Annotated in this window: 53 protein-coding genes (2 of these 53 running past the window's edge); 38 read left to right on the top strand and 15 right to left on the bottom strand. The window is 56.9% G+C overall.

Annotation, left to right across the window (positions count from 1 at the left end; genetic code table 11):
- Positions 1-317, top strand: the 3' end of a protein-coding gene (gene pruA, locus J4D97_RS12360; RefSeq protein ID WP_208307831.1) for an L-glutamate gamma-semialdehyde dehydrogenase. Its footprint begins 1,348 nt before the window's first position; the window shows 317 of its 1,665 coding nt (coding positions 1,349-1,665); the start codon falls outside the window, past its left edge; its stop codon occupies positions 315-317.
- 252 nt (positions 318-569) lie between these two features.
- Here pruA and J4D97_RS12355 read toward each other — a convergent pair whose 3' ends face one another.
- The gene (locus tag J4D97_RS12355; protein ID WP_208307830.1) at positions 570-1,637 is read right to left on the bottom strand and encodes a chemotaxis protein CheB; all 1,068 of its coding nucleotides are present in this window, start codon (positions 1,635-1,637) and stop codon (positions 570-572) included.
- 254 nt (positions 1,638-1,891) lie between these two features.
- Here J4D97_RS12355 and J4D97_RS12350 point away from each other — a divergent pair, with 254 nt between their 5' ends.
- The 10 genes from J4D97_RS12350 (at position 1,892) to J4D97_RS12305 (ending at position 10,439) form a co-directional block, all read left to right on the top strand.
- Positions 1,892-2,308, top strand: a complete 417-nt coding sequence (locus J4D97_RS12350; protein WP_185282481.1) for an NADH-quinone oxidoreductase subunit A — start codon at positions 1,892-1,894, stop codon at positions 2,306-2,308.
- Positions 2,309-2,361: 53 nt separating this feature from the next.
- The gene (locus tag J4D97_RS12345; protein ID WP_216859179.1) at positions 2,362-2,916 is read left to right on the top strand and encodes an NADH-quinone oxidoreductase subunit B; all 555 of its coding nucleotides are present in this window, start codon (positions 2,362-2,364) and stop codon (positions 2,914-2,916) included.
- A gap of 90 nt (positions 2,917-3,006) precedes the next feature.
- Positions 3,007-3,576, top strand: coding sequence for an NADH-quinone oxidoreductase subunit C (locus tag J4D97_RS12340; RefSeq protein WP_185282480.1), 570 nt, complete (start codon positions 3,007-3,009; stop codon positions 3,574-3,576).
- Between the two features lie 190 nt (positions 3,577-3,766).
- Complete coding sequence (gene nuoD, locus J4D97_RS12335) at positions 3,767-4,960, top strand: NADH dehydrogenase (quinone) subunit D (protein ID WP_243900297.1); 1,194 nt, start codon at positions 3,767-3,769, stop codon at positions 4,958-4,960.
- A 22-nt stretch (positions 4,961-4,982) separates the two neighbouring features.
- Positions 4,983-5,540: a complex I 24 kDa subunit family protein gene (gene nuoE / locus J4D97_RS12330; protein ID WP_185282478.1), complete on the top strand. Its 558-nt coding sequence runs from the start codon at positions 4,983-4,985 to the stop codon at positions 5,538-5,540.
- A gap of 50 nt (positions 5,541-5,590) precedes the next feature.
- On the top strand, positions 5,591-6,931 hold the full coding sequence (gene nuoF / locus J4D97_RS12325; protein WP_208307829.1) for an NADH-quinone oxidoreductase subunit NuoF: 1,341 nt from the start codon (positions 5,591-5,593) through the stop codon (positions 6,929-6,931).
- 131 nt (positions 6,932-7,062) lie between these two features.
- Positions 7,063-8,064, top strand: coding sequence for a 2Fe-2S iron-sulfur cluster-binding protein (locus J4D97_RS12320; RefSeq protein ID WP_185282476.1), 1,002 nt, complete (start codon positions 7,063-7,065; stop codon positions 8,062-8,064).
- A 100-nt stretch (positions 8,065-8,164) separates the two neighbouring features.
- Positions 8,165-9,244, top strand: a complete 1,080-nt coding sequence (gene nuoH / locus J4D97_RS12315; RefSeq protein WP_185282475.1) for an NADH-quinone oxidoreductase subunit NuoH — start codon at positions 8,165-8,167, stop codon at positions 9,242-9,244.
- 20 nt (positions 9,245-9,264) lie between these two features.
- Positions 9,265-9,843, top strand: coding sequence for a NuoI/complex I 23 kDa subunit family protein (locus J4D97_RS12310; RefSeq protein ID WP_185282474.1), 579 nt, complete (start codon positions 9,265-9,267; stop codon positions 9,841-9,843).
- Positions 9,844-9,929: 86 nt separating this feature from the next.
- A complete protein-coding gene (locus J4D97_RS12305; RefSeq protein ID WP_208307828.1) occupies positions 9,930-10,439 on the top strand; it encodes an NADH-quinone oxidoreductase subunit J family protein in 510 nt (169 codons plus the stop codon).
- Between the two features lie 61 nt (positions 10,440-10,500).
- Here J4D97_RS12305 and J4D97_RS12300 read toward each other — a convergent pair whose 3' ends face one another.
- Positions 10,501-10,794: a hypothetical protein gene (locus J4D97_RS12300; protein WP_208307827.1), complete on the bottom strand. Its 294-nt coding sequence runs from the start codon at positions 10,792-10,794 to the stop codon at positions 10,501-10,503.
- A gap of 146 nt (positions 10,795-10,940) precedes the next feature.
- Positions 10,941-11,543: an RNA polymerase sigma factor gene (locus tag J4D97_RS12295; RefSeq protein ID WP_243900281.1), complete on the bottom strand. Its 603-nt coding sequence runs from the start codon at positions 11,541-11,543 to the stop codon at positions 10,941-10,943.
- 245 nt (positions 11,544-11,788) lie between these two features.
- Here J4D97_RS12295 and nuoK point away from each other — a divergent pair, with 245 nt between their 5' ends.
- From nuoK to J4D97_RS12275, 4 genes are all read left to right on the top strand, one after another.
- Complete coding sequence (nuoK, locus tag J4D97_RS12290) at positions 11,789-12,121, top strand: NADH-quinone oxidoreductase subunit NuoK (protein WP_185282471.1); 333 nt, start codon at positions 11,789-11,791, stop codon at positions 12,119-12,121.
- 105 nt (positions 12,122-12,226) lie between these two features.
- Positions 12,227-14,179, top strand: coding sequence for an NADH-quinone oxidoreductase subunit L (gene nuoL / locus J4D97_RS12285; RefSeq protein WP_208307826.1), 1,953 nt, complete (start codon positions 12,227-12,229; stop codon positions 14,177-14,179).
- A gap of 108 nt (positions 14,180-14,287) precedes the next feature.
- Complete coding sequence (locus tag J4D97_RS12280) at positions 14,288-15,754, top strand: complex I subunit 4 family protein (protein WP_208307825.1); 1,467 nt, start codon at positions 14,288-14,290, stop codon at positions 15,752-15,754.
- 99 nt (positions 15,755-15,853) lie between these two features.
- Positions 15,854-17,245, top strand: a complete 1,392-nt coding sequence (locus J4D97_RS12275) for an NADH-quinone oxidoreductase subunit N (protein ID WP_208307824.1) — start codon at positions 15,854-15,856, stop codon at positions 17,243-17,245.
- A gap of 137 nt (positions 17,246-17,382) precedes the next feature.
- Here J4D97_RS12275 and J4D97_RS12270 read toward each other — a convergent pair whose 3' ends face one another.
- The 3 genes from J4D97_RS12270 to J4D97_RS12260 all read right to left on the bottom strand — a co-directional run bounded on the left by J4D97_RS12270 (position 17,383) and on the right by J4D97_RS12260 (position 19,885).
- Positions 17,383-18,192, bottom strand: coding sequence for a 3'-5' exonuclease (locus J4D97_RS12270; protein WP_208307823.1), 810 nt, complete (start codon positions 18,190-18,192; stop codon positions 17,383-17,385).
- 76 nt (positions 18,193-18,268) lie between these two features.
- Positions 18,269-18,928: an SdpI family protein gene (locus J4D97_RS12265; protein WP_208307822.1), complete on the bottom strand. Its 660-nt coding sequence runs from the start codon at positions 18,926-18,928 to the stop codon at positions 18,269-18,271.
- 681 nt (positions 18,929-19,609) lie between these two features.
- Positions 19,610-19,885 (bottom strand): autorepressor SdpR family transcription factor, encoded by a 276-nt coding sequence (locus J4D97_RS12260; RefSeq protein WP_208307821.1) that lies wholly within the window; start codon positions 19,883-19,885, stop codon positions 19,610-19,612.
- Between the two features lie 343 nt (positions 19,886-20,228).
- On the opposite strand from J4D97_RS12260, the gene J4D97_RS12255 reads away from it, so the two are divergent.
- Entirely contained in the window at positions 20,229-21,743 is a 1,515-nt protein-coding gene (locus J4D97_RS12255) for a DUF4394 domain-containing protein (RefSeq protein WP_208307820.1), read from the top strand.
- A gap of 78 nt (positions 21,744-21,821) precedes the next feature.
- On the opposite strand, the gene aspS is transcribed toward J4D97_RS12255, so the two are convergent.
- The gene (aspS, locus tag J4D97_RS12250) at positions 21,822-23,588 is read right to left on the bottom strand and encodes an aspartate--tRNA ligase (RefSeq protein ID WP_208307819.1); all 1,767 of its coding nucleotides are present in this window, start codon (positions 23,586-23,588) and stop codon (positions 21,822-21,824) included.
- Between the two features lie 208 nt (positions 23,589-23,796).
- On the opposite strand from aspS, the gene J4D97_RS12245 reads away from it, so the two are divergent.
- From J4D97_RS12245 to J4D97_RS12230, 4 genes are all read left to right on the top strand, one after another.
- Positions 23,797-24,687, top strand: coding sequence for an ABC transporter ATP-binding protein (locus J4D97_RS12245; protein ID WP_185282461.1), 891 nt, complete (start codon positions 23,797-23,799; stop codon positions 24,685-24,687).
- Between the two features lie 155 nt (positions 24,688-24,842).
- The gene (locus tag J4D97_RS12240) at positions 24,843-28,463 is read left to right on the top strand and encodes an ABC transporter permease/M1 family aminopeptidase (RefSeq protein WP_208307818.1); all 3,621 of its coding nucleotides are present in this window, start codon (positions 24,843-24,845) and stop codon (positions 28,461-28,463) included.
- 255 nt (positions 28,464-28,718) lie between these two features.
- Positions 28,719-29,177: a hypothetical protein gene (locus tag J4D97_RS12235; RefSeq protein ID WP_185282459.1), complete on the top strand. Its 459-nt coding sequence runs from the start codon at positions 28,719-28,721 to the stop codon at positions 29,175-29,177.
- A 59-nt stretch (positions 29,178-29,236) separates the two neighbouring features.
- Positions 29,237-29,806 carry a hypothetical protein gene (locus J4D97_RS12230; protein WP_208307817.1) on the top strand — a complete coding sequence of 190 codons (570 nt, stop codon included), beginning with the start codon at positions 29,237-29,239 and terminating at the stop codon, positions 29,804-29,806.
- 75 nt (positions 29,807-29,881) lie between these two features.
- Here the strand turns inward: J4D97_RS12230 and J4D97_RS12225 are convergent, their stop codons facing one another.
- Positions 29,882-30,427: a YceI family protein gene (locus J4D97_RS12225; RefSeq protein ID WP_185282457.1), complete on the bottom strand. Its 546-nt coding sequence runs from the start codon at positions 30,425-30,427 to the stop codon at positions 29,882-29,884.
- Between the two features lie 128 nt (positions 30,428-30,555).
- Between J4D97_RS12225 and J4D97_RS12220 the strand changes: the two genes are divergently transcribed.
- Both J4D97_RS12220 and J4D97_RS12215 read left to right on the top strand, forming a co-directional pair.
- A complete protein-coding gene (locus J4D97_RS12220) occupies positions 30,556-31,002 on the top strand; it encodes a nucleoside deaminase (RefSeq protein WP_208307816.1) in 447 nt (148 codons plus the stop codon).
- A gap of 177 nt (positions 31,003-31,179) precedes the next feature.
- Positions 31,180-31,788 carry a superoxide dismutase gene (locus J4D97_RS12215; RefSeq protein ID WP_185282455.1) on the top strand — a complete coding sequence of 203 codons (609 nt, stop codon included), beginning with the start codon at positions 31,180-31,182 and terminating at the stop codon, positions 31,786-31,788.
- 241 nt (positions 31,789-32,029) lie between these two features.
- Here the strand turns inward: J4D97_RS12215 and J4D97_RS12210 are convergent, their stop codons facing one another.
- Positions 32,030-32,377: a thioredoxin gene (locus J4D97_RS12210; protein WP_208307815.1), complete on the bottom strand. Its 348-nt coding sequence runs from the start codon at positions 32,375-32,377 to the stop codon at positions 32,030-32,032.
- Positions 32,378-32,613: 236 nt separating this feature from the next.
- Here J4D97_RS12210 and J4D97_RS12205 point away from each other — a divergent pair, with 236 nt between their 5' ends.
- Together J4D97_RS12205 and J4D97_RS12200 are read left to right on the top strand one after the other, a co-directional pair.
- On the top strand, positions 32,614-34,215 hold the full coding sequence (locus J4D97_RS12205; RefSeq protein WP_208307814.1) for a sensor histidine kinase: 1,602 nt from the start codon (positions 32,614-32,616) through the stop codon (positions 34,213-34,215).
- On the top strand, positions 34,193-35,242 hold the full coding sequence (locus J4D97_RS12200; RefSeq protein ID WP_208307813.1) for a response regulator: 1,050 nt from the start codon (positions 34,193-34,195) through the stop codon (positions 35,240-35,242). The genes J4D97_RS12205 and J4D97_RS12200 overlap by 23 nt, the downstream gene beginning before the upstream one ends.
- 176 nt (positions 35,243-35,418) lie before the next feature.
- Here the strand turns inward: J4D97_RS12200 and J4D97_RS12195 are convergent, their stop codons facing one another.
- The 4 genes from J4D97_RS12195 to J4D97_RS12180 form a co-directional block, all read right to left on the bottom strand.
- On the bottom strand, positions 35,419-36,171 hold the full coding sequence (locus J4D97_RS12195; RefSeq protein WP_208307812.1) for an SDR family oxidoreductase: 753 nt from the start codon (positions 36,169-36,171) through the stop codon (positions 35,419-35,421).
- A 92-nt stretch (positions 36,172-36,263) separates the two neighbouring features.
- Positions 36,264-37,202, bottom strand: a complete 939-nt coding sequence (locus tag J4D97_RS12190) for a helix-turn-helix domain-containing protein (RefSeq protein ID WP_208307811.1) — start codon at positions 37,200-37,202, stop codon at positions 36,264-36,266.
- Positions 37,203-37,293: 91 nt separating this feature from the next.
- Positions 37,294-37,680 carry a group III truncated hemoglobin gene (locus J4D97_RS12185; protein WP_208307810.1) on the bottom strand — a complete coding sequence of 129 codons (387 nt, stop codon included), beginning with the start codon at positions 37,678-37,680 and terminating at the stop codon, positions 37,294-37,296.
- Between the two features lie 53 nt (positions 37,681-37,733).
- Positions 37,734-38,372 carry a group III truncated hemoglobin gene (locus tag J4D97_RS12180; protein ID WP_208307809.1) on the bottom strand — a complete coding sequence of 213 codons (639 nt, stop codon included), beginning with the start codon at positions 38,370-38,372 and terminating at the stop codon, positions 37,734-37,736.
- A gap of 80 nt (positions 38,373-38,452) precedes the next feature.
- On the opposite strand from J4D97_RS12180, the gene J4D97_RS12175 reads away from it, so the two are divergent.
- From J4D97_RS12175 to J4D97_RS12140, 8 genes are all read left to right on the top strand, one after another.
- Positions 38,453-40,963, top strand: coding sequence for a heavy metal translocating P-type ATPase (locus J4D97_RS12175; RefSeq protein WP_208307808.1), 2,511 nt, complete (start codon positions 38,453-38,455; stop codon positions 40,961-40,963).
- Positions 40,960-41,121, top strand: a complete 162-nt coding sequence (ccoS, locus tag J4D97_RS12170) for a cbb3-type cytochrome oxidase assembly protein CcoS (protein ID WP_185282446.1) — start codon at positions 40,960-40,962, stop codon at positions 41,119-41,121. The genes J4D97_RS12175 and ccoS overlap by 4 nt, the downstream gene beginning before the upstream one ends.
- Positions 41,122-42,111: 990 nt before the next feature.
- Positions 42,112-44,361: a cytochrome-c oxidase, cbb3-type subunit I gene (gene ccoN, locus J4D97_RS12165; protein ID WP_208307807.1), complete on the top strand. Its 2,250-nt coding sequence runs from the start codon at positions 42,112-42,114 to the stop codon at positions 44,359-44,361.
- 78 nt (positions 44,362-44,439) lie between these two features.
- The gene (locus J4D97_RS12160; protein WP_208307806.1) at positions 44,440-44,646 is read left to right on the top strand and encodes a hypothetical protein; all 207 of its coding nucleotides are present in this window, start codon (positions 44,440-44,442) and stop codon (positions 44,644-44,646) included.
- On the top strand, positions 44,640-44,966 hold the full coding sequence (locus tag J4D97_RS12155; protein WP_208307805.1) for a hypothetical protein: 327 nt from the start codon (positions 44,640-44,642) through the stop codon (positions 44,964-44,966). The genes J4D97_RS12160 and J4D97_RS12155 overlap by 7 nt, the downstream gene beginning before the upstream one ends.
- Positions 44,963-45,862 carry a cbb3-type cytochrome c oxidase N-terminal domain-containing protein gene (locus tag J4D97_RS12150; protein WP_208307804.1) on the top strand — a complete coding sequence of 300 codons (900 nt, stop codon included), beginning with the start codon at positions 44,963-44,965 and terminating at the stop codon, positions 45,860-45,862. The genes J4D97_RS12155 and J4D97_RS12150 overlap by 4 nt, the downstream gene beginning before the upstream one ends.
- 177 nt (positions 45,863-46,039) lie before the next feature.
- Positions 46,040-47,443: a cytochrome c oxidase accessory protein CcoG gene (gene ccoG / locus J4D97_RS12145; RefSeq protein WP_208307803.1), complete on the top strand. Its 1,404-nt coding sequence runs from the start codon at positions 46,040-46,042 to the stop codon at positions 47,441-47,443.
- Between the two features lie 94 nt (positions 47,444-47,537).
- Positions 47,538-47,999, top strand: coding sequence for a FixH family protein (locus J4D97_RS12140; protein WP_208307802.1), 462 nt, complete (start codon positions 47,538-47,540; stop codon positions 47,997-47,999).
- Between the two features lie 190 nt (positions 48,000-48,189).
- On the opposite strand, the gene J4D97_RS12135 is transcribed toward J4D97_RS12140, so the two are convergent.
- Positions 48,190-49,050, bottom strand: coding sequence for an NAD(P)-dependent oxidoreductase (locus tag J4D97_RS12135; protein WP_208307801.1), 861 nt, complete (start codon positions 49,048-49,050; stop codon positions 48,190-48,192).
- Positions 49,051-49,374: 324 nt separating this feature from the next.
- Between J4D97_RS12135 and J4D97_RS12130 the strand changes: the two genes are divergently transcribed.
- The 5 genes from J4D97_RS12130 to J4D97_RS12110 all read left to right on the top strand — a co-directional run bounded on the left by J4D97_RS12130 (position 49,375) and on the right by J4D97_RS12110 (position 54,834).
- Complete coding sequence (locus J4D97_RS12130) at positions 49,375-50,106, top strand: sulfite exporter TauE/SafE family protein (protein WP_208307800.1); 732 nt, start codon at positions 49,375-49,377, stop codon at positions 50,104-50,106.
- A 112-nt stretch (positions 50,107-50,218) separates the two neighbouring features.
- On the top strand, positions 50,219-51,106 hold the full coding sequence (locus J4D97_RS12125) for a universal stress protein (protein WP_208307799.1): 888 nt from the start codon (positions 50,219-50,221) through the stop codon (positions 51,104-51,106).
- A gap of 113 nt (positions 51,107-51,219) precedes the next feature.
- Complete coding sequence (gene hemF / locus J4D97_RS12120) at positions 51,220-52,140, top strand: oxygen-dependent coproporphyrinogen oxidase (RefSeq protein ID WP_208307798.1); 921 nt, start codon at positions 51,220-51,222, stop codon at positions 52,138-52,140.
- Positions 52,141-52,431: 291 nt separating this feature from the next.
- Positions 52,432-53,715 carry a nucleoside permease gene (locus J4D97_RS12115; protein WP_185282435.1) on the top strand — a complete coding sequence of 428 codons (1,284 nt, stop codon included), beginning with the start codon at positions 52,432-52,434 and terminating at the stop codon, positions 53,713-53,715.
- Between the two features lie 27 nt (positions 53,716-53,742).
- Positions 53,743-54,834, top strand: coding sequence for an AAA family ATPase (locus tag J4D97_RS12110; protein WP_208307797.1), 1,092 nt, complete (start codon positions 53,743-53,745; stop codon positions 54,832-54,834).
- Positions 54,835-54,942: 108 nt separating this feature from the next.
- Here the strand turns inward: J4D97_RS12110 and J4D97_RS12105 are convergent, their stop codons facing one another.
- Complete coding sequence (locus tag J4D97_RS12105; protein ID WP_185282433.1) at positions 54,943-55,362, bottom strand: nucleoside-diphosphate kinase; 420 nt, start codon at positions 55,360-55,362, stop codon at positions 54,943-54,945.
- A 280-nt stretch (positions 55,363-55,642) separates the two neighbouring features.
- Here J4D97_RS12105 and J4D97_RS12100 point away from each other — a divergent pair, with 280 nt between their 5' ends.
- Positions 55,643-56,595, top strand: the 5' portion of a protein-coding gene (locus J4D97_RS12100) for a DHH family phosphoesterase (RefSeq protein WP_185282432.1). 91 nt of this gene lie beyond the right edge of the window; only the first 953 of its 1,044 coding nucleotides appear in the window; its start codon is at positions 55,643-55,645; the stop codon falls past the right edge of the window.

Raw genomic sequence — 56,595 nt, 5'->3', positions numbered from 1 at the left:
CCACCTCGCCCTATGCCCTCACCGGCGCCATCTTCTCGCAAGACCGCTATGCCATCGACCTGGCCTCGAAGAAGCTGGTGAATGCGGCCGGCAACTTCTACATCAACGACAAGCCTACTGGTGCCGTGGTCGGCCAGCAGCCCTTCGGTGGTGCCCGCGCCAGCGGTACCAACGACAAGGCCGGCTCTATCCTGAACCTGTTGCGCTGGGTGTCGCCGCGCGCCATCAAGGAAACCTTCGTGCCCGTAACGGACTACCGCTACCCCTTCCTGGGCTCGGAGCCGCAGGAAGATCTGAACCGCGATAAAGGCCTGTAAGCCTCTGCTTCGCGATGGTTGTACCACCGGCTATACGTTAACAGAAATAAAAGCCCCGTTCGGATTTTCCGGCGGGGCTTTTGGTTTGTCAACATGCTTATTCAGGGGTTCCGTCATGGCAGAACAGATGTTCTACCCACAGGCGGTCGACTCAGCAGGTAGGAGAAGATCAACTGGTAAGGTTATCACTGATACTATCCAATCCCTCTTGCCAGTCGCTTGCAACATACGACAGGTTGTTATTTCACCCTGCTACGCGTCGTAGCCCTCTTTGAATTGTAGATCACCACTGAGTGATTCATGCTTGACAATGGCCTCGTGCATGTGCCGTGCCTGACTACTGGCTACTTCTGCTTTCTGAAAAAACAGGGTCGCTACTTGCTGCTGCCTTTCTTGGGTAAAGTGCTCTCCTAAGGCCTGCAACAGCATGTGTGCTTCTTCGAGCCCGCGCATGGCTTGATAGAGGAAGCCTTCTACAGTCTGCGTGACTTCGCCCAGCAAAGCGTTGGCCGTATAGGCGTGCCCCGTGTGGCAGCGGTAGCGAATAAGCTTGCCCTCAATAAGCTGCGTCAGTGCCCCGTGGCATTCGGGACAGGTGAAGGAGGTTAATTGTCCCTGCTCAATGATGCCTAAGGCGAAGGCATTATTAGCCTTCGCAATTTGAAATTCGATGCCGAGCAGCTCTCGCTCCTGCTTCAGCACACGTGGAGTGGCCGGAGCTGGCTCCAGGGTCAGCCGCACCAGCAGGGACCCAAGCTCGGCGAGTGGCACAATATGGTCGGCCTCTACGTAGCCCAGGGCATTGATAGGCATCGCCGGCGACTCAGCATCCTGCGGGTCCTGCACCACCGCCACGCCACCCAGGCGCTGTAGCGACCATAGCCCAGAGGTGCCATCATCCAGGTAGCCCGTAAGCACGACGCCAATCACGCGGGGACCGTAGCCATAGGCAGCGGAGCGAAACAGCGCGTCAATAGACGGACGGAAGCGGTTTTCTTTCGGCCCGCGCTTCACCAGCACACGGTCATTTTCCAGTAGCAAATGGTGGTCGGGCGGGGCCACGTAGATAGTACCAGCGGCAAAAGCCTCGCCGTCCTGGGCATGCTTAGCAGATAAGGCAGACACGCGGTCCAATAGCTGCGGCAGAATACTCTGCGAATCGGCCCCCACGTGTTGCACCACAAAGATAGGCGCCGGAAAGTCGGCTGGCAGGGTTTGCACCAGTGCTAGCAGGGCGGCTACGCCCCCAGAGGAAGCCCCAATCACAACAATATCACGGCGCTGGTGAGTATTGGCAGGAGTTGATTGGGGCTGTTTCATTGCGTAGGCAGGAAGGGAAGGAAACGAATAAAGTACCTATAAATAATAGGAGTCAGCAGACTGCTTAACAGCAGGTTATAGCACCCGTAAACTAGGTTCGTCTTCTAAGCTCTATTATAAAATGAGCTGTCAGCTAAAGCCGTCAAATATACCCTTTTCCTACCCTATCCTATTCATCTTTGTTCCAAACTATCCAAGCCCTACCTTTGCTTCCTACCGCCTTTTCGTTTAGGCCTCCATTTCAGTCAACGACTATGCTTCTCGCTGTAAATTCTATCAATTACCAGCCCGTCGACTATTTGCCGATGCTGGTTCAGTTTATTTTGGCCATTGCCTTTGTAGCCTTTGCCATGGTGGTATCGCACTTGGTAGGCCCCAAGCGCCATAGCAAAGTGAAAGACGCTTCCTGGGAATGTGGTATTGAGTCGGTAGGTAACGCCCGCACGCCTATTTCGGTGAAGTACTTTCTCACGGCTATTCTATTTGTGCTGTTCGACGTGGAAGTTATCTTCATGTACCCCTGGGCCGTGAACTTCCGCAAGCTGGGCACCTTCGGTTTTGTAGAGATGGTGGTGTACCTGGCGTTGGTAATGGCTGGTTTCGGCTACGTGATTCGCAAGGGCATCCTGAAATGGAGTGAAATCCCTACCGCTCAGCCAAACTATAAATAAGCCGTTGGTGTTGGCTTTTTGGGTGTACTTCCCTCACTAACTGACTTTCACGCATGGATACTAGAGTTCCCGAAATCAAAACCGTACCGGCTCCTGAAGGCATTGAAGGCGCTGGTTTTTTTGCCACCTCGCTGGAGAAGGTAGTGGGTATTGCCCGCGCCAACTCGTTGTGGCCCCTACCCTTTGCTACCTCCTGCTGCGGCATTGAGTTTATGGCAACCATGGGCGCGCACTACGACATCTCTCGCTTCGGCTCCGAGCGCCCCAGCTTCTCGCCGCGCCAGGCCGACTTGCTGATGGTGATGGGTACCATTGCCAAGAAAATGGCTCCTATTGTGAAACAGGTATACGAGCAGATGGCTGAGCCCCGCTGGGTGCTGGCCATGGGCGCCTGCGCCTCATCGGGTGGCATTTTCGACACCTACTCCGTACTGCAAGGCATTGACCGCATCATTCCAGTTGATGTGTACGTGCCAGGCTGTCCGCCTCGTCCTGAGCAAGTGCTCGACGGCTTGATGCGCGTGCAGGACCTAGCCAAGAATGAGTCTCTGCGCCGCCGTAACTCGCCCGAGTATCAGGCGCTGCTGGCATCCTATAATATTAAATAAGTGGTTAGCTGTTCGCTGTTGGCCATTCACTTCTTATCGGAAGTATGCCAACAGCGAACAGCCAATTGCCAATAGCTAACAGCTCACAAAATGGCTGACCCAATCGAAGAATCTGCTGCCGCCCAAGCCACTGCCGTTGCGCAGGAAGACCCGAATAAACTGACCAACGCCAAGATCCTCAGCAAGCTGCAGGAGTTGTTTGGCGAGGCCTCCTTCACAGATGTAGAGGAGCCATATGGTTTGCTGACGGCTACTACTACCCGCGAGCGGATTCACGATATCATTCAGACGCTGGCTAGTGAGCAGGAGCTAAAGATGCACTTTCTGACCACCATGTGCGGGATTCACTACCCTGAGAACGAGGGTCAGGAATTAGGTATGATCTACCACTTGCACAGCTTGGTGAACAACGTGCGGCTACGGCTGAAAATCTTCTTCCCCATTGCTGATCCGGTAGTGCCTACCCTCACCGATGTATACGCTACGGCCAACTGGATGGAGCGGGAAGCTTACGACTTCTACGGCATTATCTTTCAGGGTCACCCGAACCTTATTCGGATCCTGAATGTGGAGGATATGGACTACCACCCCATGCGGCGCGAATATCCCCTGGAAGACGGTACCCGTGAAGATAAAACCGACCTGTTTTTTGGTCGCTAATATTTGATCTGTCATGCTAAGAAACGAAGCATCTTATCACGGCGGCGTTTAGTAGGCTCTAACTCAATGTGGCGCAGGCGTGATAAGGTCCTTCGCCGCGCTCAGGATGACACCATTTGATATGGCAGTAAACGACACTCTCGACGGTACGCATAAGATTATAGAAGAGGCACGTGACCAGAATTTTGGTATGAACGTGCCGATGCTTAACGACTTCAGCCAAGAGCTAACGACCCTGAACCTGGGGCCTACGCACCCGGCTACGCACGGTATTTTCCAGAACATCCTGCAAATGGATGGGGAGCGGATTGTATCGGGCGTGCCTACCATCGGCTACATCCACCGCGCCTTCGAGAAGATTGCGGAGCGCCGGCCGTTCTACCAGATTACGCCCCTAACGGACCGCATGAACTACTGCTCGTCGCCCATCAACAACATGGGCTGGCATATGACGGTAGAGAAGCTGTTGGGCGTGACAGTTCCCAAACGCGCGCAGTACATGCGCGTGATTATGATGGAGTTGGCCCGCATTGCTGACCACTTGGTATGCAACGGTATCTTGGGGGTAGATACGGGCGCTTTCACTGGCTTCCTGTATGTATTCGAGGAGCGCGAAAACATCTACGAGATTTACGAAGAAGTTTGCGGTTCGCGCTTGACCACCAACATGGGCCGGGTAGGCGGCATGGAGCGCGACTTCTCCGACGTAGCCATTCAGAAGCTGCGCACGTGGCTGAAGCGCTTCCCCGATGTGATGCGGGAATTTGAGAAGCTGTTCAACCGCAACCGCATCTTCATGGACCGCACCATCGATGTGGGCGGTATCACGGCAGAAAAGGCGCTGAATTACGGCTTCACCGGCCCCAACCTGCGCGCCACTGGTGTTGATTATGATGTGCGTGTAATGAACCCCTATTCTTCCTATGAAGACTTCGATTTCGAAATTCCAGTAGGTACCAAGGGCGACACCTATGACCGTTACTTGGTGCGCAACGCCGAAATCTGGCAGAGCCTCCGCATCATTGAGCAAGCCCTAGAAAACCTCCCCGAAGGCCCTTTCCACGCCGACGCACCGCATTACTACCTGCCGCCCAAGCAGGCCGTGTACAAAAACATGGAGGCGCTTATCTACCACTTCAAAATCATCATGGGGGAGATAGACGCGCCAGTAGGTGAGGTGTATCACTCTGTGGAAGGCGGTAATGGCGAGTTGGGCTTCTACCTGATTTCGGATGGAGGTCGCACGCCCTACCGCCTGCACTTCCGTCGGCCTTGCTTTATCTATTACCAAGCCTACCCCGAAATGGTAGTAGGCCAGTCGCTCTCCGATGCCATCCTCACGCTGTCGTCGATGAACGTAATTGCCGGCGAACTGGACGCCTAGTATGCCGCTGAATCTGATTGATATGGAACCCACGAACGCCCCCGCCAAGCCTCAGTTTTCGGCCGCTGCTCAGGACGAAATCAAGCGCATCATCACGCACTACCCCGAGGACCGCAAGAAGTCGGCGCTACTCCCGGTGCTGCACATTGCCCAAGCCGAGTTTGGCGGTTGGGTGAGCCCCGAGGTGCAAACGCTGGTAGCCGAAACGTTGGACCTCAAGCCCATTGAGGTGTACGAGGTAGCCACGTTCTACACCATGTTCAACCTAAAACCAGTGGGCAAGCACGTGTTGGAAATTTGCCGCACGGGTCCTTGCATGCTGCGCGGTTCCGACGAGCTAACGGCCCACCTAGAGCGCCTGACAGGTGCTAGGGTAGGTGGTGAGACCTCGCCCGATGGCTTGTTCACCTTGAAAGAAGTGGAATGCTTGGCGGCCTGCGGATTTGCTCCCATTGTGCAGGTGCGGGAGAAATATTACGAGCAGCTTGATACGCCCGAAAATGTGGATGCCATGCTCACAGAGCTGCGCAATATGGTGCACCGGCCTATTCTTCCGTGGGAAGCACTGGCGCAGCATTAATCGGGCAGGAAAATTAGACGATTGGCGAATAGTTACTAGCGCACACGATCATGGGACGCAAACTGCTGACTGAACATATTAACGTTGAAGGCATTGACACTTTTGAGGTATACCGCAAACACGGCGGCTACCGCTCGGTGGAGAAGGCCTTGAAGACAATGACCCCCGATGAGGTGGTAGAGGAAGTGAAGAAGTCGGGCCTGCGTGGGCGCGGCGGCGCAGGCTTCCCTACTGGCCTAAAGTGGAGCTTTATGGCGAAGCCAGAAGGCGTGCCGCGCCACTTGGTGTGCAACGCCGACGAATCGGAGCCGGGCACATTCAAGGACCGTCAATTGATGTCGAAGCTGCCGCACTTGCTCATTGAAGGCATGATTACGAGCAGCTACGCGCTGGGCGCTAATACCTCGTACATCTACATTCGCGGCGAGTTGCTGTACGTACTGCGCATCCTGGAAAAAGCTATTTCGGAGGCGTATGCCAATGGTTTCTTGGGCAAAAACATCCTCGGCTCGGGCTACGACCTGGATTTGCACGTGCATCCCGGTGGTGGCGCGTATATCTGCGGCGAGGAAACGGCTCTGCTCGAATCATTGGAGGGCAAGCGCGGCAACCCGCGTAACAAGCCACCATTCCCAGCTGTGCAGGGCCTTTATGCTCGTCCCACGGTAGTAAACAACGTGGAGTCGATTGCAGCCGTGGTTCCCATTATCAACGATGGCGGCGATGAATACGCCAAGTTGGGGGTAGGTAAGAGCACGGGCACTAAGTTGTTCTCGGCTTGTGGTCACCTCAACAAACCCGGCATCTACGAAATTGAGCTGGGTGTGCCCGTTGAAGAATTCATCTACTCCGATGAGTACTGCGGTGGCATCTGGAAGGGTAGAGAGCTGAAAGCAGTAGTAGCCGGTGGCTCTTCCGTACCAATCCTACCCAAAGAGTTAATTCTGAAGACGGCAGCCGGTGAAGACCGCCTGATGACTTATGAATCTCTCTCCGATGGTGGCTTCGTGACGGGGACTATGCTGGGCTCGGGTGGCTTTATTGCCATGGACGAAACCACATGCATAGTGCGCAATACCTGGAGCTTCTCGCGGTTTTATCACCACGAAAGCTGCGGCCAATGCTCGCCCTGCCGCGAAGGCACGGGCTGGATGGAAAAAGTGCTGCACCGTCTGGAGCATGGTCACGGTCACATGGAGGACATCGACCTACTCGTGAGCGTAGCCAAGCAAATCGAGGGCAATACGATTTGTCCGCTGGGTGAAGCCGCCGCGTGGCCGGTGGCTGCCGCTGTGCGCCACTTTCGCGACGAATTTGAGTGGCACGTGACCCACGCCAAGGAAGCCGCCCGCCCCGGCGCGGTCTACCCCGGCAAAGCGGTACTGGCTTAACTGTCATGCTGACGAAGGAAGCATCTTATCACGGCTGCTTTCGTCAAATTCACTAACTATTGCGGCGCTGACATGATAAGGTCCTTCGACACTGGCTTGATGCGCCACATGCTCATGATGACAAGTAAATAATGGCTAAAATAACCTTCGACGGCATTGAGATTGAGGTTCCGGACGGAACCACGATCATGAATGCGGCCCGCACCGTAGGCGGTAGCATTGTGCCACCGGCTATGTGCTACTACACGCCGCTGAAAGGCTCGGGCGGCAAGTGCCGGGCCTGCCTGGTGAAAGTAACGGCTGGCTCTACCAAGGACCCGCGCCCCATGCCCAAGCTGGTGCCTTCGTGCATTACCTCGGTGCAAGACGGAATGGTGGTAGAAAATACCGTGAACCAGCAAGTACTCGATGTGCGCAAGGGTATTGTGGAGATGCTGCTCATCAACCACCCCCTCGATTGCCCCGTGTGCGACCAAGCCGGTGAGTGTGATCTGCAAAACTTTGCTTTTGAGCACGGCGTGAGCACCACCCGCTATACTGAGGAGCGTCGCACGTTCGATAAAATCGACATTGGGCCGCTGATTCAGCTGCATATGACGCGCTGCATCCTGTGCTACCGCTGCGTGTACACGGCCAACCAGATAGCTGGCGACCGGGTACACGGTGTGCTGGGCCGCGGCGACGCCGCTGAAATCGGTACGTACATCGAGAACATCATCGACCAGGATTTCTCCGGCAACGTCATCGACGTGTGCCCGGTAGGCGCCCTTACCGACAAAACTTGGCGCTTCAAGCAACGCGTGTGGTTTACGAAGCCCGTGAATGCCCACCGCGACTGCCCCAAGTGTTCGGGCAACGTGCTGCTGTGGTACAAAGGCAAAGACGTGCTGCGCGTAACCGCCCGCAAGGACGAGTACGGCGAGGTGAAAGAGTGGATCTGCAACGAGTGTCGCTTCGAGAAAAAGGAAACGTCGGATTGGACCATTGAAGGTCCTGCCCACATCGACCGTTCTTCGGTTATTTCGGCCAACCACTACGAATTGCCGGTGCTCAACCACTCTGTAGTAGCCGACCTCCCCGAAAGCACGCAGCGCGAGTTGGAAAAGAACCCACCATTGAAATTAGGATCGTAAATCAAGCTCTTAGCTGATAGCTGTTGGCTATTAGCTCCCTGGTGCTTCATTATTAAACAACAGCTAACAGCTAACAGCTAATAGCTATCAGCTAAAAAGAATGTTAGAACTTCCTGCCCTCGGCTGGCAATCCATCGTCATCTTCGTGGTCTTCGCGCTATCGTTGCTGATTGCCACCTATTGCACTTACGCCGAGCGCGTCATTGCGGCCTTCCTGCAAGACCGGGTAGGCCCGGACCGCGCTGGCCCTTACGGCCTCGCTCAACCACTAGCTGATGCTGTGAAGATGTTCACCAAGGAGGAGTTTTTTCCTAGTGGCGCCAATACGGCCCTGTTCATCTTCGGTCCTTGCTTGGCCATGATTACGGCGCTGATGTCGTCGGCGGTTATTCCGTTCGGCAACGTGCTGGAGTTCGGTTCCAACTACTTCTTTCTGCAAGGCATTGAGGTAAATATCGGCCTGCTGTGGGTGTTCGGTGTGGTATCGCTGGGCGTGTACGGCATTATGATTGGCGGTTGGGCCTCCAACAACAAATTCTCACTACTAGGTGCTATCCGGGCGGCTTCGCAGAACATCAGCTACGAATTGGCTATGGGCCTGTCGCTGATTGCAGTGCTGATGATTTCAGGTACGCTGTCGCTACGCGACATAACATTACAGCAGTCGGTGGCCGGTGAGTGGCACTTCTGGAATATCGTGAAACAGCCGTTGGGCTTCATCATTTTCCTGGTATGTGCTTTCGCTGAAACCAACCGTACGCCCTTCGACTTGCCTGAGTGCGAAACGGAACTGGTAGGTGGTTATCACACCGAATATTCGTCGATGAAACTAGGCCTGTACCTATTCTCGGAATACGTAAACATATTCGTAGCTTCGGCCGTGATGAGCGTACTGTACTTCGGCGGCTTCAACTTCCCTTTCCAATACGAACTGCGCGACTGGTTGGTGAGCAACCAAGATTGGACGCTGGCCGGCGCACAAAACCTGATTACCATTCTAGGCACTGTGCTGCTGTTCGGGAAGATTTTCGGCTTCATCTTCTTCTTTATGTGGGTGCGCTGGACCCTACCCCGCTTCCGCTACGACCAACTGATGCGCTTGGGCTGGACTATTCTCATTCCCCTGTCCATCTTCAACATCCTGCTCACCGGTGGTCTGATTACTTTCGGTATCATTTAGTAGGCTTTTGATCTGACCTTATGCAATCCCTTAGCAATAGAGCCAAGCAAGTTGAAAAGAAGCCCATGACGCTGGCCGAGCGGGCCTACCTGCCGGCTATCTTTCAGGGCTTGAGCATTACGATGCGGCACTTCTTTATGAAGAAGCCCACCATTCGCTACCCTGAGGAGCAGCGCCCGTTTTCGCCCGTGTTCCGCGGCCTGCACGTGCTGAAGCGCGACGAGCAGGGTAGAGAGCGGTGCACTGCCTGCGGCCTCTGCGCCGTAGCTTGCCCCGCCGAAGCCATTACGATGGTGGCCGGTGAGCGGAAAAAAGGGGAAGAAAATCTGTACCGTGAGGAGAAGTACGCCATTAGCTACGAAATCAACATGCTGCGGTGTATCTTCTGCGGCCTCTGCGAAGAAGCCTGCCCGAAAGCCGCCGTGTACCTGCAAGCCGACAAAATGGCGCCGCCACGCTTCGAGCGCGACGAGTTCATTTACGGTAAGAACCGTTTGGTAGAGCCCGTTTCGCCGGATGACCGCTCGAAGCGCGGCATTCAGCTCACGGAGGAACAAGCCCAGCAGCTACGCACCAAGATGGACGCACAACTGGCGTAGCTTCTCTTTTCCAAATTCCATCCTCCCTACCCCTCCTTGCAAAGGGAGGGGCGTTGGTTTCCCGCTTTTAGCCATAGCTTTGCCCTATGTCCCCACTTTTTCTCTTCCTGTCGTTTCTGGCGCTGCTGAGCGCGCTGGGCGTGGTTATCGCCAAGAACCCTGTGCACAGCGTGCTGTTCCTGATCCTGACGTTCTTCGCTTTGTCGGGGCACTACTTGATCCTGAACGCGCAGTTTCTGGCAGCTGTGAATATCATCGTGTACGCAGGTGCTATCATGGTATTGTTCCTGTTCGTGATTATGTTCTTGAACCTGAACGCTGACACGGAACCTAAAAAGCCTATACTGGCCCAGATAGCCGCCGTTATTGCGGGTGGTTCGCTGCTGCTAGTACTGGTGGCTGCCCTCCGCAACGTGGAGCCGGTAGGTTATAATGCCGCTACCTTCGACTCGCAGATTGGCATGGTAGACCGTCTTGGTTTGGTGCTCTACGATCAGTATCTATTGCCTTTCGAATTGGCCTCTATACTTTTCCTAGCCGCTATGGTAGGTGCAGTGATGCTAGGTAAGCGCGAGACAGGCGAACGAAATTTTTAGAAGTTTCTCTTCTATATAAAAGCGAAAGCGGCAACTGAGGTTTCAGTTACCGCTTTCGCTTTTATACTTCCTTCGGAGCAGCCAATGGCTCTTCGCCAAACTTCCGGCGCATCCAGGCTGGGCCACAAGCGCTCTGCATTTTCTGTTTGAATTTCTCCTGTTCCTCGGGCGTCATGGTAGCCATGCGACCGGCAATCTTTTGCTTCCAGGCATTACGACGACGTGCCCAACCTGCGCTGCCCCTACCCCATCCACCGAACAGAATACGCGAGAGTAATAGCAGACCGAGACCCTGCCAGAAACTAATAACTGGCCCGTTGAATATTTCCGGCACCAGCTTGTTCCAGAGAATCATAAAAAACTGGCCGACTATTGCAAGGAATAGAACGGCGAAGAGTGCGAATTTGAGGCCACGTAGCAGCCAAGAAGAGCGGTTCATTGTTGAGGTGCTAATGAGGTAATGTGCTGACACAGCATGTTGACTGTCGAAATAACCGAACGTCAATCCGTAAACAGTTCGGTGTAGAGCTTTTGCAGGCGTTTGCGCAGGTGTTGCACGGCGTAGTGCTTACGCGATATCAGAGTTTTGAGCGGCACGCCGGTTTCCTCTTCCATTTCGCGGAAGCTTTTCTCTTCCAACTCGTGCCAGATAAACACTTGGCGCTGAGCGGGCGGCAATTCCTCCAGCGCAGCAGCTAGGGCCTCCATCAACGTTTCGCGGAGTAGGCGATTCTCGGGCGCGTCGTCGGGAGCCGGTAGGATGTCGGCGAGCAGCAGCGAGTCGTCTTCATCCGTGCCCGTTGCGTGCAGTTCGTCTTCCAGCGAAGCAGTTTTCTTGCGGCGATACAGGTCGGTGATGCGGTTGCGCGCCACCCGAAACAGCCACGCCGCCGCTTGCTCTACGGGCTTCAGTAGCCGGTAGCTTTCTACCAGTTCAGCAAAAACGTCTTGCAATACGTCTTCGGCTTCGGCTTCGTCGGGAATACGGCGGCGGATGAAGGCCAGTAACCGGGCCCGCTGTTCGCGCACCGCTTGCTGAATCTGCCGGTCCTGGTGGCCTGCATCCATGTAGGCATTATCGAGCATGAGGGGTAGCGTTTCCATTCTGCTAACACAGACGGATGAAGGCCGAAAATACTTGAACAAACCCTCACATTTTCTTTGGTGTGTGTACGCCCTAGCCCTATTGATACAGTGGCAATTGCTCCTCGCTATCTTGCTGGCGCTTGTTATGGGTAGCCACCGACAGGTTAGACTGGTTCCAAATCACGTTTTACAGTGGGGCTTTTCTATTTTTCCGATACCTTTGCCACCTATACTGTACCGCCCCCGCCGGCAAACCCCACCGCATGGACCAGACCATTCCGGAAGTAATCCGCACCGTACCACTCCAGTACTACGTGTTTTTCGCCACGGCCTTGTTTGCCATCGGAGTTACGGGCGTACTGATCCGGCGCAACGCCATCATCATTTTCATGTGCGTGGAGCTGATGCTGAACGCAGTGAATATCCTGCTGACAGCCTTTTCCGCCTACCGCGCCGATGCTAACGGACAGGTATTCGTGTTTTTCATCATGGCCGTAGCCGCCGCCGAGGTATCGGTAGGGCTGGGCATTATTGTGATGATCTACCGCAATTTCCAGACTACTGACGTCAACCTGCTCAGCCGACTAAAGTTTTAAATTGGCGTCCGAGGGGACAGAGGATTTGCGTGTTTGAGTTGATGCTATAAGATCGACAAAGAACAACTCCCAGTCCTTCAGTCCCCAAAACCCAGTCCCTATCTTATGCAAGAAACTGTACTACCCCTTCACGGAGCCCCGCACGCCACGCTGCTTTATGTGCTGATTCCGCTGCTGCCGTTTCTGGGTTTTCTGATTAATGGCCTGATGAACCGGCGCTTGTCGGGCACGGTATCGGGGGCACTGGGCAGTGTGATGGTGCTGGGCTCGTTCCTGATTTCCTGCTACCTATTTACCACGTTCGAGTACCAGTATACAGTGCCGCTGTTCGACTGGATTTCGGTGGGCTCGCTCCAAATTCCATTCTCCTACCAGGTCGATCAGCTGAGCCTGATTATGCTGCTGCTGGTGACGGGGGTAGGCTTCCTGATTCACGTATACAGCATCGGCTACATGCACCACGACGAGAACGTGGGCAAGTTTTTCGCCTTCCTGAACCTGTTCGTGTTCAGCATGCTGGTGCTGGTGTTGGGTTCCAACTTCGTGATTCTATTTGTGGGCTGGGAAGGCGTAGGGCTGTGCTCCTACCTGCTGATCGGCTTCTGGAACAAGGAAACCGCCAACAACAACGCTGCTAAGAAAGCCTTCATCATCAACCGGGTAGGCGACTTGGGCTTCCTGCTCGGCATCTTCCTGATTTATCTGACCTTCAATTCGGTACAGTATGCCGAGGTATTCCAGAAAGCCAGCCTGGGACAGTTCGGACCCTACTCGGTGGCGGTGGTTACGGCCATTACGCTGCTGTTGTTTGTAGGCGCGGCCGGTAAATCGGCTCAGATTCCGCTCTACACCTGGCTGCCCGATGCCATGGCCGGCCCTACCCCCGTATCGGCCCTCATTCACGCCGCTACCATGGTGACGGCGGGTATCTACATGGTGCTCCGCGCCAACGTGCTGTTCACGCTGGCTCCCGAAACGCTGGAAGTTATAGCGGTTGTTGGCGCGGCTACGGCGCTGTTTGCGGCTACCATCGGTCTGGCGCAAAACGATATCAAGAAGGTACTGGCTTACTCCACCGTGTCGCAACTGGGCTATATGTTCCTGGCGCTGGGCGTGATGGGCTACTCTACCTCGCTGTTTCACGTGCTCACGCACGCATTCTTCAAGGCGTTGCTGTTCCTGGGTGCGGGTTCTGTGATTCACGCCATGAGCAATGAGCAAGACATTCGCCGAATGGGCGGCTTGCGCAAGGCCCTACCCGTCACTTTCGCTACCTTCCTCATTGGCTGCTTAGCCATTTCGGGCATTCCGCCCTTCTCGGGTTTCTTTTCGAAAGATGAGATTCTGAGCCACGTGTACGAGCACAGCAAGGTGCTGTATGCGGTAGGCCTGTTCACGGCGTTCCTGACGGCCTTCTACATGTTCCGCCTGCTGTTCCTGACGTTCTTCGGTGAGTTTCGCGGCACGGAGGAACAAAAGCACCACCTGCACGAGTCGCCAGCCAGCATGACGCTGCCACTGATTGTATTGGCTATTCTAGCAGCTGTGGGCGGCTTTATGGGCGCTCCCATGCTACTCGGCGGCAAGCACTACCTCGCCGATTACCTCGCGCCTATCTTCACCTACTCGCAGCGCCTCAACCCGGCCGCTTTCGGCCAGGAGCCCGACCACAACACCGAGCTGATGCTGATTGGCCTCTCGGTAGCCGCGGCCGTGCTGGGCATTGTGCTGGCCTACGTGCAGTACGTGAGCCGCGCCGCACGCCCCGCCGAGGACGACGCCCAGCACTCGGCCCCAGAGAGCCTAGTGTATCACAAATATTACATCGACGAACTGTACAACGCCCTGTTCGTGCGGCCTATTATGTGGCTCTCTCGCGGCCTCTACCGCTTCGTAGAGCAAAGCATCATCGACCCCATCGTAAACGGTTTCGGCCGTGTTACTCTCGGTGGTAGCCAGCTGCTGCGCTACGTGCAAACCGGCTCGGTGGAAACCTACTTGATTCTGATGGTAGTGGGAATTGTGCTGGTACTCGCGCTGAATTTCGTGCGATTCTAGACCGCTCATCCATAGTTACTGCCACGCAGCTTTTCGCCTCATATAGTAGTAAACTGCTGACTTACCGCTCCTTGTTTCAGAGCGCCCCAAGAACAACCTGATTAGCTAATGCTCACCGTCTTTCTCCTACTCTGGCCCGTGGCGGCTGCTTTACTGCTGCACTTCTTTAAAGGGGGCGCGGCCCGCGTGGTGGCCTTGGGCGCGGCGCTGGTTGAACTGGCGGTAGCCGCCTTCGCTGCCATCGTGTCGCGCGGCAACGTTAGCGGTCAGTTCGATGTCAGCTACCAGTGGGTAGCCTCTGCGGGCATCAACTTCCACGTAGGCATGGATGGCCTGAGCGTGTTGCTGGTGCTGCTCACGGCGTTTCTAGTGCCCATCATTCTGCTAGCCGCCTTCCGCCGCGAGTATGAGAACCCCTCCACGCTGTACGCGCTGGTGCTGTTTATGCAAACCGGGCTGGTAGGCGTGTTCGTGTCGCTGGATGCGTTCTTGTTCTACTTCTTCTGGGAAGTGGCACTTATTCCCATTTACTTCATTGCCGGCGTGTGGGGTGGCGAGCGGCGCGTACAGGTCACGTTCAAGTTCTTCCTGTATACCATCATTGGCTCGCTGTTTATGCTGGCCGGCTTCGTGTACCTGTATTTCCAGACCGGCCCGGCCGCGTCAGGGCTGGCGCAGCACTCTTCGGAGCTGTCGGCTTTCTACAACCTGAACCTGAGCAGCAGCGAGCAGTCGTGGCTGTTCTGGCTGATTTTCGCGGCCTTCGCCGTGAAAATGCCCATCTTTCCCTTCCATACTTGGCAGCCGGACACCTATACCGAGTCGCCCACGGTGGCGACCATGCTGCTCTCGGGCATCATGCTGAAAATGGGTGTGTATGGCGTGATGCGCTGGCTTCTACCCGTTGTCCCTTACGGCGTAAGCCAATGGCAGCCGCTGGTGCTGATTCTGTCAATTATCGGTATCGTGTACGGAGCCATCATCGCCATCCGGCAGCACGACATCAAGCGCCTGATTGCCTACTCTTCGTTTTCGCACGTGGGCCTGATGGCCGCAGGTATGTTCTCGCTTACCCAAATTGGCCTGCAAGGCGCCGTGATTCAGATGCTGGCCCACGGCGTGAACGTGGTCGGCCTGTTCTTCGCCGCCGACGTGATTGAGCGCCGCACCGGCACCCGCAACATCGCCGACCTCGGTGGCCTCACGCGCCGCACACCCCTGCTCACAGTTACCTTCCTGGTAGTGCTGCTGGGCTCAGCAGCCTTACCCCTCACCAGCGGTTTTGTGGGCGAGTTCCTATTGCTAGCGGGTGTATATGAATACAACGCCTGGATGGGCGCGGTGGCAGGCCTCACGGTCATCTTTGCAGCGGTTTACCTGCTACGCATGTTCCAGCGGGTGATGCTGGGGCCGGATTCAAGCTTCTCTGCCACCATTACTGACCTTACCGGCGCCGAACTGGCCGTGATGGTTCCGCTAGTGGTATTGGTCTTCTGGATTGGTCTGTTCCCGAACACCTTCCTGCACATTTCGGAACCAGCGGTGATGCAGCTGCTGAATATCGTGAAACGATAGGTACTTTTTGGCTGCTGGCCACTCGCTGTTAGCTGGTAGCTAACCGTGCAACGACAAAAGCTAGCAGCCAACAGCTAATAGCTAATAGCTTCTCATCCCATGACTTCTCTCATTATACTTTCCGTTTTTGGCATCATCAACCTGTTTTTGGGTTTTCTGCGCTCCAACAAGCTGCTGATGCCCCTGGCGATGCTGGTGCTGGTCATTGTATTTGGGGCCAACGCTTACGACTGGAGCCTGGGTACGCAAAGCTTCTTCAGCGAAATGCTGGTGGTGGACCGCTACACGGTAGCCTTCACGGGTATTGTGGTCCTGACCACGCTGCTGCTCCTACCCTTCTCCGAGAAATACGTGCGCGAGGGCGAAGCCAACCTGGCCGAATACTACTCGCTGCTGCTGTTTGCGCTGGTAGGCGCCATTATGATGGTGGCCTACAATAACATGCTGATGCTGTTTATCGGCATTGAGATTATGAGCATTTCGATGTACGTGGTGGCCGGTGCCGACAAGCGCAACGCCCGCTCCAACGAAGCCGCGCTCAAGTACTTCCTGATGGGTGCCTTTGCCACGGGTATTTTGCTGTTCGGGGTAGCACTGGTGTACGGCGCTACGGGCACGTTTTATCTTTCTCAACTGAGTGCTGCCGTTACTAATCCGGCAAATGCGGAGTTCACTCCAATGCTGTATGTTGGCATCCTGTTGATTATCATTGGCATCAGCTTCAAGGTAGGCGCAGCCCCTTTCCACTTCTGGACCCCCGATGTGTACGAAGGTAGCCCTACCTTCTTCACGGCTTATATGAGTACGGTGGTGAAAACAGCTGGCTTCGCTGCTTTTTTCAAGCTGTTGCTTGTTGGTTTCGGGGGGGCACAGTCGTTCTGGCTACCTACCGTGCTGGCTATTACTATTCTGACGCTGCTCATTGGCAATCTAGGCGCGGTAGCCCAAACTAGCGTGAAGCGCATGCTGGCCTACTCCAGCATTTCGCACGCCGGCTACCTATTCATTGCCCTGGTAGCGTTCGATCAAAACCTGTCGGCCAACGGTATTTTCTTTTATTCGCTGGCTTACTCAGTAGCTACTATATCGGCTTTTGCGGTGCTGAAGCTGGTAGCCGATCAGCGCCAGCGCGAGGACTACGACGGCTTTGGCGGCCTGTACCGAACCAACCCACTCCTAGCGGGTTGCCTCACCATTTCGATGCTGTCGTTGGCGGGTATCCCGCTCACGGGGGGCTTCTTCGGTAAATTCTTCGTGTTCTCGGCTGCTGTTAGCCAAGGCTATATTGGGCTGGTGGTGTTTGCTCTGGTGATGTCGATGGTTAGTATCTACTACTACCTGCGGCCGGTTATTGCAGCGTATCTGCGGCCATTGCCGGAGAATGCGCAGCCGGTTTATGTCAGCAGCTTTCAATCGGTGATGCTGGTGGTGCTGGCCCTGCTTACGGTTGTGCTGGGCGTATTGCCCGGTTTGGTAAGCGGGCTGCTGTAGAAGTATTTGCTCAGGCAAAAACCGCTGTTATTCTAAACAAAGCGAAGGACCTTATCACGTATGAACGACTGTCGCAACAACGACTCGTTCAACGTGATAAGGTCCTTCGCTTTGTTTAGAATAACAGCGGTTTTTGCTTACGCCACCTGCATCTTCACATCGGGCCAGGGCATGTGGATCAGCTCCACGGTAGACCACAGTTCCCGTTGCCCACTGAGGTGCAGCAGCACGCGGGCAGTGGTTTCTACATCTTTCTGGCAGTAGGTAACGATGCGCGCCAGGTTCTTTTCTTTCCAATACACCTCCCCTACTTGCGAGCCATCAATATCGTCTTTGGGTGACGGAATATTGAAGGCGCCCGCCAACAAGGCCAACGACGTATAGCCTTTGTTGTCGCCAAACTTCCACATGTCCATCGTGTCGAGCAGGTGAGGCAGGTCCCAAGGCTTGTAGCCGGCAATGTCGAGCATGGGGGGTAGGGAGATGCCACAGATGACCATGCGACGGCCGAGGTAAGCGTAGTCGAACTCGCGGCCATTGTGGGCGCACAGAAAATAGCCATCGGGCGAGGCGCCCGGGAAGCGGCTGCGCAAGTCACCAAAGGGCTTGTGACGGTCCAGCAAGTTGGCAAAGCCTTTCAACACCACGCACTCATCGTCATCGGCGAAGGACTTCACGCGGAACTCCAGCGTTTCATCGGGTAGCATGCGGAAGTAGCCCACCGAGATGCACACGATTTTGCCAAACTCGGCGTACAAGCCCGCGTTGCCAAACAATTCGCTGGCTGTTTTACCCTCCGTGATTTCGCGCTGGTGCCGCTTGCCGCAAAACTTATCCCACAGCGCTTGGCGCTCGGTGCTCAGTTTGCTGTGGCAATCTTCGCAGGGAACCGTTTCTATATCAACAAGAAAGACTTTCGTCAGGTCGACGTGGCGGAGGGCATTCATACCGGCCGGAAATTATGGGGTAGGGAGACTACTGCCGAAGATAGGGGTTTCGGGCTGATGTATCCCAACAGTTCTACTACCCTAGTGTTTTCTCTTGTTGGCGGTACACGCCGTAGGAGTACCCATACGTGATGACCACCGAAGTTAGAATTAACGTGGCCAGTAACGTATTAGCGACTTTGGTGGATACTACCACTGTAGCTATCATCACCACCAGTCCTGACCAAAAGAACAGTCGCCCGCCCAGCCGGTGGGTTTTCTCCCATATCACGGGAAATTCCAGCGCCCACGGTGTCCGGATGCCCACAAAGTAGTTGGGGCGAACTGTCGTGAGATAGTTGCCGAGTAGCGCGAAGAAGATGCTTAATGCCAGCACTGCTTCTTTCCCAGTCATTATACTAGGATGGAGCGCTGCGTATAAGCTCATGCAGCCGAATACGCTTAAGCCGGCCACCAACGTCAGGCGGAGTTTCTGGAAGTTGGTAGCAGCACTATCTACGCGCCGTTTGGGATCGAAGCGCGGCAACCATGTTAATAGCAAGTAGATAGCAAGCGGTGCCACCAGGCACAACCACCACATCGACTCCTTGGCGGTATAGCCATTTGGCTGCCCATTAATGTCGAAGTGGGTAGGGATTTGTGCAGGTAGCTCATCCCATACTCCTGTTAAATAAATAGTAGGTAATACCAATAATACCAACGTCAGCAACTGCCAAAAGGAAAGGTTCGTTTTCATACTGCTAGAAGATAGAATGATGAATCTTTTACAATGGTCCTTCCGCAGCTAATTTTAACTGCACCCAACGCCGCCCGCATTGCCAACCAAAAAGTAAAACAGCTAGCAGATAAGCTCCTAGTATTAAGCTGACAACAAGAAAAAGAGCATAGCTAGCCGGTAGGATTTATATGGGTAGCATTACCAGCAGTCCGCTCGCAAATAACAACCGCCCCGCTAGACGGTAGCTGCGTGTCACCAAGTCGCCGTAGTGCTGCATAAAAGGCGTGTTGAACGTGAGAAGCAAGTATTTTGGCTGGCCTAACGCTACCTGATAGTTTCCTAGTAATACCATGAATACAGCCAGCGCGGTTGCTACCCACTGTGGCGAAATCGTATCAGGATGCGTGGTATTGTACAAGTAGTAACAGAACTGCAGGCTCAGAAACGCTATTATTACTCCGTGTGACTTGCGAAGACTACGGTTGCCAATAACTCGCTCTATATGAACCCTTTGCGCACCAATTAATCTAAAATCAGTGAGTATCTGCGTGAGGGCTACCGTTATCGGCAATAAAAAGATCCAGGGGATATGCTGGTACTGCGTGGAGGGTAGCGTAGCCAGTAGGAATAGCATGTATAGTAGTGGCAAGACGACAATACTGCACAATACAACCTTCTGACGGATAGAGAATAAAGGCTTCATGTAGTAGTGGTATCGGAAGAATTTTTGAACTGCATCATCCAGCCGATAATCTCATCAAACACCGTCATGTTCAAGGTATAGGTCACGAACTGGCCTTGCTTGTCGCTGGTGACGAGGTCGGCTTGGCGGAGTAGGTCGAGGTGGTGGCTGATGGTAGGCTTGGAGAAGTGGAAGGCCTCGGCAATGTCGCCGGCCGTGCGGGGGCCTTCGCGCAGCAATTCCAGGATGGCGCGGCGAGTAGGGTCGTTGAGGGCTTTGAAGAGAGCGTTCAAGTACTAATTTTATATTTAGACAAATATCTAAATAAGCTCTGAATTCCCTAGCTCCATTTCAAGAAAATTTTCCAACAGCTTGTTTTACTTACCTATGGCGCCGCCAACGTGCATGCTTATACGCTTGCCTATTTCTTATCACTAATGGCGTTTGCTACGGCCTCGGGGTACGGCAGTGCTATTTCTCCTTCCAACTAAAAAAGGGTATTAAAACTTATTAATTTAGCTTTAATTTCCTTTTAATGTCTGTATATCAAATAGTTATATATATTATGAAGCTGATTCAATCTGAACGGTAGTGGGTGCCGTAAGGCTGGGGTAGTATAATAATAACCCTAGCACAATGAAACACTCCTTTCTAAAAACTGCCGGCACGCTGGCTTTAGCATTCGGTCTGTCAGGCATGTTCACTGCCTGTAGCGACGACTCAGATGATCCTACCGTCAATAAAATTGACCTGGGATTTCAGGCGCTGACTGACAACAACCAACTGTTGTCGTTAAATGCCAATGATGCCGACGAATCGCCTGCCCCCGTTACCATCACGGGTCTGCAAAGCGGCGAGAAAATCATGAGCATCGACTACCGTCCTGCCACCGGCCAACTGTATGGTCTAGGCAGCACTAGCCGGCTCTACGTTATCAACCCTGCTACCGGCGCGGCGCGTGTAGTAGGCACCGCCCCCTTCACCCCTGCTATCAATGGTACGATGGCTACCATCGACTTCAACCCTACCGTAGACCGCCTGCGCCTGGTAACCAACACCGGCCAGAACCTGCGCCTGAACCCTGAAACCGGCGGCGTAGTGGCAACCGATGGCAGCATCAACGGCGTGACCAACGCGGCTATTTCGGCTGTGGCCTACACCAACTCGGTATCGGGCACCGCCACAACGACGCTCTACGACATTGATCCGGCCACAGACCGCCTATACCGGCAAGACCCACCCAACAACGGTACGCTGGTAGCCATTGGCGACCTGGGCGTGAACGTGACGGGCATGAGTGGTTTCGACATTGCCGCCGGCACCAACGACGCCTTTGCTGCCCTCACCGTAGACAACCGCTCGGGCCTATATAAGATTGACCTGACCTCGGGCCGCGCCACGCGCTACGACGATTTCGACGACGATAACAACATCATCGGGTTGGCCATTCCTACCCAGGCAGTCGCCTACGGCGTAGATGCCAGCAACAACTTCATCACCTTCAACCCCACCAGCCCCCAAACGCAGGTATCGAAGCCTATTACGGGCGTGCAGAGCGGTGAGCAGATTGTGGGCCTAGACATGCGCCCCGCCACCGGCCAGCTCTACGGCTTGGGTAGCACTAACCGTGTGTATACCATCAATATGTCGTCGGGCGTGGCTACGGTGGTAGGTAGTGTGCTTCTACCCCTCTCGGGTGTGGAATTTGGGTTTGATTTCAATCCAGTGGCAGACCGCATCCGCATTATAAGCAATACAGGTATCAACCTGCGCGTGAACCCAATTGATGGTGTGGCTATTATAGATGGCCCATTGAACCCAGGTACACCCAACGTAACGGCATCGGCCTACACCAACAACTTCGCTGGTACCACCACCACGGTACTCTACAACATCGACTCGAACAACGACCAGCTCTACCGCCAGGACCCACCTAACAACGGTACTCTGGTAGCAGTGGGCGCGCTGGGCGTGAACACGACCGGTGCAAATGGCTTTGACATTGGCGGCACCAGCGGCACCGGCTTTGCCGTGCTGACGGTAGGCACCAGCGCCAGCGTGTACACCATCAACCTGACTTCCGGCGCCGCCACCAAAGGCGCCGACCTTCCTACCCCCCTGCGCGCTATGGCCGTGGGCCTGGGTTTCTAACATACCTATTCACACATAAGAAAGGGGCGCCTGAAGTATCAGGCGCCCCTTTCTTATGTGTGTTACTTTCTAGAAATTCTACTTCCCCGCTACCACATCCGTCTTAATACTCAACTCCTTCAGTTGCGCCTGCGAAATCTCGGAAGGCGAGTCAATCATCACGTCCCTGCCCGAGTTGTTCTTGGGGAAGGCGATGAAGTCGCGGATGGAGTCGGCGCCGCCAAAGAGGCTGCACAGGCGGTCGAAGCCGAAGGCGATGCCGCCGTGGGGCGGGGCGCCGTACTCGAAAGCGTCGAGCAGGAAGCCGAATTGCGCCTGCGCTTCCTCGGGGCTAAAACCGAGTAAGGAGAACATCTGGGCCTGCACGGCGCGGTTGTGGATACGGATGGAGCCGCCCCCTACCTCTACCCCGTTAATCACCATATCATAGGCGTTGGCGCGGGCCTGGCCGATGGTGGCGGGGTTGTCGAGTAGGGCCACGTCCTCGGGCTTGGGCGAGGTGAAGGGGTGGTGCATGGCGAAGTAGCGGCCTTCTTCCTCGATGTATTCGAGCAGGGGAAAGTCTACTACCCACAGGGCCGAGAAGGTATCCTTGTCGCGCAGGCCGAGGCGCTGGCCCATTTCCAGACGCAGTTCGCTTAGGGCCTTGCGGGTTTTATCGGCAGGGCCGGCCAAGATCAGCAGCAAATCACCCTCGTTGGCGTTGAAAGCAGCTTTCCACTTCTGTAGCTCCTCCTGCGAGTAGAACTTATCCACCGACGACTTCACGGTGCCGCCGGCTTCTATGCGAGCGTATACCAAGCCGGTAGCACCCAGTTGGGGACGCTTTACGAATTCCGTCAGCTCGTCTACCTGCTTGCGGGTGTAGGCGGCGCAGCTCATGGCGTTGATGCCTACTACCAGTTCCGCATTGTCGAATACCGGGAAACCCTGGCCTTTCACCACGTCATTCAGCTCCACGAACTTCATCTCGAAGCGTGTGTCGGGCTTGTCGTTGCCGTAGTAACGCATGGCATCGGCGTAATCCATGCGGGGTAGCTTGCCGATTTCCAGGCCTTTCACCTCTTCGAACAGGTATTGCACCAGGCCTTCGAAGGTGTTCAGGATGTCTTCTTGCTCTACGAAGGCCATTTCGCAGTCGATTTGGGTGAACTCCGGCTGGCGGTCGGCGCGCAGGTCTTCGTCGCGGAAGCACTTCACAATCTGGAAGTAGCGGTCGAAGCCCGACACCATCAGGAGTTGCTTGAAGGTTTGGGGCGACTGGGGTAGGGCGTAGAACTCGCCGGGGTTCATGCGCGAGGGCACCACAAAGTCGCGGGCGCCTTCGGGCGTGCTTTTGATGAGCACGGGCGTTTCCACCTCGATGAACTGTTGCGCGTCGAGGTAGCGGCGCACGGCCTGGGCCATGCGGTGGCGCAGCATCAGATTCTGGCGCACGGGCGCGCGGCGCAGGTCGAGGTAGCGGTACTTCATGCGCAGGTCGTCGCCGCCGTCAGTGTCGTCTTCGATGAGGAAGGGCGGCAGCTTAGCCGGGTTGAGCACCTCCAGGCTCTCCACCCGAATTTCAATGTCGCCGGTGGGCATCTTGTCGTTTTTGGAGTAGCGCTCGGCCACTTTGCCGGTCACCTGAATCACGAACTCGCGACCCAGCTCGCGGGCGGCTTCGCGTAGGGTTTCGGCCTCGCGGCCTTCTTCCAGCGCCAACTGCGTGATGCCGTACCGGTCGCGCAGATCAATCCAGAAAATGCCGCCTTTGTCGCGGGTGCGCTGCACCCAACCAACAAGCGTTACAGTTTGACCAGCATTTTCGAGGCGAAGCTCGCCATTGGTGTGCGTACGAAGCATAGTGGTAATGTTTTACGGTTGCGAAGGTAAAACGAATTTCTCGCAGAGGTGCGCGGAGTTCTAACGTCAACTGTCGTCGCGCTCTGCGGACCTTTGCGCCTACCCCCACGCACCTCTGCGAGAAATAAATATTACTACGCAACTTCTATAGCGTTTCCGCTATCTTATCCCCATCATCCCTACCCCTTACCAATCAGTCAGCAGCACGATGGAGCTACTTATCGAGAATTTATCGAAGACCTATGGCAACGGCGTACGCGCCCTCCAAAATGTATCCTTGCGCATCCCGACCGGCATGTTTGGCCTGCTTGGCCCGAACGGCGCCGGCAAGTCGTCGCTGATGCGCACCATTGCTACCCTACAGGAGGCCGATAGCGGCAGCATCACGCTGGGCGATATAGATGTGCTGCGCGACAAAGACGCCGTGCGCCGGGTGCTGGGCTACCTGCCGCAGGAGTTTGGTGTGTATCCTAAGATTTCGGCCGAACAGCTACTCGACCACTTTGCCGTACTCAAAGGACTGAGCGACAGCAAGCAACGGCGCGAGGTGGTGCATGGCCTGCTCCAGCGCACCAACCTCTATGAGGTGCGCAAGAAAAATCTGGGCGGCTACTCCGGCGGCATGAAGCAGCGCTTCGGCATTGCGCAGGCGCTGCTGGGCAACCCGCGCCTGATTATTGTGGACGAGCCCACCGCCGGCCTCGACCCGGCCGAGCGTAACCGCTTCCACAACCTGCTGGCCGAAATCGGGGAGAACATCATTGTGATTCTGAGCACGCACATTGTGTCCGACGTGAGCGACTTGTGCCGCAACATGGCCATCATCAACAAAGGCCAGGTGCTGCTCACCGGCGACCCGCTGCTGGTGATGCAGGAGCTGAACGGCCAGCTCTGGCGCCGCACCGTGGACAAAGACCAGCTGCCCGCTTTGCAACAGGAACAGCAAGTGATTTCGACGCGCCTATTCGCCGGCCGCACCATCGTGCACGTGGTCAGCGACGCGCAGCCGGGGCCAGACTACGAGGGCATTACCCCTACCCTGGAGGACGTGTATTTCGCCCGCATTGCGCAGGCTGAGCGGAAGGTGGCATTGGCGTAACCCCACCCCCTAGCCCCCTCCCCTCCGGGAGAGGGGGACTAGCTTTTAGATTTCTAAAGGTTAAGACTAGGATTAGTTCCCCCTCTCCCGGAGGGGAGGGGGCTAGGGGGTGGGGTTACACCAGCGTCATTTCTATCCTTCTTATTCTTCCTCGCATGCTTCTCGCTATTCTCAAGTTTGAACTTTGGTACCGGCTCCGACGGCCGGCTACGTATATCTATTTCTTTATCCTGCTGGGCATTGGCTTGCTGATGATGCTGATGACGGGCGGCTTCTTTGAAGGCGTCACGGCATCGGTGGGCAACAGCAAGGTGTACATCAACTCGCCGTTTGCGCTCAATGGGCTGATCAGCGTGCTCACCATTGTGCCGGGCGTGCTGATTATTTCGGCCATGTTCGGGCCGGCAGTGCTGCGCGATTTCGACAGCCGCATGCACCCGCTGTTATACACGGCGCCCATCAGCAAGGCCGGCTATTTGGGTGGGCGCTTTTTCGGCACCTTGCTCGTTACGCTGCTGGTCTTCAGCGGCATTGGGGTAGGGCTGTGGATTGGCACACTGTTTCCGGGCATTGCGGCTACCAAGCTGGGACCGTCGCAGGTAGGGGCCTACTTGATGCCCTACCTCACGTTTGTGTTGCCGAACGCGCTGTTTGCCGGGGCTATTTTCTTTGTGTTGGCTACCCTCACGCGGCAGGCGCTGAGCACCTATGTGGGCAGCATTATCTTTCTGGTGCTCTATTTCGTGGCCCAAAGTCAGCTTTCAGACCTCGACAACCAAACGCTGGCGTCTTTGCTCGACCCCATGGGTAACGGGGCGCTGTCTTTACTCACCAAATACTGGACACCCGCCGAGAAAAACACCCGCCTGATTACGCCCACCGGCCTGCTGGGCCTCAACCGCCTGCTGTGGCTGGGTGTGGGGCTGCTGCTGGTGACATTCTGCTACCTGCGGTTTCGGTTTGGGCAGACCGTGGACACCGTGCGCCTACGCCGTACGCGCCCCGAGGACGTGGGCAAGGCGGTGCAGCCGGTGGGTACACTGGTACTACCCCAGGTGCAGCAGGATTTCGGCGCCGGCCAGCACCTGCGGCAATGGGCCCGCCTGACGTGGCAGGAACTGCGCGACGTACTACGAAGCCCCTACTTCATTGCGATTGTAGTGGCCGGCTTGGCGTTCCTACTCGCTTCGGCCCTGCAAATCGGCAAGATTTACGACACGCAGACGTACCCCGTAACGGGGCAGGTAATTGAGATTTTGTCTAGTTCGTTTACGCTGTTTATGTTGGCCATTGTCACGTTTTACGCCGGCGAATTGGTATGGCGCGAGCGGGACGCCCACATGAACCAGCTCTACGATGCTCTACCCATCCCGAACTGGGTACCATTGGCTTCCAAGCTGGCAGCACTGCTGCTGGTACCAGTGGTATTGCTGGTGGTGGTACTGGTGTTTGGCCTGCTCACTCAGATTTCTTACGGCTACTACCACTTCGAAATTGGTCTATATCTGCGTTGGCTGTTTGGCCTGAAGCTGCTGGACTTCTGGTTGTTGGTAACGCTGGCGGTGGTGGTGCAGGTGGTAGTCAATAACAAGTACATGGGGCACTTGGTGATGGTTCTGTACTTCGTATTCGTGGTGTTTGTGGCTGGACAGGTAGGATTGGAACACAACCTGCTACTCTATGGCTCTGATCCTGGCATTCGCTACTCGGCGCTCAATGGCTTTGGGCATTTTATTGGGCCTTATTTCTGGTTTAAGAGCTACTGGGCGGCACTGGCCGTGGCCCTGGCGGTGGTAGCCAATCTGCTGTGGGTGCGCGGCACCGAAACCACCTGGGCTACCCGGCAGGAGCTGGCGCAACGGCGTTTCAGCACCCCGGCCAAAATCACGCTCGCGCTGGCGCTACTGGCATTTGTGGGACTGGGCGCATGGATTTTCTACAACACCAACGTTCTCAATAAATACCGCACCGGCAAGCAGGACGAGCTAGATCGAGTGGCCTACGAAAAACAGTACAAGCGCCTCCAACGCCTGCCCCAGCCGCGCATTGTGGCCGTAGATGTGCAAGTAGATCTGTTTCCCGGACGGCAGGAGGCACGGGCGCACGGGCAATACTGGGTGCTGAATAAAACTCAGCAGCCCATTGATTCGGTGGTGCTGGACGTGCTGAATACGGCCCGCATCCGGAAGCTGCAAGCTGGCCCCGGTGCCCGCAACGTACTGACCGACACTACCCAGGGTCTCTACGTGCAGCGCCTACCCAGCCCCTTAGCTCCCGGCGACTCTCTCCCCCTAGCCTTCGACCTCTACTACCCCGCGCCGGGTTTTGAGAACAGCACGCGCCGCACCAACATTGTAGAGAACGGCACCTTCATCAACAGCGCCATGATGCCCCACCTCGGATACAGCGAGGGTAGCGAGCTGAGCGAGGAAGGCGCCCGCAAAAAGTACGGTCTCAAGCCTAAGCCGCGCATGCGCCCGCTGGGCGACACAGCCGCCCGCCAAAACACCTACATCGCCCACGATGCCGACTGGGTACGCTTCACGGCCACCGTCAGCACCGTGCCCGACCAGATTGCGCTGGCCCCCGGCTACCTGCAAAAGGAATGGCAGGAAGGCGGGCGCCGCTATTTCCGCTACGCCATGGACGCGCCGATTCTGAACTTCTACTCGTTCCAGTCGGCGCGCTATGCGGTGCGCCGGGCCAAGTGGAACAACGTGGATATCAGCATCTACTACCAGCCGGGCCACGAGTACAACCTCAACCGGATGATTCGGGGCGTGAAAGATGGGCTGGCTTATTATTCCAAGAATTTCAGTCCTTACCAGCACCGGCAAGTGCGCATTGTAGAGTTTCCGGGGTATAGCAGCTTTGCGCAGTCGTTTCCTAATACCATTCCGTTTTCGGAGAGCATCGGCTTCATTGCCAAGGTGGATACCACTAACCCCGACGACGTGGACTACCCCTACTACGTGACGGCCCACGAGGTAGCGCATCAGTGGTGGGCGCACCAAGTAATCGGGGCCGATGCGCAGGGCTCGACGCTGATGGTGGAAACACTGGCGCAGTATTCGGCTCTGATGGTGATGAAGCAGAAATACGGCGAGGCCATGATGCGTAAGTTTCTGAAGTACGAAATGGACAGCTACCTAGGCGGCCGGGCCCAGGAGCGCATTGCCGAGCAGCCGCTGTATAAGGTAGAGAATCAGCAATATATCCACTACCGCAAAGGATCGGTGGTGATGTACGCCCTGGCCGATTACATCGGCGAGGATAAGGTAAACCAGGCGCTTTCCGACTACATCAAAGAGGTGCAGTACCAGGAGCCGCCCTACACGACCTCGCTGGATTTGGTGCGCCACCTGCGCCAGGTCACCCCCGATTCGTTGCAGTACCTTATCACGGATATGTTCGAGCGCATCACGCTGTATGAGAATAAGGTAGACTCCGTGACGGCCCACAAGCTGCCCAACGGTCAATACCGCGTAGACATGGTACTGAGCGCCAAGAAGGTGTACGCCGACAGCCTCGGCAACGAAACGCCCGCCAACAACATGAACGACCTGATTGATGTGGGCGTGCTAGCTCGCAAGAAAATCAGCGGCCAGTGGCAAGACGTGATCCTGTATCGTCAGAAGCGCCGCTTCCGCCCCGGCACTACCCGCCTCAGCGTAACCGTACCCGAGAAGCCCGCCAAAGCCGGCATCGACCCTTATAACCTATTGATTGACAGAACACCGAGCGATAATCTGAAAGACGTGACGGTTGAGAAGTAGAGATAGGGAAAGCCTTTCTTCTGTCATCCTGAGCGGAGCGAAGGACCTTCTCACGGCAGGACGATGCTCTTAACAATGACTCGTTCCTACCTGAGAAGGTCCTTCGCTCTGCTCAGGATGACAAACGAGGGGTGACAACTGAATGACAGCGAAGGCATCACAAATAATGCTTGGATAAACCACATTTGGCCCAACTTCTGCAAGTAGCCGGGAAACGACTTTGTTTTCCCGGCTACTTCTGTTTTTTTCCTACCCATGAAACGTTCCGCCCTTCTGTCTCTCGCTGTTGCCTTCCTTACTGTTTCGGCCGCCCAGGCCCAAACTCCCACCAAAGTCAAAACCAAGACGAAGGCCGAAAATGGCACCGTCGTGAAAGCTAAATCCGACGTGGAGCCCATCGTGCTCGACGGTCCTATTAAGCGCGTAGAAACCCTTTCGGGCATCGACGTATTCCCTACCTCCGATGGGCAGACGATTATGCTCAGCTTTACGCAGCAGTTCACCAAACCCGGCACACTGGTAATGACCAACTACCGGAATCAGCCTATTTACACCACGGCCCTCGATCCGCAAAGCAATACGGGGCAGCCCGTATCGCTGGGCCGCATTCCGGCGGGCACATACTTGGTAGAGGCCAAAACCGGCAACTACGTGTATTGGAAAAAAGTACGCATCAAGTACCCTACCTTGGCCTCTGCCAAAAAACGGCGCTAACGGAACGGCGCGGCACCAGTGCCGCGCCGTTGTTGTTCTTACCCTACTTTTGTTTTTATATGATGCAAGTAACTCGTTTTCTTAGCCGTCTGGCTCCCCTACTCTTTCTAATGGTGCTTACGGCTTTCGTGGCGCCGCCTAAGCTGCGCAAAACTACCATTGCCAAGAACCTGACCGTGGGCGTGCCTGACACGTTCGCACCCCTCCCCGACGACGGTATTGCGGCCAAGTTTCCGGCCCAGCGCCGCCCCTTGGGTGCGTTCAGCAACCCCAGCGGCCGCGTCGATTTCAGCGTGACGCAGAAGCCTACTTCCTTCAGCAACCGCGACTACGCCCTGCTGGTGAAGATTTATAAGGCCAGCATTCAGAATATGTACTCGAAGGTGCAGTTCCTGGCCGAGGACATTCGCACCATCAACAAGCGCGATTTCGTGGTGCTGGAGTTTGTCTCGACGGTGAACGACACGCGCCGGGGTAGCAATATGGCGCCCATTCGGCGCTACCAGTTGGTGCAATACGCCATCGAGGGCGACCAGCAGTACATCTTCACCTTCACCGCCCCCGCCGACGAGCAGGCTCAGTGGCAACCCACCGCCCAGGCCGTAATGGAAAGCGTAGTGTTGAAGTAGTGACCATCAACAGTGCATACAAAAAAGCCACTCCTGCACAGGAGTGGCTTTTTTGTATATATAATAACAAGGAGCTTACGCAGCAGCTTCTACTTGTTTGGCAAACTGTACGCTGATAACCAGCTTGATATCTTCGCCTACCACAATACTGCCGGCTTCGGTTACGCCGTCCCAAGTCAGGCCGAACTCTTTGCGGTTGATTTTGCCGGTTACATCAAAGCCGGCTTTCAGGTTGCCGTAGAAGTCGGTGGCGGTGCCGCCGTGCTCTACGTCCAGCGTTACGGGCTTGGTCACGTCTTTTACCGTGAGGTTGCCTTGCAGCTTATAGGTGTCGTCGCTGGCTTTTTTGAAGGAAGTCGATTCGAACTTGATGTTGGGATACTGCGCAGCGTTGAAGAAGTCCTCGGCCTTCAGGTGCTGGTCGCGGGCCTCCTGGTTGGTATCGATGCTGTTGACGTCGAGCGTGAAGTTGATTTGAGCATCCTCGAACGTGTCGCCTTCGGTTACTGCCGAACCTTCAAACTTTTTGAAGTTGCCGGTCACGGTAGAAATAACCAAGTGCTTCACTTTGAACTGCACTTCAGAGTGCATGGGGTCGAGGGTCCAGTTGGTGGTAGCCATAATAAAGAGAGATGAAAATGTGGAGTGCGATGTTGACGCAACAAATGTAGGTACATATTTCAACAAATCAATGTACCTACATATATTTTTTAATTTCTATTGTGTTCGGCGGTTTTACTTTTGATGCCATGACGCTCTCCCTACTCAACGACGACCACTACATGCGCGAGGCCCTCAAACAAGCCCGCTACGCGTTGGCCGAGGACGAAATTCCAATTGGGGCCGTGGTGGTGCTGGAGCGCCAGGTTATTGCCCGCGCCTACAACCAAACCGAGAAGCTGCGCGACGTGACGGCCCACGCCGAAATGCTGGCCCTCACGGCCGCCGCCAACCACGTAGGCAACAAATACCTAGCCGATTGCACGCTTTACGTGACCGTAGAGCCCTGCGTGATGTGCGCCGGCGCCACGGCTTGGGCACAGGTACGGCGCGTGGTGTATGGGGCCAACGAGCCTAAGGTAGGCTACCGCCGCCACGGCCACCTGCTACACCCGCGCGCCGAGGTGGTGAGCGGCGTATTAGCCGAGGAGAGCAGCCAGTTGATGCGCGAGTTTTTCGCGCGTAAGCGCAAATAGAGTAGAGTAGCACGCGTGCCCGGCGTGCCAAGCCAGGATTAAATTCTAATAACGCTATATTTGGACGTTGTGCCGGTGGCGTGGGTCTTTTTTTGTAACCCCCTCCCCCATCCGGCGGTTATGATAACGGGTAGTCACTCGGCTTCCCGTATTTTTTCACCTACAACCCCTACTCCTATGGCTTTTGAACTGCCCGCCCTTCCCTACGCTTACGACGCATTAGAACCCTCGTTTGACGCACAAACGATGGAAATTCACCATACCAAGCACCACCAGGCCTACGTAACCAACCTCAACAACGCCATTGCCGGCACCGAGCTGGAAGGCAAGTCGTTGGAAGACCTGATGCAGAGCATTGCCACGGCTCCCATTGCGGTGCGCAACAACGGTGGCGGCCACTGGAACCACTCGCTGTTCTGGACGATTCTGTCGCCCAACGGTGGCGGTGAGCCTACGGGCGCCGTGGCCGAGGCCATCAACAAGGCATTTGGTAGCTACGAGAAATTCAAGGAAGAATTCACCAAAGCCGCTACTACCCGCTTCGGCTCGGGCTGGGCGTGGTTGTGCAAGCAGCCCGATGGCTCGCTGCAAATCTGCTCTACCCCCAACCAGGATAACCCCCTGATGCCCGACACCGGCTGCAATGGCACCCCCATCCTGGGCCTCGACGTGTGGGAGCACTCCTACTACCTGAAGTACCAAAACAAACGCCCCGACTACATCGCGGCCTTCTTCAACCTCATCAACTGGGATGAAGTGAACAAGCGCTTCTCGGCTGCCAGCTAAGCAACCGCTCGGTGTAGAGACGCATACTTGCGTCTCGTCGTTGCTGATGCTGTTTAATAGAACGGTGCTAACGCGAGTTGTGCAACGACGAGACGCAAGTATGCGTCTCTAAACCGTTCCAACTACCCTGTTAACTAACTTAAGCAAACTCTAAGCAACTGCTTTGTTAACTAGCATATAAAAAGTCCTTCTGCACTGTGCAGAAGGACTTTTTCTTTTCATACCCACGTTATTACCACTGTTAGGGGACTTTGTAGGTAGGGTCATTGTGGGTTAGCTTTTCAAACAATAGGGCTACCTCGTTCTCGGCATCTGGTAGTCCTTGCTGCCGCCATAGCTCCACGCCTTGCCGCACCAGCACGCACGCGGGCAGCTGCTGGGCATGGAAGCTATGTACCACCGCCGGATGCGTGGCTTCGTCGATTTTGAGCACTCGAATAGCCGGGCTGAGCTGCTGTTGCAATTGCTCTAGCGCCACCCGAATTCGGTGCTGCTGCCGACTATCGGGGGTAGTGACTGGGATCAGCACCAGCAGCACGGCAGTGTCGGTGGTGTGTGGCGGCGGAGAGAGTTGGGAAACGGACGTCACGGCAGAGTGCTAGATACTGCCGTAAAATTGCGTCTCCCGCTTACCTTTTCTCCTGAGGGTGGTCAGCTGGCCATCTGACATTTGTCATGCAGCTTCCATCTGATTTATGCTGAACTTTGACCTACTGAATGTTGACCTGAATAGCCTATAACAAAACGTCATTTCGATCATGTTGCGCGTCAAGCGAGTAGGAGAAATGACCCATAGCCGCCTACCCTAGTCCGATTTCCTGCCCTATGCTACCACCTCCCACACCTACTTTGACGGATATTCTGTTCAACCAGACCAAGGAGTTTGTGGGGGTGTATGATGTGGCGCTCGGCTGGTTTGCGCAGGTTAATCCGGCGGGGGTACACCTGCTGGGCTACCCCTCGGAGCAGGCTCTGCTAGCTGCCTCAGACCATTCTCAGCCGCTGACTGCCGTAGATTGGCAGCACTTGCAGAAACTAGCGCAACAGCAGGGCCACCACGAAACAGAAGTAGAAATCAGCCGCTTGCAGGGCGCGCCGTTTTGGGCGCGTATCGAGCTGACCGCTTTCACCTCTGAGCAAAAGCCCTACCTGCTGGTGCGCCTCACCGAGCAAAGCCGCCTGCACCAGGCTGAACGCGAGCTGGCCCAGAGCGTGAGGCGCTTCGAAGCGGTGGTGGCCAATGCCACCATTGGCATTATCATGTGTAATCGGGCGGGCGAAATCGTGTCAGCCAACCGCACTTCGCATCAGTTGTTTGGCTACGCAGAAGATGCATTACTGGGCCAGCCGATTGAGGTGCTGGTGCCCCGCGCCGTGGGCCAACGCCACGAGCAGCTACGCCAGTCCTTCAACGCCCAGCCCTCGGTGCGAGCCATGGGCGCCCACCGTGGCGACTTGCTGGCCCGCCGCAAAGACGGCAGCGAGTTTCCAACCGAAATCAGCCTCAGCTATTTCTACCTCGATCAGGAGCTGTACGTGGTGTCCTACATCGTCGACATCACCTTCAAGAAAAACGCCGAGCGCGAGCTGATTGCCCAGCGCCAGTACGTGGAGCGCCTGAACGCCGAGCTGGAACAAAAAGTAGCCGACCGCACCCATGCCCTACTAAACACGCTGGAACAGCTGGAGCAGCGCACCGACGAGCTGACCCGCGCCCTGGCCGCAGAGCAGGAACTAGGCGAGCTAAAGTCGCGCTTCGTGAGTATGGCCTCGCACGAGTTTCGCACCCCGCTTACGGCCGTGCTCACCTCGGCCACCCTCATCGAAAAATACCCCCACACCGACCAGCAAGACAAGCGCCTAAAGCACTTGCAGCGCATTCGGGGTTCGGTGCGCCACCTCAACGACATTCTGGAAGAGTTTCTGTCGGTGGGGCGCATAGAGGAAGGTAAGATTGAGGCCAAGCCGGTGCGCCTGTTGCTCGACGCCCTCCTTACCGAAACCATCCAGGACGTGCAGGGGCTGCTGAAGGCCGGCCAAACGGTGCAAACGGAGCTGCACTGCGCCCAACCCATTTGGCTGGATACGTCGCTGCTGCGCAAGATCTTGGTCAATCTGCTGTCCAACGCCATCAAGTATTCGGGCGAAAACTCGGTGGTGACGGTGCGCGCCACCTGCGCCCGGGCCCTGCTCACGCTTACGGTGCAAGACCAGGGGGTAGGGATTTCGCAGGAAGACCAGGAGCACTTGTTCGAGCGATTTTTTCGCGCTCGCAACGTCACCAACCTACCCGGCACGGGCTTGGGGCTCTACATTGTAGCCAGCTACTTGCAGCTGCTGGGCGGCACCATTGCCCTGCACAGCGAGCTGCACGTGGGCACCACCGTTACGCTTACTATTCCCTATGAAGACCATTCTACTGATTGAGGACAATGAGGCGCTACGCGAAAACACCGCCGAGATTCTGGAGCTGGCAGGCTATGCCGTTGTCACGGCCGAGAACGGCAAGGTAGGCGTGGAGCAGGCCCTGGCGACCAAGCCCGATTTGGTGATTTGCGACATTATGATGCCCGTGCTGGATGGCTATGGGGTGCTGCACATTTTCAACCAGAACCCGCAGCTTTCGGGCGTGCCGTTCATCTTCCTGACCGCCAAAACCGAGCGCACCGACCTGCGCCGCGGCATGGAGCTGGGCGCCGACGACTACCTCACCAAGCCCTTCGACGAAACCGAGCTGCTGAGCGCCATCACGAGCCGCCTGAACCGCTTTCAACACCTCAAGGCCGAGTACAACCTGCAAGCCGAGGGCCTGACCGAGTTCCTGAACGATGCTCAGGCGGTAGGCAACCTGGAAAGCCTCTCGGCCGACCGCCGGGTGCACACCGTGCGCCGCAAGCAGGATATTTACGTGGAAGGCGACGAGCCCATTCGGCTGTATTTCCTGAAATCGGGCAGGGTGAAAACGGTGAAAACCACCAACGCGGGCAAGGAACTGATTACGGGCCTTTACAACCCCGGCGAGTTTTTCGGCTACCTCTCCCTCCTCACCCAAACGCCCTACGACGACTCTGCTGTGGCCCTCGACGATGCCGAGCTGGTGTATATCCCGAAGCACGACTTTCTGCAACTGCTCACCCGCAATGCCGAGGTAGGGCAGCAGTTTATTCGCCTGCTGGCTGGGCGCGTGAGCGAGCGGGAACAGCAGCTGCTGGACATGGCCTACAACTCCATCCGCCGCCGCGTGGCCGATACGCTGCTGCACCTGCACGCGCAAGCCACCGCCGACGCGCCCCTCATCCAACTCTCCCGCGACGACATGGCCGCCATGGTCGGCACCGCCACCGAGTCACTGATTCGGACCCTGAGCGAGTTCCGCCAATCCGGCTACGTGGACCTGACGCCGCAGGGCATCCGGGTAACCCAGCCCGATAAGCTGCGGGCCGCTAACTGGTAACCCGGTCCGACGCCGCAGGCGTCCGACCGGTATCGTTGCTGAGGTTGAACGAGTTGCGTGCTAACGGCTGCCACTACCTACCCTCACGCGGCGCGAGCATCAGCAACGATACCGGTCGGATGCCTGCGGCGTCGGACCGGCCGGCACCCAACAGTGTAGCCAATTTACGCTACTAGTTATAGGCTTACGCCGCCGGTCAGTTCGAGGCGCTGGCCGTTGAGCCACTTGGCGTCTTCGGTGCACAGGAAAGCCACTACCCCGCCTACGTCGTCGGGCAGGCCTACCCGGCCGAGGGCAGTCATTTGGGTCACGTAAGCCCGTATTTCTGGCGTATCGGTCATGGCCCCGCCCCCGAAGATGGCCCCCGGTGCTACCACGTTCACGGCAATGCCCCGTGCGCCTAGCTCTACGGCCAGATAGCGCGTGAGCACATCCACCGCGCCCTTCATAATAGCATACGCCGACGCGCCGGGGTAGGAAATACGCGTGGTGGCCGACGACATATTGATGATGCGTCCGCCATCCTGGAGCAGCGGCAACGCCTTCTGCGTGAGGAAGAACACGCCTTTGAGGTGGATATTCAGCATCTCATCAAACTGCGCCTCCGTGGTGTCGGCGAAGGGAGCTTGCATGCTGGTGCCGGCGTTGTTGATGAGAAAATCGAAGCACGTGGTGCCGAAAGCGGCCTGCAACGTTTCTGGCAGCTGCGCGAAGAACGTATCGAAGCTGCTGACGTCGGCGGTGTTGAGTTGTACGGCCACGGCCTTGCGGCCGAGCGCTTCAATTTCGGCTACCACGGCGGCCGCGTCGGCTTGCTGGCTATGGTAGGTGAGCAGTACATCAATGCCTTTTTGTGCCAGGCTCAGCGCAATGTTTTTGCCCAGGCCCCGGCTGCCGCCGGTTACCAGGGCTATTTTGGAAGTTGTCATCTGATAGAATTGACGTGTTTACTAGAACACGACAAAGGTCCGGCAGCTTCCCCTACCCCAACTTGCGCAAGGCAATCCGTTTTATGTAGAAATCAAACCACTTCGGTGCTCCGGAATGCGCCGGGCGCTACCAGCGTGTGGCGCTTGAAGAAATGGGAGAAGTGGGCCACGTCGGTAAAGCCCAGGCTATCGGCAATTTCCGCCATCGTCCAGTGCGTTTGCCGCAGCAGGGCTTGCGCCTCCTGCGCAATGCGCGTCCCAAGCAAGTCGGTGGTGGTGCGGCCAGTGGTTTCCTTCAGCACTTTGTTGAGGTGGTTGACGTGCACGGCCAGGTGGTCGGCGTAGTCTTTGGCCGTGCGCAGGCGTAATTGCTGTTGCGGCGTTTCGAGCGGAAACTGCCGTTCCAGCAGCTCCGCAAACAACGAGGTAAGGCGGGCCGCCGCACTATGTACGGGGTGCAGCGTGGTAGCCGGTTGCAGCTTCTGTCCCAGATGAATCAGCTCCAGCACATAGGTGCGTAGCAGGTCGTACTTGTAGGCATAATCAGAAGCCATTTCTTCCTGCATCCGTTGGAAAACTGACTGCACACGAGCCCCTACCTCATCGGACAACTGAAAAACGGGGTAGCCTTCCGCCTTGAAAAGCGGCAGCTCTTCGAGTACTACGCCGCTTTTGGCCGGCAGCAGAAACTCCGGCGTGAACACGCAGAAATACCCGCTTTGTTTTTCTTCTGGCAACCAATAGTGTGGCGTTTGGGGGGCAGAGAAAAACAAGGTAGACTGCTCCAGGTCGAAGCTTTTATCGGGGTAGTCTACGCGACTACGCCCGGTCAGCAGGCTGACCTTGTAAAAGGACCGGCAGGCATACGGCGCTGCGGGCATCTCACGCGCGGGCTGCCACAGCTCGTCCAGGTTGAACACGTTGAAGTGCCCTACCTCCTGCTGAATGCCGCTGGGTAGTAACGCGTTCAGGTCGGAGCCGGTGCAGGTGGTAAGTTCCTGGTAAAACTCGGTCAACAGAGGAGAATGCATAGCTGGTTGCCTTTGTATAAATCAAAGGTACTGCTATTTAGATGTGGCTACGCTACTCCTGTGCGACTCCTCATCCTGCCTCCGCGCTGCTCTACAGAATCGACAGCGAATTGTACTGCCGGATACGGTACTCAAAGACGGTGGCAATATTCAGCGCCCGTTGCTTGGCTTCGTCGGCCTTGGGGCCAGCAAAGTGCTCGTCTACTGTGGCACGGAACAGCGCGAGCCACCGCTGAAAATGCGTGGCATCGATGGGCAGCGGCAGGTGCTTGGGAAACGGCCGGCCGCGGTAGCGCCCGGTGCCCAGCAGCAGGCTGCTCCAGAAGTCGTACATGGTAGGCAGATGGGTGGCCCAGTTCACGTGCGACACGCCGTTGAAAATGGGCGCCAGCAGCTCATCCTGGTTTACTTTGTCGTAGAAGCTGTCGATGAGCAGCTTGATGTCGGCTTCGGTCTGAATATCGGCTAGAGCAGGCATGGCGCGAAAAAAACGAGTTGAGGCCAAGGGTAGGCGAACAACTCTCCTACCTTCTACAAAGTTCTTAAAAAGCTAAGCAGCGTGCGTGGCTGGCGCTTGTATTCAAACATCTGCGCAATTTCCTGCGCTTTGACCTTGGCGGCTTCGGCAATGGGGCCGGTGAAATTGTCTTCTACGGCGGCTAAAAACAGCTGCCGCCAGCGCTGGAAATACTCGCCGGTGTTGGGCAGCACTAGGCCGCCGGGGAAGGGCCAGCCATCGGCGCCGCCCGTGTTGAGTAGCACCCGCTTCCAGAAGGCCTGCATGGTGAAAAGCGGCTGCGGCCAGTGCACCTGTGCATCGGCCTGAAAGATGGGGCCGAGCAGCTCGTCGAGCCCTACCTTTTCGTAGAAGGTGGTGATGAGCGTGGTGATGTCGGCTTCGGTGCGGATGTCGGGGAGCGTTTGCATAGCCATGAGGGTAGGAAATAAGCTGAATCCGTTGTGGCCGCCGGCCGGTCCGACGCCGCAGGCGTCCGACCGGTATCGTTGCGGATGCCCGCGCCGCATGAGGCAGTAGAAGCAGGCATCCGCACGCAGCTCGTTCAACTTCAGCAACGATACCAGTCGGACGCCTGCGGCGTCGGACCGGCAGGCGTCAACCACAAACCAAAGGTCAGCTAGCAAGTCAATTGCTACCATGACCTTACTCATCTCCTACCCTGACGTTTGTCATCTGCAAAGCACAGCCGAAGCAGGACCTTTGGTTTTCTTCTGCCTGACTCGCTTTGCGCATGAACGCTGCTGCCCCCGAAGTCCCTACCCACGTTGCCTGCACCCACTGTGGCGACGAATGCCCCGACGAGCCTATCCTACTTGATAAGCAGCCATTTTGCTGTGCCGGCTGCAAAGCCGTGTACGAGCTGCTGCAAACCAACAACCTCTGCGCCTACTATGCCTTCGATGAGCGGCCCGGCCAGAAAGTAAAAACGCTGGAGTTGCCCGGCCGTTTCGACTACCTCGATTCGGGAGCCGTGCAGGCGCAGCTCCTCACGTTTCGGTCGGATACGCTGGCCCGGCTCACGCTCACGGTTCCGCAGATGCACTGTGCCTCGTGTATCTGGCTGCTGGAGAAGCTGTACCAGCTGAACCCGGGTATCTTGGAGTCGCGGGTGAATTTTCTGCGCAAGGAAATCAGTATCAGTTATCAACCTGAAAGAACTTCGCTGAAAGAGGTAGTGAAGCTGCTGACGGCCGTGGGCTACGAGCCGCAGATTACGCTGGCCGAGTTGGGCGCCCAGCCCCACCACCACAACCGGCGGCTGTACTACCAACTCGGCTTGGCGGGCTTTTGCTTCGGCAACGTGATGCTGCTGGCTTTTCCCGACTACCTCAGCTTCACGGAGCAATTGCAGGGCGAGTTTGGGCGGTTTTTTGGCTATATCAGCTTGCTGCTGAGCTTGCCGGTATTGCTGTATAGTGCGCGGGGGTTCTTTCAGTCGGCGTGGCAGGGTGTGCGGCAGCGCTACATCAACCTCGATTTCCCGATTAGCCTGGGCCTGAGCGCCTTGGTCCTAACCAGCGTATTCGATATTCTAACGCAGCGCGGCCCTGGCTACCTCGATTCGTTTACGGGGCTGGTGTTCTTTATGCTGATTGGCAAATGGGTGCAGCAACGCACCTACGATGCTCTGCGCTTCGACCGGGACTTCACTTCCTACTTCCCCGTGGCCGTCACGCTACTAACTCCTACCGGCGAGCAATCGGTATCGGTGAAGGAACTGAAGGTAGGGCAGCGCATCCTGGTGCGCCACCAGGAAGTAATTCCCGCCGATGCCATGCTGATGCGCGGCACTGGGCAGATTGACTACTCCTTTGTATCGGGCGAGAGCGTGCCGGTGGCGAAGGTGGCGGGCGAGGTGGTGTATGCCGGCGGCCGCCAAACCGGCGAGGCCGTGGAGTTGGAGGTAGTGCGCGAGGTGTCGCAGGGCTACCTCACGCAGCTTTGGAACAACCCTGCCTTTCAGAAAATAGAGAAGCAAACGCTGGAAACCTACGCCAACACCGTAGGTCGCTACTTTGTGGCCGCGACGCTGTTGCTGGCCGCCGGCGCCGTGGCCTACTGGTACCCCCGCGACCCGCAAATGGCGCTGCGGGCCTTTACTTCGGTGCTGGTCATTGCCTGTCCCTGCGCCCTGTCGTTGGCTACGCCGTTTGCCCTGGGCGCGGCGCTGCGCACGTTTGGGCGGCTGAAGTTTTACCTGAAAAACGCTGGGGTAGTCGAAACACTAGGCCGCGTCGATACCATCGTGTTTGACAAAACCGGCACCCTCACCGAAGTGAAACGCTCGACGGTAGAGTACCTTGGCCGGCCGCTAACCACGGCCGAAACAGAGCTGGTAGCGGCCGTAGTGCGCCAGTCAACGCACCCGCTAAGTCAGCGCTTGGCGCGGGAGTTGGACCCCACCCCCAGCCCCTCCCCTCCGGGAGAGGGGTACCAGGCGACTAATCTGTCAGAACGCACCTCTCTCCCGGAGGGGAGGGGACGGGGGTGGGGTCACGCCGTTCACAACTTCACCGAAGTCCCCGGCCAGGGGGTGAGCGGGGTAGTAGACGGCGTACGGGTGAGGGTAGGCTCGGCGGCTTTCGCCGGCGACCAACGCCGTGCACCGGAAGCCGCCGAAGAAGCTGATCAGCTTCAATCCCACGTGTACGTGGCCCTAAACGGGAAACCGCTGGGCTGCTACGTGTTCCGCAACGTGTACCGCGATGACCTCCAACCCATCCTCGCCGACCTCGGCCAGCGCTACCACTTGGCGGTGCTATCCGGCGACAACAGCACCGAGCGCGACCGGCTGCGCGAGATGTTCGGGCCGAAGGCGGAGCTACGCTTCCACCAGTCGCCCCAAGACAAGCTCGACTACGTGGCCGCCCTGCGCCAGCAAGGTAGGCGCGTGCTCATGGTAGGCGACGGATTGAACGACACCGGCGCCCTGCAACAAGCCGACGCTGGCATTGCCCTCACCGACACGCTCACCAATTTCTCCCCCGCCTGCGACGCCATCCTGGACGCTAGCAGCTTCGGCCGTTTCGCCACGTTTCTGCGCTTCTCGCAAGACTGCTTGCAGATCGTGCTGGCCACGTTCGTGCTGTCGTTTTGCTACAACGGCATTGGGCTGGGGCTGGCGGTGCAGGGCAAGTTTACGCCTATCGTCTCGGCCATTCTGATGCCCATCAGCTCCTTGAGCGTGATGATTTTTTCGACGCTGCTAGTACGCTATGCAGCCTACAAACGCACGCTATGAACATCATTTTCATCTTAATAGGAATCAGCCTCACGGTGGCCCTCACGTTCCTGGGTGCCTTCCTGTGGGCCGTGCGCTCGGGCCAGTACGACGACGACTACACGCCCTCGGTACGGGTGCTGTTTGAGGATGAATCGCCTACCGGTCCGACGCCATAGGCGTCCGACCGGTATCGTTGCTGATGCCCGCGCCGCGTAGGGGTAGCACGCAGCTCGTTCAACCTCAGCAACGATACCGGTTGGACGCCTATGGCGTCCAACCGGGGTGGCTACAGCCATCCGGCTACTCGATCCGGATCAATCATTTGCTCTGCTTCACGGCGGAAAACATCGTACTCGATGGGTATATCCAGCAGCTCACGAGCCACTTGCTGGTTACACATGGACCCATTCCGCAATCCGGCATACTCCGGATAATGAAGAGTAAACCCAACCCTCCAGGCGCTGTGCCAAGCCAGCGCGTACCGGATTTTGATGAATGTAGTGGAAGCAGGTGCGGGGATACTGTTCGTATAGATCGAGCAGCCGCCGAGCTTTGGTTTTCGGTTGAAACAGAGCACCAGTGCGGCCCGTTTCTTTGTTGAATCCCTGTGTGTAGGTACTCAACGCTAAGGCTAAGCCTTGTACAATTGGCTGCTTGGCACTGCTGCTAGTATCCTGGTCCCGACAACCCGCCGCAGTGGTATAAATCAGCAAGTGAAAGTGGTTGGGCATCAAGCAATAGCATAGTATCTCGCAGTGAGGCCGCACGTACTGCCTTATTTTTCTGAGAAAGTACACATAGTGGCCGGGCGTGAAGAAGATCTGTTGCTGATTATTACCTCGATTATACACGTGGTAAAGTTGTTCGGCCTCGTAACGCATGCGGTCAAAATAGCTTTTCTCAACAAAATAACTACCACCCGGTCCGACGCCGCAGGCGTCCGACCGATATCGTTGCGGATGCCCGCGCCGCGTGGGAGTAGGTAGGTAGTAAACGTCCGCACGCAGCTCGTTCAACCTCAGCAACGATACCGGTCGGACGCCTGCGGCGTCGGACCGGCAGGTGGCCTACCTAACATCAATCACCCCCGCACCTGACATTCGTCATCCCTTCCAGGTCAGCCAAGCAGGACCTTTGGAGTAGTAAATCACTCACTACTCCACGTTATGGAAGTCGAACAAAAACCGCTTACGCCGGCCCCGGCCGCGCCGCCCCAGGTGGTGCCGGGCTTCGTGAAGACGGTCGACACGTTTTTTTACGACAACCGGATTGTCCGGGATTTTGGCCTGGCCACTGTGTTTTGGGGCGTGGCCGGCATGCTGATTGGGGTGATTATCGCCTTTCAATTGGCCCGGCCTGAGGTGAACATGGGCACGCCCTACACCACCTTCGGGCGGGTGCGGCCGCTGCACACCAACGCCGTGATTTTCGCCTTCGTCGGCAACGGCATTTTCATGGGCGTGTACTATTCCTTGCAGCGCCTTTGCAAAACCCGAATGTACTCCGATGTTCTAAGTAAAGTACATTTCTGGGGCTGGCAGCTCGTGATTCTGTCGGCCCTCGTTTCCCTACCCCTGGGCTTCACCACCAGCAAGGAATACGCCGAGCTGGAGTGGCCCATCGACATCCTGATTACGGTGATATGGGTGGTGTTTGGCTGGAACATGTTCGGCACCATTGCCAAGCGTCGCGAGCGGCACCTGTACGTGGCCATCTGGTTCTACATTGCCACGCTGCTCACGGTAGCGGTGCTGCACATCGTCAACTCGATGGAGGTGCCGGTGAGCTTCATGAAAAGCTACTCGGCCTACGCCGGGGTGCAGGATGCGCTGGTGCAGTGGTGGTACGGCCACAACGCGGTGGCCTTCTTCCTGACCACGCCCTACCTGGGCCTGATGTACTACTTCCTACCCAAGGCGGCCAACCGGCCGGTGTATAGCTACCGCCTGAGTATCATCCACTTCTGGTCGTTGATCTTCATCTACATCTGGGCCGGACCGCACCACTTGCTCTACACCGCCCTACCCGACTGGGCACAGTCGCTGGGCGTGGTCTTCAGCATCATGCTGATTGCCCCGAGTTGGGGCGGCATGATCAACGGCCTGCTGACGTTGCGCGGCGCCTGGGATAAGGTGCGCGAGGAGCCGGTGCTGAAGTTCATGGTGGTAGCCATCACGGCCTACGGCATGGCCACGTTTGAAGGGCCGATGCTGTCGCTGAAAAACGTGAATGCCATTGCCCACTTCACCGACTGGATTGTGGCGCACGTGCACGTAGGCGCCCTCGGCTGGAACGGCTTCCTGACCTTCGCGGTGCTCTACTGGCTGTGGCCGCGCCTCTACAAAACCGAGTTGTATTCCAAGAAATTCGCCAACACGCACTTCTGGCTGGGCACGCTGGGCATCCTATTCTACGCCCTACCCATGTATTGGGCCGGCTTCACGCAGGGGCTGATGTGGAAGCAATTCAACAACGAAGGACTGCTGCAATACCCCAACTTCCTGGAAACGGTGCTGCAAATCGTGCCGATGTACTACCTGCGCGGCATCGGCGGGGTGCTTTACCTCAGCGGCGCATTGGTGATGGTGTTCAACTTGGTGAAAACCGCCCAATCGGGCCAGCTGCTGCCCAACGAGAAAGCCCAGGCCGCGCCCCTCACCCCGCTCTACCTCACCAACAACGCCGCCGACCAACACACCGACGGCTACTGGCACCGCTGGATTGAGCGCCGGCCCGCCCAAATGGCCATCTGGGCCACGGTGGCCATTGCCATCGGCGGTGCGATTGAGATGATTCCGACGTTCCTGGTGAAGTCGAACGTGCCGACCATTGCTTCAGTGAAGCCTTACACGGCGCTCGAACTCGAAGGCCGCGACATCTACATCCGTGAAGGCTGCTCCAACTGTCACACACAGATGGTGAGGCCCTTCCGCTCCGAAACCGAGCGCTACGGCGAGTACAGCAAAGCCGGCGAATTTGTGTACGACCGCCCCTTCCTGTGGGGCAGCAAGCGCACCGGCCCCGACCTGCACCGCGTGGGGCAGAAGTACCCGCACTCCTGGCACTACAACCACATGATGGACCCCACCAGCATGTCGCCCGGCTCGATTATGCCGCCCTACCCCTGGCTGCTCGAAGATGACATCGACTACTCGCACACGGCCGATAAAATCCGGGTATTGCGCAAGTTCGATACGCCCTACCCTGCGGGCTTCGAGGATGTGGCCGTGGCCAATGCCCGCAAGCAAGCCGATGGCATTGCCCGCGAGCTGAAGAAGGAGGAAATCGAGGTGAAGTCGGACAAGGAAATCGTGGCCCTGATTTCCTACCTCCAGCGCCTGGGCACCGACATCAAGGTGAACCCGCAGCAAGCCGCCGCTTCGGTGCAGTCGAACGCAGCTGAGATACCGCACTAAGCACATCGTTCTGGCGGTGCGCCTCACCAACTGAACAATACGCTTGCTTATGCATACCCGCACTAACTGCTAAACCTCATGGATAAGAATGTCTTACGCGCCATTGCCGGCGTGGAAATCTACCCGATTATCTCCTTCGTCATCTTCTTTCTCTTCTTTCTGGGGCTGCTGGCCTATGTGTTCGTCGTGAACCGCCAGCACGTGCATTCGATGAAAAACCTGCCGCTGTTTGGCGGCGAGGATGAAACTTCTCCAACCACTTTTACTCCCAACCTGCCATGTTAACGAAGCGCACTCTCCTCCTGACCTTGACGGGCTTACTCACTGGCTACGCCGCCACTGCCCAATCTGCTACGCCTACTACGGCCGGCCCCCAACCCACCGACGTCCTGAGCTGGCTGGCCTGGGGCCTGGCAGCCGTGGTGCTTCTTTTCGGAATGATGACTGCTAGCTCTCTGGCTTCGGCTGTTGCATACTCGGTGCAGGAGCAGGAAGGCCCGAACGAAGCCGCCCCGGCAGTTTCTGATGCTGCTCCGGCTGCTGCTCCCACAGTGTCGGTAGCGTCTATTCCCGCCGTTCCCGTTGAGCAGAAAGTTGCCGCATGAGCCTACCGCGAAGAACTCTGTACGGCGCCAGCGCTGGGGTGCTAGCCCTGTTGGGCAACCACCCAGTGCTGGCCCAAACGGCGGAGGCGCCGGCTACGGCAGCCGCTACCGGCGTTTCGGATAGCAAAATGCTGCTGTTCTGGTTTCTGGTGAGCACCTTGGCACTGGTCGTGCTGCTAGGCTTGCTGCTAGTCACGGCCTTGGTCGTGAAGCTGCGGCCCCAACTGCGCCGGGTATACGACATGCCTACCGTGCGCCACAGCTGGAGCGGCAAGGTACTGGGCCTGCTGGTGGGCGACCCAGTGCTGGTGACCGGCACCGTGCGCGACGAGGTGATTGCCAACCACGACTACGACGGCATCCACGAGTTCGACAACGACCTGCCGCCGTGGTGGAAGTATGGCTTCATCCTTAGCATCATCTTCGCCGGGGCCTACTTCACCTATTTCCACGTAGCCAAAGCGGGCCAGCTCAGCCACGCCGAGTACGAAACGGAGATGCAGCAGGCCGCCCTGTTGGTGGCCGCTGGCTCCGACGACCCCAACCAGCTCACGACCTACCAAGCCCTACTGGCCCCCGCCGACCTGGGCGAGGGGAAGACCATCTTCACCCAAAACTGCGCCGCCTGCCACGGGGCCAGCGGCGAGGGAAAGGTAGGCCCCAACCTGACGGATGATTACTGGCTGCACGGCGGCGAAATCAACCACGTGTACCGCACCATCAAGTTTGGGGTGCAGGGCAAGGGCATGATAGCCTGGAAAGGCAAGCTCTCGGCCAAGCAGTTGCTGCAAGTGTCGTCCTATGTGGTGTCGCTGCAAGGCACCAACCCACCCAACGCCAAAGAGCCACAGGGTGAAATCGACCCCACGGCGAAGAAGCTGGCCCCCAATAGGTAGCGGGCGGCGGACCTCACCCCCCGGCCCCCTCTCCTCGGGGAGAGGGGGAGCCAGACGACAATGTGCCGTGAGCCATCTTATTCACTCATTATTGCTCCCCAAGTGGTGCTCTCGGCTCCCCCTCTCCCCGAGGAGAGGGGGCCGGGGGGTGAGGTGCACGTCTGCAACCTGAATCCCATGAAAACTCCTACCTCAACCGAAAGCTTCCGCGACTCCATCGCCACGGTGGATGCTGAGGGCAAGCGCGTCTGGCTCTACCCCAAGCAGCCGAAGGGCGCCCTCTACCGCGCCCGCACCTGGATCAGCTACGGGCTGCTGGCGCTACTCTTTGCCGGGCCGTGGCTGCGCATCAACGGGTTGCCGGTACTCATGCTGAACCTGCCGGCGCGGAAATTTATCATCTTCGGGCAGATCTTCTGGCCGCAGGATTTCTTTATCCTGCTGCTGGCGATGATGACATTCGTCGTGTTCGTGATTCTGTTCACGGTGGTGTATGGGCGGGTGTTTTGCGGCTGGGTGTGCCCACAGACCATTTTCATGGAGATGGTGTTCCGGCGCATCGAGTACTTCTTCGAGGGCGACGCGCCCCAGCAAAAGGCGCTCGACAAAGCTGACTGGGACTGGAACAAAACGTGGCGTAAAACCGGCAAGCACGCAGTTTTCCTTCTGCTTTCCTTTCTGATTGCCAACACGTTTCTGGCCTACATCATTGGCTCTGATGAGTTGGTAAAGATCATCACCGATCCACCTGCTGAGCACCTGGGTGGTCTTACCTCCATGGTACTGTTTACGGGGGTGTTCTACGCGGTATTTGCCCGGTTTCGGGAGCAGGTGTGCACCATTGCCTGCCCCTACGGCCGCTTGCAGGGCGTAATGCTGGACAAAGACAGCCTGGTGGTTGCCTACGACTACCAGCGTGGAGAGCCCCGCGAGAAGATGCGCAAAAACAACGTGCGCACTGCCGGCGACTGCATCGACTGCCACCAGTGCGTGCAGGTGTGCCCCACGGGCATCGACATCCGCAACGGTGCCCAGCAGCTCGAATGCACCAACTGCACGGCCTGCATCGACGCCTGCAACAACATCATGGCAATGGTGAACCTGCCGCCGAATCTGATTCGACACGCTTCGGAAGACAACATCGCCACCGGCACTAAATTCAGGGTCACGGGCCGCATCAAAGCATTATCGGCGGTGCTCACGGTGCTGCTGGTGGTGATGACGGGCCTACTGGTGTCGCGGGCCAATGTGGCAGCCACGGTGCTGCGCACGCCGGGCCATCTGTTCCAGAAAACTGACCGCGGCACCATCACCAACCTCTACAACATCTCAGTCATCAACAAAACCAACCAGCCCTACCCCATCGAGCTACGGATTCTGGAGCCGGCCCACGGCACTATCTCGCTTGTGGGCACCGATGATCTGAAGCTGCCGGCCCAAGGTATTGCGGAGGGTGTCTTTTTTGCCGAGCTACCCGCCAGCGAGTTGCACACCACCAGTTCCAAGATTCGCATTGGGGTGTTCAGCGGCGGCAAGCTGATTACGGAAGAGAACACCAAATTCCTGGCCCCGCCTCGGTAGCTTATTATTTAGCTGTTAGCCTTTAGCTGTTGGCTATTAGCTCTTATTCAACGAAAAGCTAACAGCTATCGGCCAACAGCTAAAAGCTAATTATATGACCACCACTCCCACCCGCACCCTCTGGCCCTACGCCATCATCACGGCTTTTCTGCTGTTCGGCAGCTACATCGGCTACATGGTGAGCCAGACGATGCGCACCACCGTGGACTTGGTGAGCCCCAACTACTACCAGCAGGAGCTGGTCTACCAGAAACGCATGGAATCGGTGGCCCACGTAGCGGCACTGCCCGTGGCCGTTACCGTAACACACGAAGCGGCGGTTTCACAGCTCCAGTTGCAGCTGCCGCCCTCGTTTGCCGGCAAGCGCCTCGAAGGGCAACTCCACTTTTTCCGCCCTTCTGATCTGCAACTGGATTTCACCCTGCCACTGCAACCCGACTCGGACCTGGCCCAACGCATCAGCACCCAGAAAATGGTCAGCGGTTTCTGGCGCGTCCGCGTAGATTTCACGGCGGATGGGCAGGCGTATTTTGTGGAGAAGGATTTGACGATTTAGAGCTTAATACAGTTGTTAATACTACCACCCCGCTGGGGCCTTCTGGTTCGGAAGGCTCCGGCAGGGCGGTTCTTTGTATTCGCTTGCTACACGTTGCGGTAGTTTCTGCTGGCTGGACTACGCATCTCGGCCGTTTCTTATGGCGCAGAGTACTCAGTCCTACCCAGCCGCGCCGCTACCCTGAGCTTCTCTAGTCGCGTTGCAGGTGCTTCATGATGGCAATTACGTCTTCTTCGCCCAGGGTAGGCTCGGCTTGCTGGAAGGTATCGTGGACTACCTCGCCCAGGGGCGTATTCAGGCCTTCGGCTTTCGCTAGGCGCAGGTCTTTGGCCAGGTGCTTTAGGGCAAAGGCAGCTTGGTAGTTTTCGGCCATAATCGCTTCGCCTTTGATCTTAGAGAAAACGTTGCCCATGGCGCCGTTGGCAATAATCGTCTGCATATCCTCGAGTTTCAGACCATGCTGCTGGGCGAAGAGGAAGGTTTCGGCTAGGCCCTGCGTGTAGAAGCCCAACAGCGTATTGATAGCAAGCTTGGCGCGGTTGCCGCTGCCGGTAGGACCGAGGTGAAGCGCCAGCTTGCCCAGGTGCTCAAACAGCGGCTGCGCCTGTTGGAACGCCGGCTCTTCGCCGCCTACCATAATCACCAGCTGGCCAGTTTCCGCCTGCTTCACACTGCCGGAAACCGGCGCATCAAGGTAGGTGTGGCCTTTTTGTTGGCTGAGGTTGGCCATTTCTTCGCTGATGCCGGGCGACACCGTGCTCATGTTGATGAGTAGCTTACCGCTCGCTTGGGCCTGTAGCAGACCGTCGGGGCCGGTGAACAGGTCGCGCACAGCCTGGTCGTCCGACACCATCAGGAACACTACGTCGGCCTGCTGCACCAAGGCAGCCGGCGAATCGGCGGTGGTGGCTCCGGCGGTGCGCAGGGCTTTTTCTTTGTCTTTGCTACGGTTATACACGGCCACTGGGTAGCCGGCTTCCAGAAGTCGGCCCGACATGGGGTTGCCCATATTGCCGAGGCCAATCCAGCCGAGTTGAGGTTGTGCGTTCATAGGTAGTGGTTGAGTGATGTAGGGTATACCATAAGAAGTGGAATTGGTTTGTTCTGCCGTGGAGACCCCATCCCCCAGCCCCCTCCCCTCCGGGAGAGGGGGAGCCAGACGGTTTGGCTGATAGTTCCTGTCAATGAAAAGCTAACAGCTAAAAGCCATCAGCTAATGGCTCCGGAAAAGGCTCCCCCTCTCCCGGAGGGGAGGGGGCTGGGGGGTGGGGTCCCCCGGCAGAACAAACATCAACTCACCACCTGATTTTTGTCATGCCGACGGCGGCGGTTTATCGCATACTTGCTTCCCAATTCGAACACGCGCTTTCCGCCGATGCTCTGGGCAGGTTTCATCTTTGGTCTTCTGGGTAGCTTCCACTGCGTGGGTATGTGCGGCGCTATTGCGCTAGCGCTGCCGGGCAAGTCGGATGCGGCCGATACCCGCTGGCGCTACGTGCGCGGGCGGCTACTCTACAACCTTGGCCGGATTACCACCTACACGCTGTTGGGCGGGGCGGTGGGCGCAGTGGGGCAGTCGTTGCGGCTGGCGGGGTGGCAGCAGGACCTTTCCATTGCATCGGGCCTGCTGATTCTGCTGCTGGTGGCGGTGCCTGAGCGCCACACCGGCCGCCTCACTGCCGCCCTCTACCTCGACCGGCCCCTGGCTTGGCTGAAGCAGACGGTGGCGCACTTTTTCCATCGGAAAGAGCTATCGGCGCTGTACGTCACCGGTATGCTCAATGGCTTGCTTCCCTGCGGCCTGGTGTATCTGGCGCTGGCTGGCACTCTGAGCGCGCCAGGGGTAGGCGGCGCGGCCACTTACATGCTGCTATTTGGGTTGGGCACACTGCCTCTGATGCTGGGCCTGTCGCTCACGGGGCGACTGGTGTCGCTGAGGTGGCGCACCCGCATGCGGCAGGCCGTGCCCTACGTGGCCACGGTGCTGGCCGTGCTGTTCATCCTGCGCGGGCTGGGGCTGGGGGTCCCCTACCTCAGTCCGCAGTTGGTGCACGCTGCTCCTGCCGCGCATGCTGCTCAGCCTAGCACCATCCATTACTGTCATTGATTAAATGTAGCTGTGAGCTATTGGCTGTTGGCTGATGGCTTTTCAGTCGCCCGACTACAACCTTCAACGCTATCAGCCAACAGCCAATAGCCCACAGCTAACTAAAGAGCCCATGAAAACCATCCTCGTCCCTCTCGACCTCACAGCGGCCTCGGAGCACGCATTGTTGTATTCCAATAAGCTGGCCGTACGCTGGCCAGCCGAAATCGTGCTGCTCTATTGCCACCACGGCCCTACCCCCACCACTGAGGAAACGCAGGTGTTGGAGCAACGGCTGCGTACGCTGGCCGAGCGCCTACGCTACCAGCAGCTCACGCGTCAGGATGGCCGCCGCATCCGCTACCACTACCGGGTGCTGGCGGGCTGCCTCCACGACCGTGCGCAAGCCGAAGTAGCCCGGCACGCGGCCGATTTACTGGTGATGAGCCTCGAGCACATCGACTGCGGCCAGACCGATGTAGCTGGCAACCACGCCGCTGCTATCATCGACCTGGTAGCGTGTCCCGTGCTGGTGGTGCCGCCCGGCCGCCGACCTTTGCCGAGCAGTGCCGTTTTCTCGGCTGATTTCGACAAGTTGGATACCAACCTCCTACCCCGCTTGTCGGCGTTGGCGAAGGCGTTTCCGGCGTCGTTGCAACTGGTTCAGTTCTACTCGCCCCTGCACCGTCCCGATCGCATGCGCCTGAAGCGCGCCTTGGAAAAAGCCCGCCCCCAACTCACCTGGCCCGACATCACCACACACCTGCTGGAAGACGACGACCAGTTGGAAGGCACCAGCGAGTTCTGTGCCCGCACCCAGGCCCAATTGCTCGTTGTGGCGCCCACCAGTAGTGCCTTGCTCCGCCGCCTGTTTGATGCCTGCTATACCACTACCCGCGCCTACCACACGCAGATTCCAGTATTGGTGCTGCGCCAGCCCCAGCCTACCACAGTGTGCTGCGAGCGGTGCGCCCGGCAGGCTGAGCGCGAAGCCATCCAACAAGCCATAGCTGTTCACTAGCCAACTGCTTGTTCCTACCCCTTGCAGGTCTTTAAGTCCCTGCCAAGAACAACCGGCTGCTTGCCATCTCCTTCAGCAAAGTCATTCTTCACCTTACTCATAACGCTCTCGTTATGCCTACCGTCCTCACCGCTACCGAATCTTTCACTCTTGCTGCCGCCGAAATTTGGATGCGAGGCTTTCAGCAGCGCCTGTGCAGTCAACTCGAAACCACCGACGGTGGTACTACCTTCCAAACCGATGCCTGGGAGCATGAGGGCGGTGGTGGGGGCCTGTCGAACGTCATTCAACACGGGGCGGTGCTGGAGAAAGGTGGGGTAAACTTTTCGGCCGTGTGGGGCGAGATGAGCGAGCCAGCCGCCCGCAATTTGCTCATGCCCAACCCTGAGTATTTTGCCACGGGCGTGTCGGTGGTGCTGCACCCGCGCAGCCCGCACGTGCCCATTGCCCACATGAACGTGCGCTACTTCGAGGCCGGCAACGGTGAAGCCTGGTTCGGCGGCGGCATCGATCTGACGCCCATCTATGTAATAGAGGAGCAAGCGCGCTGGTTTCACCAGCAGCTCCAGGCCGTGTGCCAGCGCCACGACCCAACATACTACCCCCGCTTTAAGCAGTGGGCCGATGACTATTTCTACCTGCCCCACCGCCAGGAAACCCGCGGCGTGGGCGGCATCTTCTTCGACCGCCTCACAGTAGGGAAAGACGGCTCATTCGAGGACCTGCTGGCTTTCGTGCAGGACGTAGGCGACGCTTTCGGCCCCATCTACACCGAACTGATGCGCCAGAACCGCACCCTCCCCTACAACGACCCCGAAAAGCAGTGGCAGCTTATCCGCCGCGGCCGCTACGCCGAGTTCAACCTCGCCATCGACCGGGGCACTAAGTTCGGACTCAAAACCAGCGGCCGCACCGAGAGCATCCTCATGAGCCTCCCCCCACAGTGCGAGTGGCACTACAACCAACTCCCCGCGTCCGGCTCACCGGAGGCCGCTACCCTGGCGTGGCTACGCAAAGGGGTAGAGTGGGTGTAATAGTGAGTGGTGAAGTTGTGAGTTTGTGAAGTGGTGAGTAAAAAAAACGCCTGTCATCCTGAGCACAGCGAAGGACTTTATGACGATAGAACGATTGGCGTACCAACGAATCGTTCAACTGGCATAAGGTCCTTCGCTTCGCTCAGGATGACAGGCCGTTTTTCCACTCACCTCTTCACAAACTCACAACTTCACCACTCACCACTCACCATCTCACTATTTCACCATCTCACCACTCCTAAGTATCTTTATGGGTCAAACTCTATCCGTTGCGCTTTAAATCAGACCTGCATGAGTACTAAGCTGCGTCTTATCATCCTGAGCTTTTTACAGTTCTTTATCTGGGGCTCGTGGCTGATAACCATCGGAGCCTATTGGTTTCAAACCAAACAATGGTCGGGGGCGCAGTTCGGCGCTATCTTTTCTACCATGGGTATCGCCTCCATTTTTATGCCCTCGCTCATGGGCATTGTGGCCGATAAGTACATCAATGCGGAGAAGCTGTACGGCGTGCTGCACCTGCTGGGCGGCGTTGTGCTTTTCACCATTCCGTGGGTCACGGACCCCGGCATGTTCTTCTGGGTGATTCTGCTGAACATGATTTTCTACATGCCTACCCTGTCGCTGTCCATTGCCGTGTCGTACTCGGTGTTGAAACGCGAGGGGCTAGACGTGGTGAAGGACTACCCGCCCATTCGGGTGTGGGGCACCATCGGCTTCATTGTGGCCATGTGGACGGTAAGCTTGCTGGGCTTCGAGAAATCGGCCAACCAGTTTTATGTAGCAGCCGGCGCAGCGCTGCTGCTGGGCCTATACTCGTTCAGCCTACCCAAGTGCCCGCCCACGGCCAAAGACACCCCTAGCCGCTCGTTGGTGGATGTGCTGGGCCTGAAGTCGTTTGCCTTGCTGCGCGACACCAAGATGGCGACCTTCTTCCTGTTTGCGCTGCTATTGGGCGCTGCTTTGCAGCTCACCAACGCCTACGGCGACACCTTCCTGCACGATTTCGACCAGGTGCCAGCCTACCAGGATACCCTCACGGTGCGCTACCCGGCTATCATCATGTCGATTTCGCAGATTTCGGAAACGCTGTTCATCCTGGCTATTCCCTTCTTTCTGCGGCGTTTTGGCATTAAGCAGGTAATGTTCTTCAGCATGATTGCCTGGGTATTGCGCTTCGGCCTGTTTGCTTACGGTAACCCCGGCAGCGGCCTCTGGATGATTATCCTGTCGTGCATTGTGTACGGTATGGCTTTCGACTTCTTCAACATCTCCGGTTCGCTGTTCGTGGAAACCCAAACGGCGCCAAGCATCCGGGCCAGCGCGCAGGGGTTGTTTATGATGATGACCAACGGCTTTGGGGCTGTGCTGGGCAGTTCCATCAGCGGCATCGTCATTCAGAAGTACTTCACCGCTGCCGATGGCACCAAGGATTGGCACAGCATCTGGATAACGTTTGCGCTGTACGCGCTGGTTATTGCCGTGCTGTTTGTGCTGCTTTTCAAGCATAAGCATAACCCGCAAGCAGTGGAAGACGCACACCCCGAGCCGCTGCTGTCGGTGGAACAGGCGTAACACCCCTTATTTAATGCACTATATTTTATGATGCTGCCGGCTACCCCGGACCTCTCTCCGTCCTTCACTCAGCACGGTTTTCAGCCGGTAAATTGGTTTTACCTAACGTTTGGCGAACTTCCTTTTCGCGAAATCTACCAGCTTGCCTCATCGGAAGCCCGCCAGCTGGTGCTCACTGCGCTGGGTGAATCATATGACCTTGACCAAGTCACTGTCGTCAAGTCATTTTATTTGGAAGAGGTAGGCAAGCCTCCCGAACTGCATTACTACGCCTTGTCACCGGCGCCACACGTGCTTCTGTGGTTATATGATCGTGGCCTGTACGGTGACCAGGGTGTTCAGCTTTTCTATTCTCCTCGTACCGATGCTGCTGTATTAGCCCAGCTAAGAATCCTACTTACCGCTCAGCTTGATACAGGAAAACTAGAGCGTCAGCGCATTCAGGTACTGCGCATAGCAAATAACGATTTAGAATTCTCGCCCCTACCCCTCAAAATCCCTGAGCTCGATCTTGCCGCCAGTTACAACGATGACTTGCTGCCCGCACACGAGGCCATTGTGAAGCGTTTGCAGAAGCCGGATGATAAGGGGCTCGTTATTCTGCATGGGCCGCCCGGCACTGGCAAAACCAGCTATATCCGGCACCTCTGTAGCCTCACCGATAAGCCCAAGCTATTCATTCCGCCTAATCTGGCGTTGCGCATTGCCGATCCAGAGTTTATCAATCTGCTGCACGACAACACCAATTCCATTCTGCTTATTGAGGATGCTGAGGAGCTACTAACCAAACGCGATGCCTCCGGTAGCAATGCGGTAAGCAACCTGCTCAATCTCAGCGATGGACTACTATCGGATGGTTTCCATATTCAGATTATTTGCACCTTCAACGCCGACTTAGCCCGCATCGACAAGGCGCTACTCCGCAAGGGTAGGCTCATTGCTTCCTACGCTTTCGAGCCCCTGGCGCAACCCAAGGCGCAGGCGCTGGCTACCTCACTCGGTCAAACTACGCCCGTCACGGAGCCTATGACGCTGGCTGATATCTACAACCGGGAAGATGAGACGTTTGTCAGCGAGCCGAAAGCTACTGGGCGTATTGGCTTTGGAAGCAGCAGATAACAGCTCGACAGTATAAAATAAGTTTATTTTTAGCCTAAAAGTAGTTCATCAAAAAACCCGCATTACGGAGCGTAATGCGGGTTTTTTGATGCTATTGCGAAGGAGAGCTTAGAATTGCTCGTTGGCGGGGAAATAGAAGTCGCCTTCGATTTGCGCGTTTTCGTCGGAGTCGGAGCCGTGTACAGCGTTGGCTTCGATGCTCTTGGCGTATTTTTTCCGGATGGTGCCTTCCTCGGCGTTGGCGGGGTTGGTAGCACCAATCAGCGTACGGAAATCAGCCACGGCGTTGTCCTTTTCCAGGATAGCGGCCACGATGGGACCCGACGACATATATTTTACCAGATCCTGGTAGAAGGGACGCTCCTTGTGTACTTCGTAGAATTGGCCGGCGCGCTCGGGCGTCAGCTGTACTTTCTTCAGGGCTACGATGCGGAAGCCACCGGCTTCGATCATTTGCAGGATGCCACCAATGTGGTTGTCCTGCACGGCATCGGGCTTAATCATGGTGAACGTGCGGTTGGTTGCCATACGATTCAGGGTCAAAGGGTAAGGGTAGGAAATTAAAAAACCGCCGCGGCGGTTTGTGGGCGCAAAAGTAGAAGTATCCGGCGAGAGTTGCGGAGTTGCGCCGAATAAATCCTGCGGGCACCTTTTACATAGCGGTGGCGTTTGACCGTATCCGACGCGCTCAGGCGCTCCTATTTTGAGAGCCGGGCGGGCCGTTTCGTTGCAATTCCGGAATTTTTCCGACTTTTGCCGCCTTGTTTCCGTCGTAAAATACCGACTTTCAGCCATCTAGTAGTAGGCAATGTCCACAATTACCGCCCTGCAAGAGCTGCTTGCGCAACCCCGGCAGATTTTCATTACGACCCATCACAAGCCTGACGCCGATGCTTTAGGCTCGTCGCTGGCTATGATGGGGTATCTCCGCAAAAAAGGTCACCACGTTACTGTCGTGACACCTTCCGACTACCCCGACTTCCTGGCCTGGATGCCCGGCAACGAAGATGTTATCATCTACGAGCGGCACCAGAACGATGCGCAGGTACGGGACCTGATCAACAAAGCGGAGGTTATTTTCTGCCTGGATTTCTCCTGTCTCAACCGCATTGCGGAGATGGGCGAGTACATCCGGCACGCGCCCGGCACCAAGGTGCTCATCGACCACCACCAGGAGCCCGAGAACTTTGCCGATCTGGATTTTTCCAATTCCAGCGCGGCAGCGGCTTCGGAGCTGGTGTTTGAGGTGATTCGCGATTTGGGTGACCAGGATTTGATTGACGTGGGTATTGGCGAGTGCCTGTACGCGGGCATCATGACCGACACGGGCTCGTTCCGCCACCCCAGCACCTCCCGCAACGTGCACCTGATTATTGCCGAGTTGCTCGATGCCGGCATCAATCTTTCTGACGTGCACCGTCGCATCTACGATTCGCACTCCGAGATGCGCCTGCGCTTCCTGGGCTTTGTGCTGAAGGACAAGCTCACGGTGCTGCGCGAGTACAACACGGCCTACATTTCCATCACCCAGGACGAACTGCGCCAGTACCAGTCCAAAACCGGCGACACGGAAGGCCTCGTCAACTTTGCCTTGAGCATTGAGGGGGTGGTGTTTGCCGCTATTCTCATCGACCGGGGCTCGGCGGTGAAGATTTCCTTCCGCTCGGTGGGTGATTTCTCCGTGAGTGACTTCTCGCGCCAGCATTTCCAGGGCGGCGGCCACCACAACGCCGCCGGCGGCGTCAGCTACGATTCGCTCGA

It is taken from the genome of Hymenobacter defluvii (assembly GCF_017589435.1).
In the GTDB taxonomy this organism is placed as follows: Bacteria; Bacteroidota; Bacteroidia; order Cytophagales; family Hymenobacteraceae; genus Hymenobacter; species Hymenobacter profundi.
The sequence above is the reverse complement of the archived record's forward strand: the minus strand, read 5'-3'. Positions and strand labels throughout refer to the sequence as shown.

Excerpts from the sequence above, each read along its gene's own strand:
- J4D97_RS12355 (WP_208307830.1), bottom strand. The coding sequence starts at position 1,637 with ATGAAACAGCCCCAATCAACTCCTGCCAATACTCACCAGCGCCGTGAT.
- J4D97_RS12350 (WP_185282481.1), top strand. The coding sequence starts at position 1,892 with ATGCTTCTCGCTGTAAATTCTATCAATTACCAGCCCGTCGACTATTTG.
- J4D97_RS12345 (WP_216859179.1), top strand. The coding sequence starts at position 2,362 with ATGGATACTAGAGTTCCCGAAATCAAAACCGTACCGGCTCCTGAAGGC.
- J4D97_RS12340 (WP_185282480.1), top strand. The coding sequence starts at position 3,007 with ATGGCTGACCCAATCGAAGAATCTGCTGCCGCCCAAGCCACTGCCGTT.
- nuoD (WP_243900297.1), top strand. The coding sequence starts at position 3,767 with ATGAACGTGCCGATGCTTAACGACTTCAGCCAAGAGCTAACGACCCTG.
- nuoE (WP_185282478.1), top strand. The coding sequence starts at position 4,983 with ATGGAACCCACGAACGCCCCCGCCAAGCCTCAGTTTTCGGCCGCTGCT.
- nuoF (WP_208307829.1), top strand. The coding sequence starts at position 5,591 with ATGGGACGCAAACTGCTGACTGAACATATTAACGTTGAAGGCATTGAC.
- J4D97_RS12320 (WP_185282476.1), top strand. The coding sequence starts at position 7,063 with ATGGCTAAAATAACCTTCGACGGCATTGAGATTGAGGTTCCGGACGGA.
- nuoH (WP_185282475.1), top strand. The coding sequence starts at position 8,165 with ATGTTAGAACTTCCTGCCCTCGGCTGGCAATCCATCGTCATCTTCGTG.
- J4D97_RS12310 (WP_185282474.1), top strand. The coding sequence starts at position 9,265 with ATGCAATCCCTTAGCAATAGAGCCAAGCAAGTTGAAAAGAAGCCCATG.
- J4D97_RS12305 (WP_208307828.1), top strand. The coding sequence starts at position 9,930 with ATGTCCCCACTTTTTCTCTTCCTGTCGTTTCTGGCGCTGCTGAGCGCG.
- J4D97_RS12300 (WP_208307827.1), bottom strand. The coding sequence starts at position 10,794 with ATGATTCTCTGGAACAAGCTGGTGCCGGAAATATTCAACGGGCCAGTT.
- J4D97_RS12295 (WP_243900281.1), bottom strand. The coding sequence starts at position 11,543 with ATGGAAACGCTACCCCTCATGCTCGATAATGCCTACATGGATGCAGGC.
- nuoK (WP_185282471.1), top strand. The coding sequence starts at position 11,789 with ATGGACCAGACCATTCCGGAAGTAATCCGCACCGTACCACTCCAGTAC.
- nuoL (WP_208307826.1), top strand. The coding sequence starts at position 12,227 with ATGCAAGAAACTGTACTACCCCTTCACGGAGCCCCGCACGCCACGCTG.
- J4D97_RS12280 (WP_208307825.1), top strand. The coding sequence starts at position 14,288 with ATGCTCACCGTCTTTCTCCTACTCTGGCCCGTGGCGGCTGCTTTACTG.
- J4D97_RS12275 (WP_208307824.1), top strand. The coding sequence starts at position 15,854 with ATGACTTCTCTCATTATACTTTCCGTTTTTGGCATCATCAACCTGTTT.
- J4D97_RS12270 (WP_208307823.1), bottom strand. The coding sequence starts at position 18,192 with ATGAATGCCCTCCGCCACGTCGACCTGACGAAAGTCTTTCTTGTTGAT.
- J4D97_RS12265 (WP_208307822.1), bottom strand. The coding sequence starts at position 18,928 with ATGAAAACGAACCTTTCCTTTTGGCAGTTGCTGACGTTGGTATTATTG.
- J4D97_RS12255 (WP_208307820.1), top strand. The coding sequence starts at position 20,229 with ATGAAACACTCCTTTCTAAAAACTGCCGGCACGCTGGCTTTAGCATTC.
- aspS (WP_208307819.1), bottom strand. The coding sequence starts at position 23,588 with ATGCTTCGTACGCACACCAATGGCGAGCTTCGCCTCGAAAATGCTGGT.
- J4D97_RS12245 (WP_185282461.1), top strand. The coding sequence starts at position 23,797 with ATGGAGCTACTTATCGAGAATTTATCGAAGACCTATGGCAACGGCGTA.
- J4D97_RS12240 (WP_208307818.1), top strand. The coding sequence starts at position 24,843 with ATGCTTCTCGCTATTCTCAAGTTTGAACTTTGGTACCGGCTCCGACGG.
- J4D97_RS12235 (WP_185282459.1), top strand. The coding sequence starts at position 28,719 with ATGAAACGTTCCGCCCTTCTGTCTCTCGCTGTTGCCTTCCTTACTGTT.
- J4D97_RS12230 (WP_208307817.1), top strand. The coding sequence starts at position 29,237 with ATGATGCAAGTAACTCGTTTTCTTAGCCGTCTGGCTCCCCTACTCTTT.
- J4D97_RS12225 (WP_185282457.1), bottom strand. The coding sequence starts at position 30,427 with ATGGCTACCACCAACTGGACCCTCGACCCCATGCACTCTGAAGTGCAG.
- J4D97_RS12220 (WP_208307816.1), top strand. The coding sequence starts at position 30,556 with ATGACGCTCTCCCTACTCAACGACGACCACTACATGCGCGAGGCCCTC.
- J4D97_RS12215 (WP_185282455.1), top strand. The coding sequence starts at position 31,180 with ATGGCTTTTGAACTGCCCGCCCTTCCCTACGCTTACGACGCATTAGAA.
- J4D97_RS12205 (WP_208307814.1), top strand. The coding sequence starts at position 32,614 with ATGCTACCACCTCCCACACCTACTTTGACGGATATTCTGTTCAACCAG.
- J4D97_RS12200 (WP_208307813.1), top strand. The coding sequence starts at position 34,193 with ATGAAGACCATTCTACTGATTGAGGACAATGAGGCGCTACGCGAAAAC.
- J4D97_RS12195 (WP_208307812.1), bottom strand. The coding sequence starts at position 36,171 with ATGACAACTTCCAAAATAGCCCTGGTAACCGGCGGCAGCCGGGGCCTG.
- J4D97_RS12190 (WP_208307811.1), bottom strand. The coding sequence starts at position 37,202 with ATGCATTCTCCTCTGTTGACCGAGTTTTACCAGGAACTTACCACCTGC.
- J4D97_RS12185 (WP_208307810.1), bottom strand. The coding sequence starts at position 37,680 with ATGCCTGCTCTAGCCGATATTCAGACCGAAGCCGACATCAAGCTGCTC.
- J4D97_RS12180 (WP_208307809.1), bottom strand. The coding sequence starts at position 38,372 with ATGAGTAAGGTCATGGTAGCAATTGACTTGCTAGCTGACCTTTGGTTT.
- J4D97_RS12175 (WP_208307808.1), top strand. The coding sequence starts at position 38,453 with ATGAACGCTGCTGCCCCCGAAGTCCCTACCCACGTTGCCTGCACCCAC.
- ccoS (WP_185282446.1), top strand. The coding sequence starts at position 40,960 with ATGAACATCATTTTCATCTTAATAGGAATCAGCCTCACGGTGGCCCTC.
- ccoN (WP_208307807.1), top strand. The coding sequence starts at position 42,112 with ATGGAAGTCGAACAAAAACCGCTTACGCCGGCCCCGGCCGCGCCGCCC.
- J4D97_RS12160 (WP_208307806.1), top strand. The coding sequence starts at position 44,440 with ATGGATAAGAATGTCTTACGCGCCATTGCCGGCGTGGAAATCTACCCG.
- J4D97_RS12155 (WP_208307805.1), top strand. The coding sequence starts at position 44,640 with ATGTTAACGAAGCGCACTCTCCTCCTGACCTTGACGGGCTTACTCACT.
- J4D97_RS12150 (WP_208307804.1), top strand. The coding sequence starts at position 44,963 with ATGAGCCTACCGCGAAGAACTCTGTACGGCGCCAGCGCTGGGGTGCTA.
- ccoG (WP_208307803.1), top strand. The coding sequence starts at position 46,040 with ATGAAAACTCCTACCTCAACCGAAAGCTTCCGCGACTCCATCGCCACG.
- J4D97_RS12140 (WP_208307802.1), top strand. The coding sequence starts at position 47,538 with ATGACCACCACTCCCACCCGCACCCTCTGGCCCTACGCCATCATCACG.
- J4D97_RS12135 (WP_208307801.1), bottom strand. The coding sequence starts at position 49,050 with ATGAACGCACAACCTCAACTCGGCTGGATTGGCCTCGGCAATATGGGC.
- J4D97_RS12130 (WP_208307800.1), top strand. The coding sequence starts at position 49,375 with ATGCTCTGGGCAGGTTTCATCTTTGGTCTTCTGGGTAGCTTCCACTGC.
- J4D97_RS12125 (WP_208307799.1), top strand. The coding sequence starts at position 50,219 with ATGAAAACCATCCTCGTCCCTCTCGACCTCACAGCGGCCTCGGAGCAC.
- hemF (WP_208307798.1), top strand. The coding sequence starts at position 51,220 with ATGCCTACCGTCCTCACCGCTACCGAATCTTTCACTCTTGCTGCCGCC.
- J4D97_RS12115 (WP_185282435.1), top strand. The coding sequence starts at position 52,432 with ATGAGTACTAAGCTGCGTCTTATCATCCTGAGCTTTTTACAGTTCTTT.
- J4D97_RS12110 (WP_208307797.1), top strand. The coding sequence starts at position 53,743 with ATGATGCTGCCGGCTACCCCGGACCTCTCTCCGTCCTTCACTCAGCAC.
- J4D97_RS12105 (WP_185282433.1), bottom strand. The coding sequence starts at position 55,362 with ATGGCAACCAACCGCACGTTCACCATGATTAAGCCCGATGCCGTGCAG.